The sequence below is a fragment of the Synechococcus sp. MW101C3 genome, assembly GCF_002252635.1.
GTDB lineage: Bacteria > Cyanobacteriota > Cyanobacteriia > PCC-6307 > Cyanobiaceae > MW101C3.
In genome coordinates this window covers 56,285-111,859 of sequence record NZ_NQKX01000007.1, presented here as the reverse complement: position 1 = coordinate 111,859, position 55,575 = coordinate 56,285, and the positions used below count along the sequence as shown (strand labels likewise).

Sequence of the window (55,575 nt, the reverse complement as noted above, 5' to 3'; positions counted from 1 at the left end):
CCGCTGCAGGCCGCCGATCTGCGCTGGCTGGAGACGCTGCCTGCCGGCCAGCCCGTCTGGCTGCTGGTGGTGGGTGAGGAGCCGCAGCTGGTGGCCGATCTGCAGGCCCAGCTGCCGGCGCCTCTGCGGGAGCGGCTGCTGCCCTGGAGCGGCCAGCCCGAGGCCCTGCCTGCTGCCCTGACGCCCTTGGCCCAGGAGCTCCGCCAGCAGGGCCACGCGCTGCTGCACCGCACCGAGCAGCGCCAGCTCGAGCGGTTGCACGGCGAATGGCAGGGTTTACTGGAGCGCCTGCGGCGTGAGCGCTGCAAGGCTCTCGTGCAACGCACCCAGTGGCTGGTGGCCACCGGCGTGTTCGCCGCACCGCTGCCCAGCGTGGATCTGCTGGTGCTGGCCGTGGCCAACGGGCTGATGCTGCAGGAGATGGCCCGGCTGTGGGATTGCCCCTGGGGGATGGAGCAGCTGCGGGCGGCGGCCACCGAACTGGCCCGTGCTGCCCTGGCGCTGGGGGTGGTGGAGTGGACCGGCCAGGCCCTCGCCAGCGTGATGCGGCTGGAGGGCAGCGCCTGGCTGGTGGGCAGCAGCCTGCAGGCGCTCAGCGGTGCCTACCTCACCCGGGTGGTGGCCCGGGCGATGGCCGATGTGCTGGCCCTCAGCAGCGGCGTGGCGGAGGCGGATCTGCAGGCGATCCGTCTGCAGGCCCCCCTGCTGGTGGCACGGGCCGCCGAGAGCGAACGGCTCGACTGGCCGGCGTTCCTCCACCAGGGCCGTCAGTGGGTGCTGCGCCAGGCCACGGCCTAAGGATTTTGGCTAAGGGCTTAGGCCTGGGGATTGTTGCGTTTGATCTACTGAATGATGTAGTTGCGTGAAGTTCGGAACGCTTCTGTTGAACATCTGCGAAGAGATGGAGGCCGCGTGCCTCGCTTCGGCAGCTCTTCCTTAGCGTTTTTGTACGGTGCCTTTTGCTGCTCTCTCGCTGCGGATGCTGGCGGATTTTCCGTTGCTGCCTGAGGCGAGTGGAGGGTGAAGAAGCCGTTTCCTTCCGTCCTCTTACCTCCAATGGCCACGGCTGTTCGCAGCGGACGTCTCAGCTCCTGGGAGAGCTTCTGTCAGTGGGTCACCTCCACCGACAACCGGATTTACATCGGTTGGTTCGGTGTGCTGATGATCCCCTGCCTCCTGGCAGCCACGATCTGCTTCATCATCGCCTTCATCGCCGCTCCTCCCGTCGACATCGACGGCATCCGGGAGCCCGTTGCCGGTTCCTTCCTGTACGGCAACAACATCATCTCCGGCGCCGTTGTTCCTTCCAGCAACGCCATCGGCCTGCACTTCTATCCCATCTGGCAAGCCGTGAGCCTCGATGAGTGGCTCTACAACGGCGGCCCCTATCAGTTGGTGGTGTTCCACTTCCTGATCGGCATCTCCTGCTACATGGGCCGGCAGTGGGAACTCTCCTACCGCCTCGGCATGCGCCCCTGGATCTGCGTCGCCTACAGCGCGCCGCTCTCGGCCGCTTTCGCGGTGTTCCTGATCTACCCCTTCGGTCAGGGTTCCTTCTCTGACGGCATGCCCCTCGGCATCTCCGGCACCTTCAACTTCATGCTGGTGTTCCAAGCGGAGCACAACATCCTGATGCACCCCTTCCACATGCTGGGTGTGGCTGGTGTGTTCGGCGGCTCCCTGTTCTCGGCCATGCACGGTTCGCTCGTCACCAGCTCGCTGGTGCGTGAGACGACCGAAAGCGAGAGCCAGAACTACGGCTACAAGTTCGGCCAAGAAGAAGAGACCTACAACATCGTGGCTGCTCACGGCTACTTCGGTCGCCTGATCTTCCAGTACGCCTCCTTCAACAACAGCCGCAGCCTGCACTTCTTCCTGGCCGCCTGGCCGGTGGTGGGCATCTGGTTCACCGCCCTGGGCGTGAGCACGATGGCCTTCAACCTCAACGGGTTCAACTTCAACCAGTCGGTGCTGGATGCCCAGGGCCGGGTGATCAACACCTGGGCCGATGTGCTCAACCGCGGCAACCTCGGCTTTGAGGTGATGCACGAGCGCAATGCCCACAACTTCCCGCTCGACCTGGCCCTGCTGGAGTCGGTGCCGGTGGCGCTGCAGGCTCCGGCGATCGGCTGAGCCAGCCGCCGGGGGCCACCTCCCCTGGCACCTGCACCCCTGAAGGCCTCCGCTGCGGCGGGGGCCTTTTCTTCTGGCCCGGCAGCGCCTCCGCTGCCGCAGGCACGTGCCGCACCAGCAACGGTTACGTCAGCGCCGCTTGTGTTCTCTTAGACCATTTTCGTGTTTGACGTTGCGCCGTTGATGGCGGCCCGCTCGATTCTCAGGCGTCCTGCCCTGGCCCTTTGTGGCGTGCTGATGCTCACCAGTGGCGCCCTGCTGGGTTGCACGCCGTCGCCGCGTCCGGCCGAGCAGACACCGGCCCCCGGCACCTCCGCGGCTGGCACGCCAGGGGCCGCAGCGACGCAAGGGAAACCGCGCGTGCTCACCACGTTCACAATCCTGGCCGACATGGCCCGCCAGGTGGCCGGCGACCACCTGCAGGTGGAGTCGATCACCCGGCCGGGCGCCGAGATCCACGGCTACGAACCGACTCCCAGCGATCTGCGGCGGGCTGAGGGGGCCCAGCTGGTGCTGGTCAACGGCTTCGGCCTCGAGCGCTGGGCCGATCGGTTTCTCTCCGGCCTGCCGGACGTGCCGCGGGTGGTGCTCACCGACGGCATCGAGCCCTTGCCGATCGCCGGGGATGCCTACGCCGGCAAGCCCAATCCGCACGCCTGGATGTCGCCCTGGCTGGCGGAGGTTTATGTGGAGAACATGCGCAAGGCCTTCACCCAGCTCGCCCCCGCCCATGCGGCCGATTTCAAGCGCAACGCCGAGGCCTACCGCGCTGAGCTGCGCGCCCTCGACAGGGACCTGCGCCGCGATCTGGCCACCCTGCCGCCCCAGCACCGCCTGCTGGCCACCTGCGAAGGCGCCTTCTCCTACCTCGCCCGCGATTACGGCCTCACCGAGGCCTACCTCTGGCCTGTCAATGCTGAATCCCAGGTCACCCCGCAGCGCATGGCCCGCCTGATCGCCACGGTCCGAGAGCGCCAGGTGCCGGCGGTGTTCTGCGAAAGCACAGTGTCGGCAGAGGCGCAGAAGCAGGTGGCGGCGGAGAGCGGCAGCCGCTTTGCCGGTGTTTTCTTCGTGGATTCCCTGTCGCCTGAAGGTGGCCCGGCCTCCTCCCTGCTGGAGCTGCAGCGGCACAATGTATCCACACTGATCAACGGACTCAAGGGGCGCTGAGCCGATGCAACACCGCCCGCCCCGCCCGCCTCAGCACCGTCCGGCCCAGGAGCGCATCGTCGTCGACAACCTCTGCTACGCCTACAACGGCGTGGTGGCTCTGCATGACGTGTCGCTGCGGGCCTACGCCGGCAGCATCTGCGCCCTCGTGGGCATGAACGGCGCCGGCAAATCCACCCTGTTCAAGGCGCTGATGGGGTTCGTGAACCCTTCGCGCGGCACCATCGCCATCAACGGCGTGCCCCTGCGTGAAGCCCTGCGACAGCAGGCGGTGGCCTATGTGCCGCAGACCGAAAGCGTCGACTGGAACTTCCCGGTGAGCGTGGCGAACGTGGTGATGATGGGCCGCTACGGCACCATGAACCTGCTGCGCATTCCTCGTCGGAGCGACCACCAGGCCGTGCGTGAGAGCCTGGAGCGGGTGGAGCTCTGGCCGTTGCGCCACCGCCAGATCGGTCAGCTCTCGGGGGGCCAGCGCAAGCGGGCTTTCGTCGCCCGAGCCCTTGCCCAGGAGGCGTCAGTGATGCTGCTCGATGAACCCTTCGCCGGCGTGGACATCCGCACCGAGAAGCTGCTGATCCAGCTGTTCCAGCAGTTCCGCCAGGAAGGCCGCACGCTGCTGATCTCCACCCACGATCTGAGCCACGTCACCGGCTTCTGTGACGACGTGGTGCTGATCAATAAGACCGTGCTCGCTTACGGCGACACCTCTGAGGTGTTCACGCAGGAGAACGTGGCCCGCACCTTCGGCGGCGGACCGCTCGATTCGCTCACGATCACCCCGCCGGATCCGTCCGGTGAGGGCGACCTGTGATGGACGCGCTTCCCTGGCTCACCGAACCGTTGCAGCATGCCTTCATGCAGCGGGCCCTGCTGGTGAGCATGCTCGTGGCCTCCGTCTGCGGCCTGCTCTCCTGCTACATGACCCTCAAAGGCTGGGCGCTGATGGGTGATGCGGTGTCCCATGCGGTGATGCCCGGCGTGGTGATCGCCTATGCCCTCAACCTGCCCTTCGCCCTCGGCGCCTTCGTGTTCGGCGTGGGATCGGTGGCGGTGATCGGCTACATCAAGCAGATGACGCGCATCAAGGAGGACACCGTGATCGGGCTGGTGTTCACCGGATTCTTCGCCTTCGGCCTGATCCTGGTGTCGAAGGTGCGCAGCAGCATCGATCTCACCCACATCCTGTTCGGCAATGTGCTGGGCATCAGCCCCGCTGACATCCAGCAGACGCTCTGGATCTGCGGCCTGGTGCTGGCGGTGCTGCTGCTGCTGCGCCGTGACCTGATTCTGTTCTGCTTCGATCCCACCCACGCCCGTTCGATCGGCATCCACACCGGCGTGCTGCATTACCTGCTGCTGGCGGTGCTGTCATTGGCGGCGGTGGCCGGCCTGCAGACCGTGGGCATCATCCTGGTGGTGGCCATGCTGGTCACCCCGGGGGCCACGGCTCACCTGCTCACCGATCGCTTCGACAGGATGACCTGGATCGCCGTCGGCTCCGCCATGCTCTCCAGTGTGGTCGGCATCTACTGGAGCTACTGGCTGGATGCCTCCACCGGCGGCTGCATCGTGGTGGTCCAGACCTGCCTCTTCCTGGCCAGCTTCCTGTTCGCGCCCCGCCATGGGCTGATGGCGCAGCTGCGGCAGTGAGAGCCTCCAACGGCCTGCCCCCCACGCCGAGGCTGCGGCAGGGGTGGCCCTGGTGGCCGCTGCTGCCGCTCTATCCCTATGGCCGTCGCCGCACCCTGGTGCGCGAGCTTGTGCCTGGCCAGATCTGGAGTTTCGAGCAACTGCAGGGCGTGCTCTACGTGGCGGTGCCGATCCGCATGACCGTGGCACGCCTCACCGATGGGCTGCTGCTCTACGCGCCAGTGGCGCCCACCCAGGAGCTGCTGCACAGCCTGCGCGAGCTCGAAGCCCGCTATGGGCCGGTGCGCACGATCGTGCTGCCCACCAGCTCAGGGCTGGAGCACAAGCTGCCGGTGCCGGCGATGGCCCGGGCCTTTCCTGCCGCCACCGTGTGGGTGAGCCCGTGCCAGTGGAGCTTTCCGCTGCCGCTGCCCCTGCCCTGGCTCGGATTTCCCGCTGGCCGCACCCGGGTGCTGTTCGAGCAGGGCCTGCCCCACGCCGAGCAGCTGCAATGGGAGATGCTTGGCCCGCTGGACCTGGGCCTCGGCACCTTCGTGGAAGTGGCCTGCCTGCACCGGGCCAGCGGCAGCCTGCTCGTCACCGATGCGCTGGTGGCCATCTCCAGCGAACCGCCGGAGATCTTCAGCACCGATCCCACGCCCCTGCTGTTCCATGCCCGCGAGCAGGGCGCCGAGCCGCTCAGCGATGGCCAGGAGCAACGGCGGCGCGGCTGGATGCGGCTGGTGCTGTTCGCCTCCTACCTGCGGCCGTCCGCGCTGGAGGTGCGACCCTGGCCAGAGGTGATCGCCGGCAGCTTCCGGCCGGGGCTGCGCGCCGCAAAGGCCTACTTCGGCCTCTACCCCTTTCGCTGGCAGCCCGGTTGGGAGGCTGAATTCGAGGCGCTGCTGGGCGGTGATGCCCATCCTCTGCAGGTGGCGCCGGTGTTGGAGCGGCTGGTGTTTCCCAGGGCCCGCACCGCCCTGGTGGCTTGGCTGCGGCGGCTCGCCCAACTGCCAAGCATTCGCCAGGTAGTGCCTGCCCACTACGCGGCACCTGTGGCGTCCACCCAAGAGGATCTCCAGCGTCTCGCCGATGCCCTGGAGCAGCGCCCGTGGGCGCCCTCCAGCGGATCATGGGAATTCCTTGCCGGTATCGACAGCGCCCTTGTGCGTTGGGGCGTGGTGCCGGAGGTGCCGGCAGGGGAGCCTCAAGCCGCCGGAAAGGGCTGATCAGCCCGGATCTGGAGAGCCCAGCGGGGCTCTGGGCTCAGAGGCTCAGCTCGCCGGGGTCGGCATCGAGGGTGCCTTCGCCGAACAGGCTGCTCTCCAGCTCCATGCGCTGCTCCATCTGGCGCAGGAAGTAACCCGTCATCATCGCGGAGGCCAGCAGGCCAGCGAGATTGTCGCGACTGGCCTGGATCTTCACTTCAAACTGCTCGCCCGGCAGCATGCCCAGCAGGCCCTGAACGTTGTGGCGGATGATGTCCTGAATGTCGCCGCTGGCGGATCGGGCCACACGCTGCAAAACGTCCGGAGATTGCTCCTGCAGGTACTGGATCAGCGAGTTGCCGCTGATTGATTCGCTGTCGGTCGTCAGGAACTCCGGGTTGAACATCTCCGGTGTGCTCTGCGTCACGGCCTGCACCATAACGCAGCTCTCCGGGTCAACCCATGGCCGCAGAGGGGGAGAACCGTATGGGTCCGAGTTTGTTCCAGGGCCAGTAGCGGAACACGGCGGTGCCGATCACATGGTCGGCCGGCAGGGGGCCCCAGAGGTGCGAATCGAGGCTGGCATTGCGGTTGTCGCCCATGACCAGCAGGCAATCAGGCGGCACGGCGAGCGGCGCCAGTTCATAGGCGATCGGCTCGGCCCGCCACGGCTCCGGCACCGGCTGGCCGTTGCGGATCAGCTGGCCGTCATGGACGGCGATCCGATCCCCCGCCGCTCCCACCACCCGCTTGATCAGGGCGGCATCGGGGTCGTAGCCGGCCGCCAGCAAGGCGTCGGGAGGGTGGAACACCACGATCGTGCCCACCGGCAGGGGCCGGTGCAGGCGAGCCCGCAGTTTCTCCACCAGCACCCGGTCGTTGAGCTGAAGGGTGGGCAGCATGGAGCCGGAGGGGATCCAGCGGGGTTCGATCACCGCCCAGCGCAGCAGCAGCGCCACGCCCACCCACAGCAGCAGCAGGCCGACCTGGCGCAGCAGCCCGGCGCGGCCTCCGTCCGGAGAGCTGCCGCCGGTGGGAGTGACGCTCATGTCGGGGGGCTCCGGTCGTGGGCATGATCAGGCCATCCTGAACAGTCATGGGCCCCGGTGAGCGGCAACGACGGCCTCGGCAGCCATGCCCCAGCGGGCACCGACGCTCACGCGGCGGCGAATCTGGGCGCGGCCCATGCGCTGCTGCTCGCCTTCCGGCAGCTGGGGCTGGGGCGGCTCGTGCTCTGCCCCGGCAGCCGCTCGGCGCCGCTGGCGATAGCGGCCGGCCTGCTGGAGGCCGAAGACGAAGGCCTGCGGCTGTACACCGCGATCGATGAGCGCTCCGCTGCGTTCTTCGCGCTGGGGCTGAGCCGCGCCGATGGCCTGCCGGCGGCGGTGATCACCACGTCCGGCACGGCGGTGGCCAACCTGCTGCCGGCGGCGGTGGAAGCCGACCATGGCGCGATTCCGCTGCTGCTGCTCAGCGCCGACCGGCCCCAGCGGTTGAAGGGGCGCGGCGCCAACCAGACGGTGAACCAGGAGGACTTTCTGCGCTGCAGCTGCCGCTGGGCCGGTGCTGGCGCTGCCGAGGGACTGGCCGTGATGACGCCCGCCAGCCTGCAGGCGCTCGCGCAGCGGGCCTGGCAGGAGGCCATCGGCCACCCGGCCGGCCCTGTGCACCTCAACCTGGCCTTCGAGGAGCCGCTCCATCCCTCGGCCGCCGCCATCGCGTCGTTGATGGCCCGCACGCCCAGCGACAGGGTGGTGGGTGTTCAGCCGGAGCCGTCCGTGACCTCGGAAGGCTTGCCGCTGCTGGATCCCGATCAGCCCGGCGTGATCGTGGCCGGGCCCTGGCGCGGTGCCCCGGAGCAGTGGCCGGCCCACCTGCAGGCCCTGCAACGCTGGCAGCGGCGCAGCGGCTGGCCCCTGCTCGCTGATGGCCTTTCGGGCCTGCGGGGTCAGCCGCTGCTGGAGCTGGTGGCGGGCTACGACCTGCTGCTGGAGGAGCCCACGGAGCCGTTGCAGGTGTCCCAGTTGCTGCGGCTCGGGCCCCTGCCCGCCAGCCGCCGGCTGCAGCACTGGATCGGGCGCCAGTGCGGTTGCCAGCTGGTGATCAGCGAGGGCGACCCGCGCGATCTCGATCCGCTTGGCACTGCCAGCCATCGCTTCGGCCATGGGCTGGCGGCCTGGTGCCGGGCGCTGCCTGCGGCGCTCTGGGCGGGGGAGCCGCCCGCGGCCAACCGCGCCTGGCAACGGCGCTGGATGGAGCTGGAGCACACGGTGCAGGCCGGGCTCAGTCAGGCCCTGCCGGCCAAGGGTGCTGCCAATGAACCCGCCGTCGCCCGGGCCCTGAGCCAGCTGTTGCCGCCGCAGCTGCCGGTGATGCTGGCCAGCAGCAGCCCCGTGCGCGACTGGGAAAGCTTTGCTCCGCAGGCGGGCGCGCCCCGGCCGCTGTTCGGCTTCCGCGGAGCCTCCGGCATCGACGGCAGCCTCTCGCTGGCGGCCGGCCTGGCGGAAAGCGCCGGATCCCTGCTGCTCCTCTGCGGCGACCTCGCCCTCCTGCACGACAGCAACGGCTGGCTCTGGCGCCAGCAGCTGCGCGGGCGCCTCACCGTGGTGCTGATCGACAACGGCGGTGGCGGCATTTTTGAGCAGCTGCCAATTCGCACCTCCGGCGCCTCGCCCGTTCCGCCGGAGGTTGCCGCGCCCTTCGATTTTGAGCGCCTGTTCGCCATGCCGCAGAGCCTCGATCAGGCCGCCCTGGCGGCGTTGCATGGCGTGCCCGTGCGGCGCGTGGCTCAGCTGGAGGAGCTGGAGGAGGCACTGGCCTGGGCGCTGCCCCAGCCCCTGGCCCTGCTGGAGTTGCGCACCGATCGCCAGGCGGATGCCCGCCTGCGCCAGCAGCTGCGGGCCGCGCTGGCGCCTGGCTCCCCAGCATGAGCCGGCCCACGGCTCCGCAGAATGAGCCGAAGCCGCTGCCGTTGTCAGGCCTGATGCGCCCCGATTCCGCCGCACCTCCCTCCCAGCCCGCGCCGGCAGATCCCGTGCTGCCCGGCACAGCTCCGGTGCTCTGGACGCCGGCCGCCACCTACACCGACATCCGCTTCGATACCTGCGCGCAGGGGATGGCCCGCATTGCGATCAACCGGCCGGCCAAGCGCAATGCCTTCCGACCGCTCACGGTGCAGGAGCTGTGCGATGCCTTCTCGCGTGTGCGCGACGATCCCCGCATCGGCGTGGTGCTGTTCACCGGTGTCGGGCCGGCCGCCGACGGCGGCTACGCCTTCTGCTCCGGTGGCGACCAGAGCGTGCGCGGCGATGGCGGCTACCTCGATGCCAGCGGCCTGCCGCGGCTCAATGTGCTCGACCTGCAGCGGCTGATCCGTTCGCTGCCCAAGGTGGTGATCGCCCTGGTGGCGGGCTATGCGATCGGTGGCGGGCAGGTGCTTCACCTGCTCTGTGATCTCAGCCTGGCGGCGGAGAACGCGGTGTTCGGCCAGACGGGCCCACGGGTGGGCAGCTTCGATGGCGGCTTCGGCGCCGGCTACCTCGCCCGCGTGGTGGGGCAGCGCAAGGCACGCGAAATCTGGTTTCTCTGCCGCCGCTACGACGCCAGCCAGGCCCTGGCCATGGGGCTCGTCAATGCGGTGGTGCCGTTGGAGGAGCTGGAGGCGGAAGGAGTGCGCTGGGGCCTGGAGATCCTGCAGCACAGTCCCACAGCGATTCGCTGCCTCAAGGCAGCCTTCAATGCCGAAACCGACGGCATGGCCGGCATTCAGGAGCTGGCGGGCCAGGCCACCCATCTGTTTTATCGCACGGAAGAAGGGCAGGAAGGGCGCAACGCCTTTCTTGAAAAGCGCGAGCCGGATTTCAGCGAGGCGCCGTGGCTTCCCTGAAGCGCCGCGCCACCAGCCCGGGACGGGACCTCACCAGGAAAGGACATACTGCAAGTTGTGGGATAGACGGCCGAACGGCGGCGTCCCGGTCCCCCCTGCGTCCTGCTCTCCGCGATGACCGCCTACCCCGTACCGGACAACGAGGCTGAGCGCCAGGCGGCCCTCGACGAGCAACACATTCTGGATGCGGAGTCCGATGAGGACTTCAATCGCATCACACGGCTGGCCAGCCAGATGCTGGGCGTGCCGACGGCCCTGATTTCCCTGGTCGATCGCCAGCGGCAGTGGTTTCTCTCCCGGGTGGGTCTGGAGGCGAGTGAAACGCCCAGGGATGTGGCCTTCTGTGCCCACGCCATCTGCGGCAATGACGTCCTGGTCGTCAATGACGCCAGTGCGGACGAGCGTTTCAAGGACAATCCCCTGGTGACGGGGAACCCCAACATCCGCTTCTATGCCGGGGTGCCGTTGCGGACCCACTCCGGCTTCAACCTCGGCACCCTGTGCGTGATCAGCCCCCAGCCGAGGCAACTCGCCGGCAACGAACAACAACTGCTGCAGGACCTTGCTGGGATGGTGATCCAGCACATGGAATCGCGGCGCAACAGTTACCTCTGCCCCCTCACGGGCCTCAAGAACCGAAGACCCTTCTTCGATGCAGGTCTGAACGAGTTCCGGCGGCAAAGGGAGAAACAAGAACCGTTGACCCTGATGATCTTCGGTCTGGATGACTTCCATGACTTCTGCACACGATTCGGCCAACAACAGGGCGATCGGTTGCTTCAGGAGCTGGCCAGACAACTGCAATCGGACTTTGGGGAGAGCGCCCTCTACGGGCGTGTGAGTGATGACGAGTTCGCCGTGTTGCAGACAGTCTTGGTGGGGCAGGAGGCGGTAGCCCAGGCGGAGGACTTCCGTTCCGGCCTGGCTCTCCAGGGCTGGCTGGTGGGGGGAGTCCGCCATCCTCTTCCCGTCAGCCTGGGCACGGCTTGCGCCAGCAGCGACGACACCAGCTTCAAGGACCTGTTCCAACGGGCTGAAGCGGCCCTGAAGCAGGCCAGGCTGTCCGGAACAAGCCTGCCGGGCTGAACCGAGCCACACTCACTTGGCCAGTACAGCCGCGTGGGCCCGGGACAGGGCGGCTTGCAGGGACTCGACCCTGATGGGCTTACCAATGAAATCATTCATGCCGCTGGCCAGGGCCTCGTCACGGTCGCAGTCACGAATGTTGGCGGTGACCGCGACGATCCAGGGCCGCACCGGGTTGCCGGCCTGCTCACGAATCCTGCGGGTGGCCTCAAAGCCATCAATCTTGGGCATGCGCAGATCCATCAGGATGATGTCCGGATCCAGCTGGCGATACTGGCTCAGGGCCTCTTCCCCATCGCGCGCCACGCTGACGCCGTAGCCGAGACGCTGGAGCATCAATTCGCAGACACGGGCATTGACGACATTGTCTTCCGCCAGAAGAATCCGTAGCGGGTGGTCTTCGGCGAAGCTGGCTGTTGTCGGTACCTCTGGCGCTGCAGGTGATTCAGGGATCCCCACCGGCAGGATCACCGTGAAATGGCTGCCTTGACCCGGTTCGCTCTCCACCTCAATCGCGCCGTCCATGGCGACGACAAGGTGATGGCAGATGGCCAAGCCCAGCCCTGCGCCGCCATGGACGCGGGTGGTGGTGGAATCAGCCTGCGAAAAAGGCTGGAACAAGGACTCTCGGGCGGAGTCGGAGATTCCGGGCCCGGTGTCACGGACGCGCAAGACCAACGGAACCCTGCCATCGGGCTGGAAAGCCTGAGATGAAACGGTGATGGACACCTCTCCGCTCACCGTGTACTTGATTGCATTGCTGACCAGATTCACCACGATCTGACGCAGGTGGAGAGGATCTGACAGCACGACATCGGGTAGGCCGGGGTCGAGGGAGAGGGATAACACCAGTCCTTTGGTCTGCGCTTGTTCAGCGAACAAGGCCATCACCTCGGCGAACAGAGGCCGAAGCTGGCAGGGAGCGGAGTCGATCACCAGATGGCCGCTGTCGATCGCTGAGACGTCGAGCAGTTGGTTGAGCAACAGCAGCAGGGATTCCCCAGAGTTCCTGACCGTCTGCAGGCAGGATTGTTGGTGGGGGGTCAGGCTAGTGCTGAGCAGAATGTTGGTGAGGCCAATCACCCCATTCAGCGGCGTGCGCAGCTCATGGCCCATGGTGGCCAGGAAGGTGCTCTTGGCGAGGTTGGCCTGCTGTGATTCAGCTGCCGCTTGGCGGGCCAGATCAGCCGCTTCCAGGCTGGATTCCAGGGCCGAAGCCGTGGATCGCAGGTAACGGCAGTGCAGGAAGCCGGCAAAGGCCGAAAGCAGGGCACTGCCTGCCAGAGAGAGACCCAGACTCAGGCGCAGGGGAAACAGTTGCTGATTGAGCCTGGCCAGGGAGAGATCGATACCCACAATGGCCGTCTCCTTGCCGTCCTGGAATGGGGCATAGGCCGACAGGAAGGTGCCCCATTGATCGGTATAGGGATCGGAACTGACCCTGGGCTTGACAAGCCTGGCTGCGATCAGGGCCTCGGTCGGGGCGTCTGCATAGAGCTGACCAACGATGGGGGCGCTGAAATCGTCTCCCGGATTCTTGAAGAAGACCGTGCTGTCCAGACCAAATCGCAGGGGTTTTGATCGACCCCTCAGGGTGTAGGCGTAAAAGATCGCCGGCACCGATCTCCTGAGCTGGATCAAGGGCTTGGAGGCCTGGCGATAGAGCTGGCTGCCCATCTGATCAGGACGGCGGATCTGGCTGTGCAGATCCCCATTCATCTCCGCCGCCGTGACCATGGCCAGATCCAGCAGCCGCTGCTGGACAGACCTGAAGAGAGTCCGTTCAGCTACCCAGTAGGTAACAATCAGGGCAGAACTGGTAATGGAAAAGATTCCCAATGCCAGCAGGATGGAAGCCCGGGAGAGCCTGCACCTTTCTCCCGAGGGAACATCAATTGTGCCAATGCGGCCCCTCATCGCATCAATCAGTATCATTCGGACGTAGCCGACTCTGTGGCTCGGCGCCAATCGCGATACCTGCCCAAGGCCACCCGAAGATCCGCCAATCGAAGTGGTTTGGAGAGAAAGTCGTTCATCCCAGCCGCTGCACACTCCTGCCGGTGGGAGTCGAATGAATAGGCTGTCAGTGCAATGATATAGAGATCCGAGTAACCTTCGCTGCGCAGTTGGCGTGAGGCGGCCATGCCATCCAGACCTGGCATGGCCACATCCATGAAGATGAGATCCACGTTCCCCTTCCTGACGGATTGAATGGCCGCATTGCCGTCTCCCACCGCATCTGCGCTTAGATGTAATCTGGCCAGCATCAACTCAAGCACCCTGCGGTTGACGCGGTTATCATCAGCAACGAGAATTCTGATTCCAGGCTCTAAGCTTTCTTCGGGATTGTCCCTGACAATCTCACCCTGCTCCTGCGAAGCCAGCGTGAACGGCAGACTGACCGTAAAGCAACTGCCGGATCCGAGACTCGAATCAACGGAAATGTCGCCCCCCATCAATTGGCACAATCTCGAACAGATGGCGAGGCCGAGGCCGGCACTTTGCTGCGTCTGGGCAGGATTGGAATGGCCAATGAACTCCTCAAAGATAAGCGGTAGAGCCTCCCTGGAGATGCCAATACCCGTGTCGGAAACATGGAACATTAAGGATCTCAGGTTAGCCGTGGCCGCCAAGGTATCAACGCTGAGACGAATCTCCCCCTGATTGGTGTACTTGCAAGCATTCCCCAGCAGGTTGAACAGAATCTGGCGCAGCTTGAGATCATCACCAAAGAGCCATCTCGGCGTATCCGATGGCATGCTGAGGTGCAAGCCGAGGTGTCTTACAGAGGCTTGATACTGAAAAAGATGAATGATGTCATTGAGTAAACTATGAAGGTCGAAGGTTCTGGAGTTGAGTGCAAGTCGCCCGGTTTCAATCTGCGAGATGTCCAGAATGTCGTTGATCAGGCTTAGCAGATACTCGCCGTTTTGGTGAATCGTTTCGAGCATCTCCCGTTGCTGCCCCTCCATTGGGCTGCTGAGCAGCACATCCGTCATCCCGATCACAGCGTTCAATGGGGTGCGGATTTCATGGCTCATGTTGGCCAGAAACCGGGTTTTGGATTGGCTGGCTGCCAGGGCCTCATCGCGCGCCAGCTGCAACGCGCGGGTGCGCTCGACCACCTGCACCTCCAGCTGGTCACGGGCATCGATCAACTTGTCCTGGGCCTGAACAATCGCGCTTTTGTCCCTGAAGGTGAACACCAAAGACGGCTTACCAGGGAGATCGACAGTCGCCCAGGACACCTCAATCACCTGGCGGAGAGGTGCACCCAGCAGTTCCCAGGTGCTGGATCCTTCTGATCCCGAGCTCCAGAACGGCAGGCCTGATTGGCTGTCGCTGAGCTCGTGGAGATAGGGCCTCGGGAGGATCTGGCTCACGCATTGGCCAAGGCTCTGCAAGCGGGACAAACCCACGAACCGATCAAACGATGCATTCGTCCATTCCACGATTCCGTTGAGATCGGTGAAGGCAAGGGCCTCGTCAACGGCTCCCAGGGCCGCCTCCAGCCTCCCGAGAGTGCTGCGAAGCTGGCCGACAAGGGTCTGGTCCGGCATGCACGCCTCAGGTCAACGGACGCAGGGTTGCCGCGAACACCAAGCTATCGCCACGGCGTTCGGCCACAATGAAATGCTCCGAGTTGATGGCCTGGTTGTCTTTGCAGATGGTCATCAATTGCAGGGGATGGTTGAGAATCTGCGATTCACCAACGATCTGGAAACGGGAGAAGCCGAGATGGTGGGCGTCTTGATAAGCAGCCGGCAGGATCATGGAAAGAGAATGGCCCTTGAGATCGTCCAATGTCCATCCATAGGTCGCCTCAAATAGATCGTTGATCTCTACAATCAAACCTTCCTGGTCGGCAGCGACAAAGGGAAGAGATTGGCGTCGTAACTCTTCGATCGTGACCATGAACCTCGCGGCTGAAGCGGCCTACCTGGTTACGAACTGTAGCGCTGTGCTCCATTGGCTCCCTCCTACCCCCTTTGTCGAATGGTGGCTTGTGGTCAGACCCACACCCGCTCGCCACCAGCGGGCGGGCGGGTCTCAACACCCCAGGCCCAGACGAATGGGCTTTCGGCGATGAGTGGTAAACTCTTAGCAATTTGCGTTTCAATGTGTGGATAATCTGTACATCCTGAAACCCATGGGCCTGCTCGACGCCCAGAGTGGCGCTGAGTTGCGGCAGTCTGTCGGTTCAGTTCTTGCAGAGCAACCCAGGGACATCCTGATTGATTGCCAGGGCGTCGACTTTATGGACAGCAGCGGATTCGGCGCTCTGGTTTCCGTGCTCAAACGGGTCAAGGAGCAAGGTCAGCAACTGTTTCTTTGCGGTCTGTGCAGCCAGGTCCGCATCGTGCTGGACCTCACCGGCACCGAAAAAGTGTTCACCACGTTTCCGAACAGTGAGGCATGCTTCGCCGCATTGGCTGCCGATCAATCGGGCGGCTCAACCGACACCTGAACAACCAGAAGGCCCGTAACGATCACGACAGCAGCGCCCGGATCAGCGAGTAGTCATCGGTGAATGGCGCATTGTCCGAGACGTGGAGGATCTGGGACAGCAACCGATCCAGGCCATCGTCATCAGCGAGCACGTCTTGGCACTGCTCCACCAGTTGCATGAAGTCGGGCAGTGTCCCCATCAAGCCACCGGGCCTCGGCACTTCATAGAGGCCATCGCTGTAGATGAGAAGACAGGCCCCTTCGCCCACCTCCAGGCTCTCGGTGCCATAGGTCGCGTCGTCGAACAGGCCCACGGCCATGCCCTGACCTTTGAGCCAATGGCAGGGAAAGGCACTGGTGCGGCTCCAGAGAAAGGCTGGGGGATGGCCCGCGCTGGCAAAACTCAGGGTTCGGCTGGAGGGCTGATAAACCCCATACCAAAGCGTCAGATACCGCCCCTGGTGACGCTCCATCGGAAACCCGGAGTTCAGGGTGTGCAGCACAGCGCCCTGATCACGCAGATCAACGGGCAGCGAGCGGGAGCGCAGCTGGTTGTGGACGGAAATCGAGGGGAAGGCCGCCGCCAGGCCATGGCCGGAGCCATCGGCGAGGTAGAGGACGAAGTGGTCGTCATCAAGCCAGAAGAAATCAAACGAATCACCACCCAGTTCATGGCAGGGCTCGAAACGGGAGTCCGCCCGCACGGCACCAGCGATGGGCTCAGGCAGCAGGGATCGCACATAACTGGCCGCCTCCTCCAGCTCCTGATCCAGCCGCAACTTCTGCTGATGCAACTCACTCGCCAGGAGCTTCAGCCGTTCATTGGCCTGGTGCAGGCGGATGCCGGAGCGGACCCGGGCCAGCAGCTCCTCCGGATCCACCGGCTTGCTGAGGAAATCATCGGCGCCGCAGTCGAGCCCCTCCACCCGGTCTTCCACCCGGGAGCGTGAGGTCAGCAGGATGAAGTGGGCCGATTCCAGGGCCGGTTCCGCCTTGAACGCCCGGCAGACGTCCAGCCCATTCATGCCGTCCATCAGCCAGTCGCAGACGACGACCGTGGGGGGGCATAGACGGGCCTGCACCAGGGCACTGTCACCCGAATCCGCCACAACAATCTGGTAGCCCTGGGCGCGTAGACGGACCTCGAGGATGCGGGAATGGATGCGATCGTCATCCACCAGCAGGATCGAAATCGGGGCGGGACAACCTTCCATCGGCGTCAGGCGTCCATTGGACGCCGCTGGCGCAGCGCTTCGGTCACCCGTCCAGCCTCGACAAGCAGCTGATCGATTCTGACCTGGGGCCACAGCTCCGAATCGGAGCGCAGGGACTCCTCAACCTGGCCGCACAGCGTGGCCAACCGCAGGGCCCCCAGGCTGGCACTGGGGGAGCGCAGCGAATGGGCAGCGGCGATCATCGCCGGGGGATCGTGGTACTGGTGGGCCATCACCACCGCCGAAACGAGTCGCATCGCGTCCTCGAGGTAGAGGTCGATGAGCTCCTGGAGCACGGCCGCCGCCCCGTCTCCCATGGCTTGCTCCAATTCCTCCCAGGCGGCCGCGTCGATCGGGTCGGCCCCTCCACCCGTTGGCGCTTGGGGTTGGTCGCGCGGCTGGTAGTGCTCCAGGGCGTAGGTGAGCTGGGCAGGCACGATCGGCTTGGCCAGAAAGTCGTCCATGCCGGCCTGGAGGCAGGCCTGGCGATCCTCCGGACGGCCATGGGCCGTCATGGCAATGATCCAGGGCTGCACGAAGGGAGCCGGCAGACAGCGGATCGCCCGTGTTGTCGCGTAACCATCAAGCTCCGGCATCTGCACGTCCATGAACAGCACGTCGAAGGGGGTCTCCTGCACGGCCGCAAGCGCCTCGGAGCCCGAAGCCACGGCCTCGGCCCGGTAACCCAGCCGCTGCAGCAACTGAAGCGCCAACTGGCGGTTCACGGGGATGTCATCGACGACGAGCAGCCGCAGCGGCAGCCGGTCAGCGAGGCGATGGGGGCCGCCCTGGGGGGCAGATTCGCGCGTCAGCGTTGGCGGCCCGGCCAGCCGCCGCTCCAAAGGGCTCTGCCCTTGCTGAATCAGGGCCAGGCGGAGCTGTTCGAGTCGCACAGGCTTGGAGAGCATCACAGCCGGCGTCTTGGCCAGCGCTGCCAGCTCTGACACCTTGCACCTGTCAGCCAGGACGATCCAGGGGCGCAGCTGAAGCAAGGGGTCCTGCAGAAAGGCTGACGGGGTTGCCCCCCCTTCGGAGCACAGCAGCCGCCCATCGATGACCACCACGCCAGGGCCGAGGTCGCCGACCTGGGACTGGGCGGTCGGCATGGGGATCTGGCAGAGATCGGGGGCGATCACCGACAGCCCCATCCAGCTCAGCTGCTTCTGGAGCACGGCGCGCAGGGTGGGATTGCCGACCAGCAGCAGGATGGCGGACGCCGGCGGCACCAGGGGCTCCGGGCTGTTGCTGGCCTGGGGGGCCGGATCAAGATGCAGCAGCACGTTGAAGGTGAAGACACTGCCTTTGCCTTCCTGGCTGGCCAGGTTGATCGAGCCCCCCATCAACTCACATAGGCGCCGTGTGATCGCCAGACCAAGGCCCGTGCCGCCGTAGCGCCGGGCGGTGGAGGGATCGGCCTGGCGGAAGGGCTCGAACAACTGGGGAATCAGCGCGTTGGACACACCGATGCCGGTGTCGCGGATCTGAAACGTGAACTGGCACGGGGTCGGCTGACCGGCCTCAGCGGCCTGGGGCTCCGCTGACACCGTGACGACGATCTCGCCCTGGGGGGTGAATTTGACCGCATTGCTCAGCAGGTTCCAGAGGATCTGGCGCAGACGGGTGAGGTCGCCGATGACAGCCGTGGGCAGGCCGGGCTCGATGTCGAGGATCATTTCCAGCTGCTTGTCCAAGAGGCGGGACACGCTCAGATCGAGGGCCTCTTCGATGCAGATGCGGAGGTTGAAGCGCTGCTCATCCAGCTGCATGGCACCGGATTCGATTTTCGAGAAGTCGAGAATGTCATTGATGATCGTCAGCAGGGAATCGGTGCTGCTGTTGATGATCTCGACATACTCCCGCTCCATGGGCTCCAGCTGGGAGTCCTGAAGTAAACCGGCCATGCCGATGATGGCGTTCATCGGAGTTCTGATCTCATGGCTCATCGTGGCCAGAAACGTATCCTTGGCGGCATTGGCGGCTTCAGCGGCCTGCTTGGCCGCCTGCAGCTCCGCATTGAGCGTCGACAGACGCTGGGTTGACTCGCGCAACTCCCCACGCTGCGTGATGAGAATCTCATTGAGCTTCTGGCTTTCTGTGAGCGCCACATTCCTGGCCTGCAGCAGGAAAAGAAAGTCAACCAGGGAGTCATGCAAAGGAAAGTCATTGATCTTTAGACTGAGGGTCTTAAGATCCTCCAGTTGCAGCAAACAGGGCGTACCAACAAACAACAGCTGTTCCCTTTCGTCAAGGCAACAGATCTGGCCCTTCAGTTGCAATGGAATCGCGGCGGACTTGAAAATCACGTGCCGGTCTGTGCAGTCACTCAGACTGGCGAAGTTCATGGGGACATCCGGTCGCAGGAGCAGGAAGTGCTCATCGAGGGGCTGCCCCAACAGCTCCGGGACAGAAAGGATGCGACGCAGAACAGAGCCGACGGACTGGATACGTAGCTCTCGGTCGACGACGAAATGGAAAGGGAACAGGGGATCGAGAAGGTGGTCAGGTAACGGCACGGAAGGCACCTTCAGAAACGACGAACCTTCACTCGCTCGTCATGCCGTCATCCGGCCGACCTGCGACAGATTCGGAAGGCGGAGAAAGGCGAACGTGGAACAGGTCCGTGGCATCGCCCCTGTCGCGTGAGGCGACCTGATCGACCGCCAGTGGAGTACGAAAACGCTTGCCCAGGCCATGAAGCAGGCCGGTCACCATGGGGGCAAGGCCGCGCCGCTTTGAACGGTACTCCAGTTGCATGGAGGCGTCAGCACTGTGCTCGCAACGGAAGGAGGGAGGCTGCAGCTCAGGAAAGGCCAGGGCGGCGCGGGCGTGGAGATTATCGAGATGATCCAGGAATTCTGGCAAGGTGTCCCCCGTGCTTTCGAGCAACTGCTCGTAACCTTCCGTGGCTGTGTAGGTGATCCAGTACTCACCAAACGCCTGCATGATCTGATCACCCGTGAGGCCAAGTTCCTCCGTGGCCGCTGCCACCAGCCGATGGGTCACGTCGTCGGGATAGGCCTGGTACGTGGAAAAGAAATCCAGATCCTGGAGATCGGCCCGCTCCTTGATGCGCTGCCACACCTCCTCACCATGGTGGGTGGTGACCATCTGCTGAATGGCCCGGTTGACAAGCCCGTACATCGTTGAACGGCCAGATAGATGAATCTAGCTCAGGGAACCAAGGGGCCAGACGACGACCGTCAGATCACAGCGGGGAGTTGATCGAGGCACCACCGGAAATCGCGGCGCACCTGTTCACGCACGTGCTGATGATCGAACCGGCGCCCGCGGCTGGCCAGAATCGCTTCCAGCGCCGACGAAGGAACCAGGCTGGCCAGATCACAGCCGGGTAGATCGAGTCGCCGGCAGAGGTCCCTGCCCTTGTTGGAATAGTGGAGATGGTACGGAACCCGCCCGGCCGCCAGCGAAAGAACGGCCGTGTGAAAACGTACAGCAATCACGCTGTCGACCAGAGCGAACAGGGCCATGGCCAACTGCCAACTCGGCACGGCTGGATCGGCGACGAACGGGTTGAGGATGGCGGTGCTGGGGGCCCGTTCCTGGATGGCGGCGGCCACTTCGAGATCATTATCGGAGCCATAGGCGCCCGATTGGATCAAAATGACGGGCCTGAGTCCGGCCTCGGTGAGTTCAACGCTGAGCTGGGCCATTCTGGAAACGAAGGCCTCATTGTCGTGGCCGTACATGCTGTCGAAACCACGCACAGACAGGACGGCTGCCTGGGATGGATCAATCCCTAGCCGCTCCAGGCATTGCCGCGCCGTGGCCTCCGCCAGGGGGGAGCTCTCCAGCACAAAGGCAATGTCGTAGGACAACCGTGCTTGAACCCCTGCGGCGCAGAGGCGCTGGTGACTTTCGGCATCCCGTACACAGACAGCCGCCAGGCGCTTGAAATACCGCTGCAACAGGAGAAAGCTTAGGCCGTGGCAGGAGCGAGGAATCGACTGGCCGAACAGGATGGTGCGGTTCGGACTGTGCCTCAGTTCAGCCAGGTTCTTGAGGAAGGCTTTGGTGACAAACCATTCACGGGAATTGTTGAAGATGTCCCCCCCCACGCTCACGTAAGCGTCGCAATTCCTGGGCCGTTCGGACAAGAACGTGACCCCAAGGGTGGCATCGGGCCGTTCATCCTGAACGCAACCCACCAGCTCCACATCAGGCAGCAACTGACGAAAGGCGCTGTAGATCGCTGCATCCCCCAGATTCAGGGTGCTGTAGGCGTTGATCAGGCCAATGCGCACGGGAGAGGGCAGAAGCGGAGAACAGTGATGGAAACGGCGCAGAAACGACTAACGCGTTACGCATGAATCCAGAGTGAAGCAGGAGCAAGCCACTGGTTCTTATCCTATCAGCCCTGGCCAGAAGGTAACCACGTGGTGGGTCGGGTGGCTTGTGCAACGACCTGAGCCAGACCTGCCGACCAATCAGATGGCTTGTCCAGATCCCTATGCCCAGGCTGCTTCTCGCCTTAGCTGGTCTGGCAGGCCGTGTGAGCCAGGCCATCAGCGCAGAACACTTCTATTCTGGCGGCAACGATAGAATCAAGTAGACCGAATGAGTCGCCGCAGTTTACCTTTGACCATCTCCAAGGTAGGAACAGTACGGACAAACTTGCGATAGGCGGCTGCTATACCGAGTAGTTTAACAGGACGCTGACCGGCAAAGGCGGTTCGATCCAGTAGTGCAAACCATCGATCTTGAAAATTTGCGGCATAATCTGCGTGCCAGGGCTTGACTTTGCCTAAGAAATGAATAATGCCATCTGAAAAATCAGCATCGGCCTTGCCTTTGGATGTATTCCATTTCGGATCGAGCACCAGCCAATCGCCTGCCAAGACGATATTCAGAGCATCTTGATCCATTTGGTCAAGCAAATCATAGTTGTCCTGTGCAACCGCTAGAGCCTTCGATTGGATCTCATGATGCCTCCACGCATCCAGATCCATCACAATCACTCCTGAATTAAAGTACTGGCGAGGATTGTCTAGTTTCAGCTTTTCGCGCAGTCGCTGCTGCTGCTGTGGGGTGTCTATGCCACCATCAATAACACAAGCACTGGATTTGCCATGCAGATCCAGAAGCTGCAGTTCAGTTAGATCCGAGCAAACGATTAAGTCCGTATCTAAATAGATACAGCGAGATACACCCGCCAAATATTCGGGTATAAAGAAGCGCGCATAAGGGGATTTGCTCTTGACAAGCAGAGTGCTGCGGAAGCTATTGACCCGCTCAAGATTGAAATCAATAAAGCTGATTTCGCCGATGTTGGCAGCTTGCCAGGAATTAGTGAGCTGCTGCTTATCGTCCTGCGATAGATCGACGCAAATGGCATAGACATTTAGGGTTGTGCTACAGGCTTCCAAAGCAGAACGAACGGTGACCGCCGCACCGCAAAGATAGTTAGCTGTTGCCACAATTACAATGTTAACCATCATACCTTCAGGGACCCTGCCACACGAATTTAGCTCAGCTTTGTGATTGAGACCTGGCAGGGTGGCCTTCTCCCCAGCTCCATTGCCCCAGCAGCTGTGAGCATCCCAACGGCAGTGAGGGGCATGGATCCAGTTCCCGCCTGCATGCTCCAGCAGGCCCCTTCCAGTAGGAACGACGTCTGAGGTGGTGCGCAGCTCACCGGTGGGGGAATGGGCGCTCCTTGACAAGGCCTGGTGGACCAGGACGGCGCCAAAGCCCCAGGCTGTACCGGTTCCTGGGGGACGACCGGTTCTCGCGAGCCTCAGCCTCGCGACTACTAGCCGCAACACTGGCGGAGACAGCACTCCGCGCCGGCAGCGACCATTTGGAAGTGCCTTGCGGTAGCTCAATAGATTAGCCGGCACGCACTAATTGGCTGCGCAGGGCTAGTCTTCGCGGTCGGGAGCAGAGCGATACACCGACCCAGCCGAAGACGGATAGGCAAGCCAGGGGCAATACAGACACACGTTGCACCGGACCTGCCTCCAGGTGACGGGAATCATCAGGCGATTGAGTGATCACTCGTCAAACTCGCCCAGGCTGAAAGCCGGTAGCCCGCAGTCTACGGATACGCTAAGATTGTCTGAGCAAGCCGAAAAGCGAACTCTCCCAGATCGACACAGATGTCGAAACTTCTTTTTTGGCTTGTTGGGCTCGCTTGCTTTGTTGGCACTCCAGGATCGTCCTTGGCATTACCGATCTCCCCAGGAGATCGAGTCAAGGTGACAATCCCTGAAGGGGAAGAATTCAGTGGCATCTTTGAAATCAATCTGAACGGAGAGCTTGAAATTCCCTTTTCCAAGGGAATCTACGCTGTGGGTCTTGAGCCGGAACAGCTTCAGAAGCGGGTCTATCAAGCCCTGGTGCAACAAGGCTTTTTTCAGCCATCTTTTCTCAGGGTCAGTCTGAGTGTCATTCAATGGGCACCTGTACCGGTCTTTGTCATTGGATCTGCTTTTCAGCCTGGACGGTTATTAATCAACGAGTTAAGTGACGTTGAACAGACACAGACGCCTGTTCAACTTTCTGGACAAGCTCCGCTCAATCGTATGCTCACAACGGCGCTCCGTCGTGCAGGAGGCATTACTCCCACGGCCGATGTCGCCGCGATACAGGTGAAACGAGGTTCAAAAAGGCAAGTGATTGACATGTCCGGTGCTTTTACGGGAGAACCTTTTAACGACATCCCACTCATTGCTGGTGATCAAGTCATTGTTCCGGACACTGGTACCGTTAATCCACTAATCGTGCGCCCTTCTCAGATTACGCCCGCTGAAGTTGAGATTAACATTTCAAATCTTACTGTTCCTGCGGCTGGAAACTCTGTTGCTGGGATTGGCTCTCAGGCTAGGAACTTTCCCTATGGATCTCGCTTGTCCCATGCGGTTGTCTCGGCCAACTGTGCTGGTGGAACCATGGTCACCAATGCGCGACGCCGAGCCATCCTGGTGAGAACTGAAAGGATCTCGGGGAAGACGACTGTCTACGAACGAGGAGTAGAAGATCTTCTTCGCGCGTCTACAAGCAACGCCAACAACCCCTATCTCATGGCAGACGATGGTGTTGCCTGTTATGATTCGAAGATGACCAACTTCCAGGCTGTTCTTAGCATCTTTACTCAGTTTCTGAATCCGTCCGTTTTGATTTATGATCGCAGTATTCCGTAGAATCTAGTGAAAGACTCTCCGCCGATCATCGGACGACTCAGGCCTAAGGTACAGGCCGTGCGAGAACCCTTGGGAAAGGCGGCGCGATTGTTTGCCGAACAGTTTCGAAATATTCCTGGGTTGAAGGCACCCGATCCAAAGGGATGGTGGAAAAAACTTAGTCGAACCGACAAGCTTCGCTGGAGTCGCTATCTATTCGTATCCACTTGTACGAACGGATTGATATGGAGCACCAGTATTCTCTATCTTGCACTTGCAAAGCCTGTCTATACAAGCTCTTGGGCTTTGGTTCTGCCTGGAAGCGCTAATGCTGTTAATTTAAGCCTGCCTGAAATTGGTCAAGCCACGGCATCAAACGAATCACTCGGCCTGGCTACGTTTGATCCTCGTGCAAACTATGAATACATCTTCGTTAGCGAGCAAGTCATCGCGCGGGCTGCCAAGATTGCCAATATTCCTAAGGCAGATTTCGCCAAGCCACGCATTAAGAACATTGATAACACAACGCTGATGCAGATTGATACCACCGGTCCATCGCCTGTAGATGCACGAAACCGTGCCTATGCGTTGCATGACGCCATGGTAGAGCGTCTCAATGAGCTGCGTGTCAGCGAGATCGAGCAACGGCAAGGCCCAGCACAGGAGATTCTGCTGGAAACGCAGCAGAAGCTTGAAACTGCACAAAAGCAAGTTTCCGCATACAAGCGCAAGTCTGGCCTCACCTCTATTGAACAGGTTGAAATCCTTTCGGCTAACATTGAACAGCTACGCAAACAGAGAGCCGAGCTGGCTGCGCTGCAATCGCAGGCAGAGAGTCGATTGCAGAAGTTGAGTCGTAGCCTGGGGCTGTCTCCTTCAGAGGCAACAGATGCGTTCAAGTTGCAGGTTGATCAGATCTTCCAGCAGAATGTGAAGGACTACAGCGAGGCCACGTCTATACTCAAGGTCCAACTGTCTAAGTTCGGTCGGAATAATCCTCGCATTCTCAAAGAGATCAAGCGGCAAGAGGCTGCTAGGCAGGCATTGAATCAGCGTGCCAACGAGTTGCTCGGTCGCTCTCCATCGGCCCAGACTCTCACCAGACTGGCGTTGACTGGTGCCAGTTCTGGTCGCGATTCACTCTTCCAGAACTTGGTGAATTACCAGTCAGATGCTTCAGGTGCAGCAGCACAGGTTCGCAAGCTTGATCAACAGATCAGCTCCTTGGAGGGGCGCCTCAGGTTGATGTCCCAGAAACAGTCTTCTTTGGAGAACCTTAAGCGAAATGAACAGATAGCAGAAGCTGTCTTTGCATCCACATTGGCCAAACTGGATCTTGGCCAGGCCAATATCTTTGCAGCATTCCCACTGATTCAAATAGCTGTGGAGCCATCCTTGCCAGAAACAGCTACGTCACCAAAGCGAACATTGGTGCTTGCTGGCTCAGCATTTGGTTCCATCCTGACGACTGTAGGTCTTTGGATCCTATGGATCCGCAAGCCCTGGATCAAACGGGTCGCCAATTGGATTTCTACATAACAAGGGGTCTTCATTGGGACTTAAAACGCTTCTTTCAAGGGCCTTCCAGTCTGAGGATGATCTTCAGCCGAGAAATTGGCCAGAGCGTTTGGTCTGGTGGTCGATTGTTTGCACCTACCCCATCTGGCTATTCGGTGGCCTTTATGTTGTGGGGTCTATTCTCTGCTGGCTGCTTCTGGGCTGCCTATTGATTAAGATTCTGGCCCGAATCGATCACCCAGAGGAAAATGAAGAAATTTCCATATCACCCGTGATTTGGCTTTGGATCATCGGCATGATCATCATGGAAGTTGCCTTAATTGCAGGACATGTGAACTTCAACCTCGGGACTGGAGCTATCATCAAGTCCACGATTGGTTGGGCCAAAGGGTGGGCCGCCCTAGCGCTCTATCCGTTAGCAGGAGCTCTGCCGATTCGGAGCAGCATCCCCACGCGTGCCATTTGCATCGTGGGCTTTCATACGCTCCTCATCATGCCGCTCCTTCTGCTAACCCCGCATCTGGGCCTGCCAGAAGTGCTCTATGTTTCGCCATTGAGAGCCGTCGGTGGTCCAGGAAATGAATTCTTTGACGTTCCACTCTACGAGATTGACGGTAGCACCGGTGACCTTCGCTGGCGGCTCTTCGCTCCATGGGGGCCTGCTCTTGGGTTTGTCGGCAATATCAACTTCATGATCTGTCTGCTGGAAAAAGATCGGAAATGGAAGGTTCTGGGCATCATTGGCTCGATCCTCATGTGCTTCGTCTGCAAGTCGCGTCTTGCCCAGCTCTGCATCATCCTGATTCCAGCCGTTACGGCAGTGGTATCCAGGCTGCGTCAACCATTCATGCTGATTTCTCTTGGGGTTGTTTCCTATCTTGGAGGAATCTTTGCTACGTCTATTCTTACCGCCATCAGCGACTACTGGGAAGGGTTCAAAGGTGCTCGGGCTGGCTCTACGCGTGTTCGCTTTGCCTTAAAGCGCATCGCCTTCCATCGCTGGGAGACAGAGGCTCCGATTTGGGGACATGGTGTCGTAGAGGGCGGCCCCCATCTCGTTGAGTACATGGCCATTGGTTCCCATCACACCTGGGCCGGAGTGCTTTTTGTGAAGGGTATTGTTGGCTTCGTCGCTCTGGCTGTTCCCATGTTGGTTACAGCGCTTGATCTATTGCGCCGTGCAGCCAGTCCCCGCTATCAACTTGGCTCAGCCGGGCTGGGAATCATTATTCTCTTGTTCATGTATACATTTGGCGAGAATCTGGAGATTCTAGTCTACCTTTTTTGGCCTGGAATGCTTATCATGGGAATGGCTCTACAGGAGAGCAAAGGCCCGCTCCAGTCAGAAATACTTCCCGTACCGTGATTCACACCCAATCCGCCAGCCGTGAGACACCTTGATGCCATGACGAGCATTCTGAAGGCAACAGCATGGCCAGTAGTGTTGTTGCGGTCTCGACCGCTCTGCCTGTGGGGACACACTCTGTGGCCGTTGCTTTGCCACTTGAGTCTTAACCGTGGGGTAGACCTTTGATGCGTCTGCTCAGCCAGCTGAAGAGTTTCATCCCGAAGGATCGATTCATCCGCAACATCGGCTGGATGGGGGTGGGGGAGGTGGGGATTCGCGTCTCGCGTCTCGTGGCCACAGTGCTGTTGGCCAGGCTGCTGAGCCCCAGGGACTATGGCCTGGCCGCCATCGTGTTGACGTCCGGCGAGCTTGTCAAGGTCTTCACACGCAACGGCATCGGGGACAAGATCGTGCAGGCCGATGCGGAGGATGTCCAAGAGATCTGCCAGACGGCATGGAGCCTGAACTGGCTGATCGGCTTTAGCCTCTTTGTCGTGCAGATCATTGGTTCGTTTATCTTTGCCCGCGTTTACAGCGACAACGCACTGATCCTGCCAATCATTGTGGTGAGTTTCAGCTATCTGATCTACCCACTCGCCATGGTCCAGACGGCCTTGGTACGCAGGCAAAACAGGCTCAAGTTCTACAGCTTGACCAATCTCACGGCGGTCGTCACCGACAATCTGCTGACCGGAATCTTTGCGCTGTTTGGGATGGGCATGTGGGCGATTGTACTGCCCAAGTTGCTGGTGGCTCCGGTCTGGGTCGCGATGATGCTGCGGTTTGAACCCTGGCGCCCCGTCATGACGTTCACCCTCAAACGTTGGAAATCCGTGCTGGGATTCGGCAGTCGCATCCTGGGTGTGGAGATGCTCAACACGTTCCGCGAGAATGTTGATTATCTTTTGATCGGTCGCTTCATCGGTGTCAAAGCACTTGGGGTGTACTACTTCGCCTTCAACGCTGGATTGGGTCTGAGCCTGAGTGTGATCAATGCCCTGTCCGTCTCCATCTACTCCGACTTCTGTGACGTCAGAAGCCAACCCGCCGAACTCAAGCAGCGCTTCAGCAAGAACTTGCTCACTATCACCAAGGTGATCGTGCCCGTTGTGGCGTTGCAATGCAGCCTGGCCCCTCTCTATGTACCGATCGTTTTTGGTCAGAAGTGGGTGACGGAGGGTGCCGTGCCGATCTTGATGCTGATCTGCCTGTCGGCCCTGTCCCGACCCTTCGCCAACGCCTCCTCGATGCTGTTCCGCGCCGTAGGCATGCCCCAGGTGGATCTGCTCTGGAACCTGGCCTTCACGGTGGCCCTTACCGTCGCCATCCTGATCGGCACGTCCTGGGGATCCCTGGGTGTGGCCGTGTCCGTGGCAGCGGCCCATCTCACGCTTCAGCCGATCTACCTGATGATGGGGCAACGGCTGCTGCGAAGGATTCAGGTGGCCCAGCCGGCCAGCCTTTGACGCACCGTCGCAAGCCTGAGGCCCAAGTCCTTTCCCATGGAGGCCGCTGCCAGCGCGCGGTTAGGGTGATGGAAATGTTTCAAGCCTCACTGGCCCCGCCCCAGTCCCGGGTCACATCGGTGGTGCCATGGGTGCCATCGGAGCAGGCCGTACCGTCCTCCCGCCCGATTCACGCGTGAAGATCTACGCCATCTGTCTGATCAAGAATGAGGGCGACGTCATTGCGGATTGTCTGATTCATGCGCTGACGTTCTGTGATCGCATTTTCGTTCTCGATAACGGCAGCACCGATGGAACCTGGGAAACCGTGAATGCCCTGGCACAGCACTATCCGGCGATTGTGATCGAGGACCAGCTCCTGATCCCATTCCGCGATGGGATGCGCTCGATCGTCTACAACAAACACAACCACGAACTGGCTGATCAGGATTGGTGGCTACGGCTCGATGGGGATGAGTTCCTCGAAGGGGACCCCAGAGAGGTGCTGGCCACGGCCAACCGTGAGAAAGCCGATTTCGTGACGGCCTGGAATCTGCAGTTCTACTACACGGATGCCGATTACAAGAATTGGGCGGCTGAGAAGCTTGAACCCCACCGTCCCATCACCGAACGGCGCTTGTACTACTCGGCCAATTGGCGAGAGTACCGCTTCTTCCGCAACCAACCCCATCAGCCCTGGAACGTAGCGGTGGCCCCACAGTGGCCCAACGGACTCACCAAAGCCTGCTCGCAGCGTCTCTACAATCGCCACTACCCCTACCGCACGCCTGACCAGATCAAGGAGAAGCTTCAGGCCCGCTACGGCCACGAACAGTTTCGCCATATCGACTCCGTCGACTGGACATCCAAGTTGCTGCCTGCGCGCCAACTGAACCACTTCCAGGAGGGTCAGCCGCCCATCATCAACCAGTTCGATTACTACGCCAAACGCCTGCGGATGATCCGGATCACCCTGATGGGACGCATCAGGGCCGTCCTGCGTCGTCTTCTGGGTGGCCACCGCTCCAGCCATACGTCGTAGCCACCACGATGGTGAACCTTCATCACCACGGGACAGCTGCGGTGGTTCCTGACCCTGAACAACTGGACGACCCGGCCATTTCCGTGGTGGTACCGATCTACAACGCGGCGCCACACATCGAGCAAACCCTGCGCTCCGTGCAGAACCAGAGCCTGAGCAACTGGGAACTGATCGCTGTTGATGACGGATCCACTGACGACAGCCTCGCGATCGTGTCGCGCCTGTTTGGGGACGATCCCCGGGTGCACCTGGTAAGCCAGCCCAACGCGGGAGTCTCGATCGCCCGCAATCGCGGGGTGGCCCTCAGCCGTGCGCCCCTGATCGCCTTTCTCGATGCCGATGACCTCTGGCATGCCGACAAACTGCGCCTACATGTGGCCTACCACGCCAACCATCCTGATGTCGGCGTGAGTTTCGCCCGCATCGCGTTCCTGTCCCCTGGGGGAACACCCACCGGCCTGCTGGCGGCCCTGCCCCGGGAATCGCATCGGCCGGTGGATTTTCTCTGTGAGAACCCCACCAACACCACGTCGAACTGGGTGCTGCGGCGGCAGGTGTTCGACGCAGTGGGCGGATTCGTCACCGACATGAGTTATTCGGAGGATCTGGAATGGCTGCTGCGGGTGGCCTGCGATGGCCGCTGGCAGATCGCCGGCTTGCCCCAGGTGCTCACCTACTACCGCACCTCGGCCGGTGGGCTCTCCTCGAGCCTGCAACGCATGGAACAGGGCTGGCTGCGGCTGATCAGCGAAGCCCGTGGCTATGCGCCCGAGCTGGTGGCGAACCACTTCGCCACGGCCCAGGCCATCCACCTGCGCTACCTGGCCCGGCGCTCCCTGCGCCTCGGAGGAGCCCCCGCCATCGGCACCGATTTCATGCTGCGCTCCCTGCGCTCGGATTGGCGGATCCTGCTGCGGGAGCCGCGCCGTACCGTGCTCACGGCCCTCGCCGTCTTCGCCCGACAGCTGCTGGCCCCCTTCCGCCGCCTGGGTGGCCGCCACGACGAGGCACGGCCATGATGACCTTCGCCAATGCCCCTCTGCCTGTGAGCGCACTGACATGAGCCAATCCCCCCTGGTCTCAGTGGTGATGCCGCTCTACAACTCCGCCGCCACGGTGAGGGAAAGCCTGGAATCCGTTCTCAGCCAGACCTACCCCAACCTGGAGATCCTGGTGGTGAACGATGGCTCCACCGATGACGGGGTGGCGATCTGCCAGGGGTATGGGGACGGGCGCGTTCGGGTGGTGCATCAGCAGAACCGGGGCCTGGCCGGGGCGCGGAACACAGGCATCCGGCAGGCCAAAGGGGAGTTCCTCGGATTTCTGGACAGCGACGATCTGTGGCTTCCCACCAAGGTGGAGCGGCATGTGGCCCATCTGCAAGCGCGGCCGGAGGTGGGTGTCAGCTTTTCTCGCTCCGGATTCATCGATGAGAGCTCCAGGCCGATCGGGATCTACCAGATGCCGAGGCTGCAGGGCATCACGCCGGAGATCGTCTTCTGCCGCAATCCGATCGGCAATGGCTCAGCTGTGGTGATCCGCCGAGACGTCTTTGACGCCATTCGCTTTGAGGCGAATCTCTATGGCGAAGTGGAAGACTTCTTCTTTGACGACACCTTTCGACAGTCCGAAGACATTGAGTGCTGGCTGCGGATTGCGCTGCAGACCCATTGGCGGATCGAGGGAATCCCCGAGGCACTGACGCTCTACCGCATCAGCGACGGCGGACTCTCGGCCAATCTGATGAAGCAGTACGCCTCCTGGGAGCGGGTTCTGCTCAAGACCAAAGCCACCCACCCCGAATTCATCGCCCAATGGGGCTCCAGGGCCCGCGCCTATCAGCTGCGCTACCTGGCCCGCCGGGCCACCCGCCAGCGGGACGGCGCCCTGGCCGTGCGTCTGCTGCACCAATCCCTGGCCACCGACTGGAGGGTGCTGCTCGAGGAACCGCGACGTACCTTGATCACGCTGCTGGCCGCCTACCTGCTGCGGCTGTTGCCGGAGGCTCCCTATCGCTGGCTGGAGGGTCTGATGCTGCGCTCCACGGGGGCCAGTCAGCAGCGGCGCCTGCGTGGGGAACTGAGCCGATGAAGATCCTCCTGGTCTGCTCTTCAGGGGGGCATTTCAAGGCGCTGCAGCAGCTGGCCGATTTCTGGGGGCGCCATCCCCATCTCTGGGTCACGTTTCGAACGCCCACGACGGAAACGGCCCTGGCCGATGAACAGGTGCTCTGGGCCCACAGCCCCACGAATCGCAACCTGCCGAATCTGCTGCGCAACCTGGGGCTGGCGTTGCAGGTGATCCGCAGAGAGCAGCCAGACGTGATTCTTTCCACCGGCGCCGGTGTGGCTGTTCCCTTTCTTCTTCTCGGTAAGCTGTTTCGATGCAAGACCGTGTTCATCGAGTCCGTGACCCGCATTGAGACGCTCAGCCTGTCGGCGCGGCTGGTGCGACCCTTCCTGGACATCCTCTATGTGCACTGGCCCCAGCTGCAGCGTCGCTATCCCCGGGCCGAACTTGTCCAGGGCAAGCTCGGATCATGATTCTCGTCAGTGTCGGAACAGAGCAGTTCCCCTTCAATCGGCTGATGCAGTGGGTGGAGCTGCTGATCCAACAAGAGCTCATCGATGAAGAGATCGTCGTTCAATACGGCACCTGTACGTTTCTCCCCAGTGGCACCACCGTGTATCGGCTGTTGAAGGAGGAGTCGTTTCGGGCCCTCGTGCAGAGGGCCCGGGTGGTGATTGCCCACTGCGGAGAGGGCACGGTGCTGTTGCTCGATGAGATGCAGCAGCCCTTCATTCTTGTTCCCCGCAGTGTGCGTTACCAGGAGCATGTGGATGATCATCAGGTGGAACTCGCCCTGGCACTGACGGAAATGGGGGTGCCGATCGCCTGGAGCCCGGGCGATCTGGTTCGCTTTCTTCTGGCGCCTTTCAAGACCTCGATCAGCGACGTGACCGATAGCTCCGCCCAGTCCCTGTGTCGCAGTCTGCAGAGCCACTTTTCTCCGGCATGACAGCTCACCCTTCTCCCAACGCGGCTGTGGTCAGAACCGTTCAGAACGGGGTGCTGATTCTCCAGCTGCCCCCACGGCTGACCGTCACTGAGGCCGTGGCTTTCCGCGCCGGTTTCTGCGGCTGGCTTGAGGAGGTGGAGGATCTGCGCGAAGTGATCCTGGATTTCGGCAGGACGGCCAGCATCGACAGCAGCGGCATCGGTGCCCTGGTCGGCGCCATCAAGGCCGTCCAGGAGCGGGCCGTTCCCCTCTGCGCCTGGAGCCTGCACCGGCAGGTGTTCCTGGCCCTGCAGTTGACGGGGCTGGAGAAGCTGTTGCCGATGGCAGCCCATTCCGAGGGCCTGCTCCCCCAGCTCTCCCACGTTGAGGACCAGCGCCCCCCCCTCACCCACCCTTCGGTGCGCTCCGGGATCAAGCGGTTCATGGACATCTGTGGCGCACTCGTCGGCCTGGGGATCACGGCGCTGCTGTTCCTGCCCCTGGCCGTGGCCATCCGCCTGGACAGCCCGGGGCCAATCCTGTTCAGTCAGGTGCGCTGCGGCTGGATGGGCCGTCATTTCCGCATCTGGAAGTTCCGCTCGATGGTGAGCGATGCCGAGACCCTCAAAGGCAGTGTGGCGAACCAGGCCCAGGGCGCTTTCTTCAAGAATGACAATGACCCCAGGATCACCAAAGTGGGCCGCATCCTGCGCAAGACCAGCCTCGATGAACTGCCCCAGTTCTGGAACGTGCTGATCGGCGACATGAGCCTGATCGGAACGCGGCCAGCCACCCCGGATGAGGTGCGTCGCTACGCCATTCCCAGTTGGCAGCGGTTTGATGTGCGCCCCGGGCTGAGTGGGGAATGGCAGGTGAATGGCCGCTCTTCCATCCGTGATTTCGAAGATGTGATCAAGCTCGACCTCCGCTACCAGCAGAACTGGAGTCTGGGCTACGACCTCCGACTGATCGCCAGAACATTCCTTGTGCTGCTCAGCAAGGATTCGGGGGCAGCATGAGTCTGCCCATGGCGGCAGATTTCGTGCCGGATGGGCAGCTTGCGGTCAGCAGTGATCTCAATCAGCTTGAGCTTGTCCTCAGCTGGTTCGAGGGACTGGGCCACCCCGACGTGCCCGCCGATGTCTGGATGCAGGCCCAGCTGGCTCTTGTGGAAGGGTTCACCAACGCCGTGCGCCATGCCCATGCCCACCTGTTGTCGCCACCACAGGTGCAGCTCGCGCTGCAGCGGAGCAGCCGCCTGGTGCGCCTTCAGATTGTCGACCACGGCGAAGCCTTTGATCTGGCGTCGGCACTGGTCAGGGTGGAAGCCGAGATCGCCGCCAGTGGTTCGGACCCCCTGGCCAGGGAGGCCCATTGGGGGCTGGTGATGTTTCTGAAGCTTCAGAAGGAGTATGGCTGGACGATCAGCTACTGCAGGGAGGACGACGGCATCAATGTCCTGTGCCTGAGCCACCCCCTGACGGCGGATGCAGGGGCCGGTGGGTCATGCTGAAGGACTCGGGATGGCATCGGGCAGGTTGAAAGATCGACCACCGCGTCCAGAGGTGAAGGTAGTAATTGGTTCCCTCCGGTCCCCGCCCCCAACCATTGGCCAGGTGCTGGCCCCAGATGATGCTGGTGGCTTCCAGTGACCTCCGGCTCTCCTTCGGAAGACTCCCCAGATCACCGCTGTAGAGAATCCTCCGGCCTCGGTAGTAAAAGGCTGTCTCCAGCGGCAGCTCCCTGAGCTTGTCATCCAACCTGAACCAGACTTTCTTACTCTTGTGCAGGAACCAGAAACTCCTCGAGCAGGTGGCCGGCACTGTGTTGTCCTTGTAGCTGTAGAGAACTCCCGGGTGGTGCTCAGGGGAGCCGAGCGATGCAGCCGTGATCTCCAGACCCATGAACAGAGCGGCAGACGTCAGGGAAGCGATGCGATGCAACCGTCCTCACCGTTCGGATCGCCAGCGTCAACGTAGCTTGACCTTCTGCGTGGCCATCACTCCTGGAAGGCCCTGGGGCCCTTGCGCTGGCTAGCCTGCAGAGCCTGCCCACGCCGTCCGCCCTTCCGACCGTGGATCCGGACCGCCGCTCCGCCTCCCTGCCCCAGTCGCGCTGGCGGCCCGCCGCCGGCTTGCTGCTGGCCGCCGCCTTGCTGTTGCCGGCCATCTCGTTGCCGTCTCCGGCCGCTCTTGAGGCCCCGGCTGCGTCGAGCAGGGCCTCCTCCAGCCAAAGCCTGCTGGCGGGTGTGCCCGTGGCACTGGTGCAGCGGCCCGATCGCCATCTGGTGCTGCAACGCCGCCAGCGGCGCCTGCTGGTGCTGGAGGCGGGCGAGCTGATCCGCACCTATCCCGTGGCGGTGGGCATGCCGGGCTGGGAAACCCCGCTGGGTCGCTTCGAGGTGTTGAACATGCACAAGAATCCGGTGTGGGAGCACCCGGCCAAAGGCACCCGCATCGGCCCGGGGCCCGCGAACCCGCTCGGCAGCCGCTGGATCGGCTTCCAGAAGGATTGTGCGGGCCGCCGCGGCTTCAGCGGTGATCAGGTGCTGGATCTGCAGGGTTGTCTGATGACCGGCTTTCACGGCACCCCGCACCGTTGGACCGTGGGCCGGGCCGTGTCCCACGGCTGCGTGCGCCTTCACGACGAAAGCGTGCAGGAGCTGTTCGAGCTGGTGGAGGTGGGCACCTCGGTCACGGTGCTGCCCTGAGCCCGATGCCTCCGGGGTCACACAGGCAGGCCCTTCAGGCAGCCCGATCAGCCAGAACCGTCAGGCAGCCCCCGTAGAGTTCGGCCCTGCCGACCGGATCTTCTGATGCGTGTGCTGTTCGCCGCCGCCGAATGTGCTCCGATGGTGAAGGTGGGCGGCATGGGTGATGTGGTGGGATCGCTTCCCCCGGCCCTTGCCGCACTCGGCCACGACGTGCGTCTGATTCTTCCTGGTTACGGCCGGCTCTGGAGCCAGCTGTCGATTCCCAGTGAGCCGATCTGGCGGGGCTGGGCGATGGGCACGGAGTTTGCGATCTATGCCACCACCCATCCCACCAATGGCCTGCCGCTGTATCTGGTGGGGCATCCGGTGTTCGACCCGGAGCGCATCTACGGCGGTGACGACGAGGACTGGCGCTTCACCTTTTTTGCCAACGCCATCTCCGAGTTCGCCTGGAACCACTGGAAGCCGGATGTGCTGCACTGCCACGACTGGCACACCGGCATGATTCCCGTGTGGATGCATCAGGACCCGGAGATCAGCACGGTCTTCACCATCCACAACCTGCGCTATCAGGGCCCCTGGCGCTGGAAGCTCGACCGCATGACCTGGTGCCCCTGGTACATGCAGGGGGATCACACGATGGCGGCGGCCCTGCTCTACGCCGATCGGGTGAATGCGGTGTCTCCCACCTACGCGATGGAGATCCGCACGCCCGAATATGGCGAGCGCCTCGATGGCCTGCTCAACTACATCAGCGGCAAGCTGCGCGGCATCCTCAACGGCATTGATATCGCCGACTGGAATCCCGCCACCGACAAGACCCTGCCTGCCACGTTCAGCGCCGACGACCTGGCACCGCGGGCGACCAACAAGCGGATGCTGCAGGAACGCATGGGCCTGCGGGTGGACCCTGACACCTACGTGATGGGCATGGTGAGCCGCCTGGTGGATCAGAAGGGGGTGGACCTGCTGCTGCAGGTGGCCGATCGCGTGCTCGCTTACACCGACAGCCAGATCGTGGTGCTGGGTACCGGTGATCGCAACTACGAGGCGGGGCTCTGGCAGATGGCCCTGGCCCATCCCGGCCGGTTCGCGGTGTTTCTCACCTACGACGACGCCCTCTCCCGCCTGATCTATGCCGGCGCCGATGCCTTCCTGATGCCCAGCCGCTTCGAGCCGTGCGGCATCAGCCAGCTGCTGGCGATGCGCTACGGCTGCATTCCGGTTGTGCGCAAGGTGGGCGGCCTGGTGGACACCGTGCCGGCCCACGTGCCCGCTACCCACACCGGCACCGGCTTCTGCTTCGATCGCTATGAAGCGATCGATTTCTACACGGCGATCGTGCGCTCGTGGGAGGCCTATCGGCACACCGCCAGCTGGCAGGAACTGCAGCAGCGCGCCATGCGCGCCGATCACAGCTGGACCCGCTCCGCCCTGGAATACGACGCGATGTACCGCGAAGTGAAGGGCGTCAAGGAGCCCTCGCCGAACCGCGAGGCTGTCGAGCAATTCTCGTTGGGTCAGGAGGCCGACCCGGCTCTCGCCGACGGTGCGGCCCTCCCGGAGCGTCCCCCGGTCGCGCCCCGGCCCACCCCGGTGGTGTCGCGCAACCCGTTCTCGGCCCTGCTGCGGCGCGGCAACAGCTGAGGGGTAGAGCTGCCTTGATCCGTGCGGATCCGCCCTGATCCCACCGTCTGCTTCTGAACCTGGCCCATGACGGACCCGGACCCCGGCCGCTCCCAGCTCCCGTCGCTCTACACCAGCCCCTGGAGTGCCCTCGGCCGGGATCTGATCGCCGTGCTCGCCAGCCTGCGCCTGAAGGCGCAGGAACTGTGGCGTCGCAACCGCCAGGCCGATCTGATCGTGCCCGGCTTCTGGCCACGCGCGCTGGCGCCGCTGTTCTGGCCGGTGTTGCTCCTGCTGGCATTGCTGGGGCTGACGGGCGTTGTGGTGGGGCTTAGGGCGCTGGGGCCCCGTGCGGTTCCCCCTGCTGCCCCCGTAGCGGCCCCTTTGCAGCCGCCCATCACCCCCGCCGGCAGTCCCGGCCAGGCTCCCGGTCTCCCGCATTCCCCGGCCGCTGGCTCAACAGACTCCCCGAGCTCCCGGACCGTCGCCTCTGAGCCGGCAGGGGAGCGGCGGGGAGCGCGATCCCCTGCCACTCCTTCACCAGCCACACCCTCCACGAGAGCACGCTCCGCCGGCACCCCTTCGCCGTCGCCAGCGCCGCCGCCGTCGCGGTCGCCTTCTGCGCCGTCACCTGCGCCGTCATCTGCGCCGCCTGGGGCCGCCCCGCCTGATTCAGTCCTGAGCGAACCCTCCCCGCCGGCGATCGAACCGCTGCTGGAGCTGTTGGCCGACCTGGACCCGCAGCAGCTGATCCGCGTTGCCCGCCCCCATCCCGCCAGCGGCACCCTGGAACTGGAGCTTGACGCCAGGCTCGATCGGCTCAACGCTCAGGAGCGCCAGCAGCAGGCGAACCTCTGGCTGGAGCGGGCCCGCGCCCTTGGCTACGACAACCTGGAGCTCAGCGATGGCGACGGGCTGCTGCTGGGCCGGCCTGCCTGGGTGGGAGGGGGCATGATCCTTCTCGATCACCAGGCTGGGGGCTGAGCGGATGCGGCTGGAGCAACTCGTGGCGCTCTGGGGCGACCCCATCGGTCCGGCCCTCGATCCCGCTGTGCCGCTGCCCCGCGTCTGCACCGATAGCCGGCGTCTGCAGCCGGGTGATCTGTTTGTGCCGCTCACGGGTGAACAGCACGATGGCCACCGGTTCCTCTCCCAGGCGGCCGAAGCCGGCGCCCTGGCGGCACTGATCGCGCGCACGCGTGCCGCGGAGCGCCCTGCCTCCCTGCCCGCCTGGCTCGTGGACGACACCCAGCTGGCCTACCAGCAGCTGGCACGGGCCTGGCGCCAGACGCTGGCGGCACCGGTGATCGCCGTGACGGGTTCCGCTGGCAAGACCACCACCCGCGAGCTGGTGCGCGCCGTGCTGGCGCCGCTGGGGCCGGTGCTGGCCACCAGCGGCAATGAGAACAACGATGTGGGCGTGCCGCTCACCCTGCTCAAGGCCAGCCCCAGTGAGGCGGCCGTGGTGGTGGAAATGGGCATGCGCGGTCTGGGGGAGATCGAGCGGCTCTCCCGCTGTGCGCTGCCCGATGTGGTGGTGATCACCAACATCGGCACGGCCCACATCGGCCGGCTCGGCAGCCGTGAAGCCATTGCCCAGGCCAAGTGTGAGATCACAGCCGCGCTCAGCCCGGCCGGTCTGGTGGTGATTCCCGCCGGCGATCCTCTGCTCGAGCAGGCGCTGGGCGCCGTGTGGAGCGGCCGGGTGCGCCGCGTGGCGCTCACAGGCGATGACGTCGCCGGCTCTGGTTCTGCCGCCGTGGGCCCGCACGTGCCAGCCCCTGACCTGCTTGGCCAGATCGAGGGGGATCCCGGCGCGGCCGGCGGCGCCTGGCTGCAGCTGCTTGCCGGCCCCGGCGCCGCTGCAAGCACTGCCGCTCCCGCTCCTGCTCCTGTTGCTTCAGCTGAGGGTGCTTCCACTGACCCTTCTCCAACGGAGTTTCGGGTGCCGCTGCCTCTGCCCGGGCGCCACAATGCCCGCAACCTGCTGCTTGCCCTGGCGGTGGCCCTGGAGCTCGGCGTGCGGGCCGATCAGCTGCAGGTCCTCCAGGTGGAGGTGCCCGGTGGCCGCAGCCGCCGTCTGCAGCTCGGCGCTGTACAGGTGCTCGACGAGACCTATAACGCCTCCCCCGAAGCGGTGCTGGCGGCCCTCGATCTGCTGGCGGCCCAGCCGGGACGCCGCTTTGCTGCTCTCGGCACGATGCTGGAGCTGGGCGAGCAGAGCGAGGCGCTCCACCGCGCCGTGGCACGCCGTGCCGCGGATCTGCAGCTGGATGGGCTGGTGATCGTGGATGGTGGTGCCATCGGCGCCGCCATGCAGGAGGCGGCCAGTGGCCTGCCGCGGCTGGCTCGCGTGCAGAGCCCGGCTGAGGCGGCCGAGGCGCTGCTGGGGTGGCTGCAACCGGGCGATCAGTTGCTGCTCAAGGCCAGCCGTGGCGTGGCCCTGGAGCGGGCGATCCCGCTGCTGGCGGCTCAGCTGGCCGGCGCCGCCGGCGTGGCGCCGGCCTGAGGCCCCGGCCAGTTCTCGCGCACCAGCTGGCGGGCCCGGCCCAGAGCCAGGGAGCCGGCGGGAACATCGCGGGTAAGGGTGGAGCCGGCCCCCACGGTGACGCCCTCACCCAGGCGGATCGGGGCCACCAATACGGAATTGGCACCGGTTTTGCTGCCGGCGCCGATCACGGTGCGGTGCTTGCGCACGCCGTCGTAGTTGGCGGTGATCGTGCCGGCTCCCACATTCACGTTCTCGCCCAGCTCCGCATCGCCGATGTAGCTGAGGTGGTTCACCTTGCAGCCGGCGCCCAGCCTGCTCTGCTTGATCTCCACGAAGTTCCCCACCCGGCATCCCGCCGCCAACTCGGTACCGGGCCGCAGCTGGGCGTAGGGCCCGATGGCGCAGCCATCAGCGACGCTGGCCTCGCGTACCACCGAAAGCAGCACCTCCACTCCGTTGCCGAGTGTGGCGTTCTCCAGCAGGGAGCCTGGCCCGATTCGGCAGCCATCGCCGATCCGGCAGGCGCCGCGCAGGTGGGTCTGCGGCTCCACCACCACGTCGCGCCCGAAGCGGGTGGCGTCGCTGAGCGTGCAGCTGGCCGGATCGATGAAGGTGACACCCTCCACCATCCAGTGCCGCCGCAGCCGCTCCTGCAGCACCTGCTCGCACTGGGCCAGCTGCAGGCGGTCGTTGATGCCGTTGGTCTCGGCGCTGTCCTCCACCTCCAGGTGCTGGGCGGAGCCGAGCAGGGCCACGGTGTCGGTCAGGTAGAGCTCGCCCTGGTCGTTGTCGCTGGAAAGCTGGGGCAGCACCGCCGCCAGGCGGCTCCAGTCGAAGCAGTAGATGCCGGCGTTCACGAGCGGGTTGTCCCGCTGGGCGGCATTGCAGTCGCGGTGTTCCACGATCGCGCTCACCTGTGCATCCTCGTCCGCGAACACCCGGCCGTAGCCGCTCGGATCCTCCAGCCGGGCTGTCAGCAGGGTCACGGCGGCGCCACCGCGCCGGTGGCTGTCGAGCAGCTGGCGCAGCGTTTGCGGACGCAGCAGCGGCACATCTCCATTGAGCACCAGGAGATCACCCGTGAACCCCTGCAGCGGCTCCAGCAGCTGCTGCACGGCATGGCCGGTGCCGTTCTGCGGCTGCTGCAGCACGAACTCCAGCCCGTGGTGGGCCGCCAGCGACGCCTCCACCCGCTCGGCCTGGTGCCCCACGATCAGCAGGCGCCGATCGGGTTCGAGGCTGTCGCAGCAGCGGAGCACCCGCTCCACCAGCGTGGCACCGGCCAGCGGCTGCAGCACCTTGGGCAGGTCGCTGCGCATGCGGGTTCCCTTCCCGGCGGCCAGAACGGCAACGGCAAGCATGCGGGGGGCGGCAATTGGCGGGAATCTATCCGGCGCCCCGCTGCCCTTTCGCCGGTGGGCTTCAGGCCTGCAGACGTGCCAGATCGTCCCAGAAGCCGGGGTACGACACCGCCGCTGCTTCGCTGCGGTGCAGCCGCGTGGGACCGATGGCCACCTGGGCCGCCACCGCCAGGCTCATCGCCACCCGGTGGTCGGTTTCGCTGTCCACCTCGGCGCCGTGCAGCTCCACCCCTCCGGTGATGTCGAGCCCGTCGGGGTGCTCCACCAGCCGTGCCCCCATCGCGCCCAGCTGGCGGCACATCACGGCGAGCCGATCGGTTTCCTTGACGCGCAGCTCAGCTGCTTCGCGGATCCGGCTGGTGCCCTCGGCCCGGCAGGCGGCCACCACCAGCACGGGGATTTCATCCACCAGGCGCGGAATCAGCTCGCCGCCGATGTCAAAGGCCTGCAACGGCCCATAGCGCACCCGCAGATCCCCCACCGGCTCGCCCGCCACCAGGCGCTGCTCCAGCCGCTCGATGCGGGCGCCCATGGCTTCGAGCACCTCCAGCACCCCGGTGCGGGTGGGGTTGAGGCCCACGTTGCGCACGGTCAGGTCGGCGCCTGGGGTGATCGCCCCGGCCACCAGCCAGAAGGCCGCCGAGCTGATGTCGCCCGGCACTTCCACCGGCTGCCCCACCAGCTCCCGGCCCGGCGTCAGCCGCACGTGCCGGCCGGAGTCGCCGCCGATCTCGATGTCGGCGCCGAAGCCACGCAGCATCCGCTCGCTGTGATCGCGGGAGCGGGCCGGTTCGATCACGCTGGTGGGACCGGTGGCGGTGAGACCCGCCAGCAGGATCGCCGACTTCACCTGGGCCGAGGCGATCGGGGTGCCCAGCACGGCCCCATGCAGCGCGCTTCCCTGGATCGAGAGCGGCGCCAGCTTGCCGCCGGCGCGGCCGCGGATCTGGGCGCCCATGGCGGCCAGCGGTTCGGCCACCCTTCCCATCGGCCGCTGGCGCAGGGACGCATCGCCGTTCAGCACGAAGTGGCAGCCGCTGCGTCCCGCCAGCAGCCCCATGATCAGCCGCATGGTGGTCCCGGAATTGCCGCAATCCAGCACGTCGTCGGGTTCCCGCAGGCCTTCGAGGCCCACCCCCTGCACGATCACCGGCTGCCCTGCCGCGATCGGGCTGATGGTCACCCCCATGGCGCGCAGGCAGGCGGCGGTGCTGAGCGGATCCTCCGCAGGCAGCAGGCCATCGATGCGGGTTTCGCCGGTGGCGATTGCCCCGAACAGCAGCGCGCGGTGGGAGATCGACTTATCGCCCGGCACCTGCACGGTGCCGCTCAACGAACGCGAACCTTCCTGCCCGAGGGCACGGGCCGGGGGCGGTGAAGCGGCGACAGCCAGTCCCATGCCAGGGGAGCAATGGCCCGTGAGCCTAGGTCTGGGCCTGGGCGCCACGGTCTGGCCGAGCACGACAGAGGAGGGCTGGAGCCGCGCCTGCTGCAGGCATCAGGGAATGGCCGCCGCCGGGGTGCCGAACAAACGATCACCGGCATCGCCGAGGCCCGGGACGATGCGGAAGTCGGCATCCAGCTCAGCGTCGATGCAGGCGGTGTAGAGGGTGAGGTGGGGGAAGCGCTGCCCCAGGGTGTTGAGCCCGGGCCGGGCCGCCAGGGCCGTGATCACCCGCAGCCGGTCACCGCTCACCCCTTTGCTCTCGAGCCGTTCCAGCACCTGCACCAGGCTGCCGGCGGTGGCCACCATCGGATCGAACACCAGCACCCCCACCTGGGGGCCGATTGTTTCGGGCAGCGCGTCGTAGTACCAGGAGGCCCTTGCATCAGCTTCATTGCGGCGCAGGCCGACGTGGGCGACCCGGGCCGTGGGCAGCACGGCCTGGGCCCCCTGCCACAGCCCCAGGCCCGCCCGCAGGATCGGCACCGCCAGCAGGGGCACGCTGCCGTCCACCACGCTGCCTTCGGTGCTGGCCAGCGGTGTCTGCACCGTCACCCGCTGATGGGGTAGCCAGTCGCGCACGGCTTCATAGGTGAGCCAGCGGCCCAGCTCGGCCATGGCGGTGCCGAACAGAGAGGGGGGCGTGTCCTGGTCACGCAGCAGGGTCAACCAGTGACCGATCAGGGGATGGGGCGGCACCACCACCCGCAGGGACATGCTCATGTCGATCGCGCCGCGGCCGTGGCTGCCATAACTTGAGGGCCCACGGTACGTGTGTTCTTGCCCCCCTTCACTCGCCCCGGTTGGCTCAGCTCCCTGCTTGCCCTGCTGGTGGTCACGGTCGCCTGGCTGGGTCTGGTGGGCCCCCTGGCGCCGGCCCTGGCGATCACGGCACCGGAGCTGCGCGGCCAGCGGGCGCTGAAGGATCTGCAGCCCGCTATGCATGGCCGCAACCTGCAGCAGCAGGAGTTTCTGAAGGCGTCGATGCAGGGCTTCGACCTCAGTGACACCAACCTGCGCGGTGCCGTGTTCAATTCCAGCGATCTGCAGGGCAGCAATCTCAGCGGCGCCGACCTCGAAGACGCCGTGGCCTTCGCCACCCGCTTCGACAACGCCGACCTCAGCGGTGCGGTGCTCCGCAACGCCATGCTCATGCAGAGCCGCTTCACCGGGGCCACGATAGAGGGGGCCGATTTCAGCGACGCCGTGCTCGATCTGACCCAGCAGAAAGCACTCTGCGCCAGGGCCGCAGGCGTCAATCCCCGCACCGGCGTCAGCACGGTTGAAAGCCTCGGCTGCCGGTAGATTGGCTCGCCGGTTCCAGGGGATCCATCCCTTGGAGGCAAGGGGGAAAGTCCGGTGCAATTCCGGCGCTGTCCCGCAACTGTGAAGCCTGTTCCGCGAGTCCTCGTGGCAGGGCCAGTCAGAACACCCGCCGGCGTTTCAACCCATCCAGTTCCGGCGAGGACCGGTCGAGCCATGTTTCTTCAACCCCGGGCTGCTGGCCCAGGCCGTCGTGCGGCCCAGCCAGCCAGCCCTCTGCTGTTGTCTGGCGCCCTGCAGCTCGCGCCACTCCTGGTCGTGCCGCTGCTGCTGGTGCCACTGCTGGCCACCCCCGCAGCTGCCCACCACCTGATGGAAACCTTCGCCCTGAAGGAGGGCCCGCTGGCGGGTCTGCTCAGCGGCATCGGTCATCCGCTGCTGGGTCCGGATCACCTGCTGTTTCTGCTGGCGCTCGGCCTGGTGGGCCTGGTGCAGCGCCTGCGCTGGGTGCTCGCTCTGCTGGCCGTGGGGCTTACGGCCACCGGCCTTGGCCTGATGCTGCCCGCCCTGCCTGGCGCCGAAGCGCTGGTGGCGTTGTCGCTGGTGGTGGTGGGGCTGGTGGTGATCCAACGGTTGCCTGTCTGGACCCTGCTGCCCGCTTTCGCCCTGCACGGCTATGTGCTCAGTGATGCCGTGAGTGGCTGGCAGGCGGCCTCCGTCGTTTGGTACCTGCTGGGCCTGCTGATCAGCCAGGGCGCCCTGCTGTGGCTGGCGCTCACGTTGGTGCAGCGCTGGCGCGCGGGCCTCGCTCCGGCGCGGTTGATGCTGGCGGCCGGCGTGCTGATCGGCGTCGGCTCCACGTTCGCCTGGTCCGCGTTGGTGCCCTGAGATGACAGCCTCCATGCAAAGGCGTCTGCCTGTCACGGTGGTGACGGGCTTTCTCGGCGCGGGCAAAACCACCTTGTTGCGCCATCTGCTCACCACCAGCGGTCTGCGCCTGGCGGTGCTGGTGAATGAATTCGGCGAAGTCGGCATCGACGGTGACCTGCTGCGCAGCTGCGGCTTCTGCCCGGAGGAGGAGCTCGATGGCCGGCTGGTGGAGCTCGCCAATGGCTGCCTCTGCTGCACCGTCCAGGACGATTTTCTGCCGACGATGCAGAAGCTGCTGGCGTCCGCCGACCGCCTCGACGGCATCGTGGTGGAAACCAGCGGCCTGGCGCTGCCCGAGCCCCTGGTGCAGGCCTTCCAGTGGCCCGACATCCGCACCCGCACCCGCGTCAACGGCGTGGTGACGGTGGTGGATGGTGAAGCGCTGGCCGGCGGCAGTGTGGTGGCCGACCCCGCCGCGCTTCAGCGGCAGCGGGCCGCCGACCCCAGCCTTGATCACCTCTCCGACCTGGAGGAGTTGTTCGAGGACCAGTTGCGGGCGGCTGATCTGGTGCTGGTGAGCCGCGGCGACCGCCTCACGCCTGCAGAGCTGGACCGGGTGCGCGGGCGCCTTCAGGCCTCCTGCCGCCCCGGCGCCCAGGTGTTGCCAATGCAGCGCGGTCAGGTGCCGCCCGAGCTGCTGCTGGGCCTGGATCGCCCAGCCGTCGCGCCGGCTCCTGGCCCCCATGGCGAGGCCTCCCACGACCACGATCACGATCACGGTCATCACGACCACGAGCATCACGACCACACCCACGTGCCCATGCAATCGGTGGCGATTCAGCTCGCTGGCTCCTTCGATCGTGAGGCCCTTGAAGTCACGCTCCTGGAGCAGATCCAGCACCAGGCCCTGCTGCGCCTCAAGGGCTGGCTGATTCAGCCCGGCAAACGACGGCCTCTGCAGATCCAGGCGGTTGGTCCGCGGCTCGATTGCTGGTACGAGGACCACGACGCACAGAGGGCAGCCCCCGCAGGCCCGATAGCCCCCGCACCCAGGGAGATTGGCTCCCCTGGCAGCCCCCACGAGGGTCGGCTTGAGCTGGTGGCGCTCGGGCTGCGTGTCGAGCGCAGCTTGCTGCTGCAGGCGATCGAAGGCACCCGACGCAGGCAGGTCAGCGCCAGCCGGGTCTGAGCAGGCTCGCACCCAAGCTCAGGCGGCCTGCCTGCGATCCATTTGATGGCGGCTTGTCTGTGATCCATTCACAGCCTTCCCAGGTGTGCCATCCACTTCCAGCCGACCCAATCTTCCAGCCGACCAAATCCGATGGTCGGTTCAGTCCAGGGGGATGTCCCCCTGGGCACAGATGCCGTCCCAGCAGAGGGCCTGATCCTCGCTCCAGCGGGCCTTCACCGTCTCCCAGCTGCCGGCTGGTCGCTGCATCTCCACCACGCCCTTGCCGTCGTGGCGGAAGCTCAGCTGTGTGTTGTCGAAGCGCAACCTCCAGCGCTCACCCACCGCTTCCACCGACATCACGCAGGGAAGCCAGGGGCCATCGGCCAGCCGGCAGCGCAGGGGCACCCGCTGCACCTGTGCCAGGGCCGGAGCAAGCAGAGCGGTACCTGCCATCGCGATCAACACTGCCACCATCCCCGCCCGGGCCAGCCGGGCTCCCAGGCAGGGTTGGCTGGCGCCTGTCGCTTGCATCGCTTCCAACGCCCACCTCTGTTTTGACCATGCTTCGGCGCTGGTCCCGAGGGGGAGGCAAGCTGCCAAGATTTAACAAACGACATCCCTGCCGGTGCCCCGCTTTCAAGCCCGTGTGCTGGTCTCCCTGAGACCATCGGTTCTCGATCCGGCAGGAGAAGCCACCAGAGCCGCCGCCCAGCGGCTCGGCGTCGATGGCATCACGCGTCTGCGCATTGGCAAGGCGATGGAGGTGGAACTCGATGCGCCGGATCTCGACGCCGCGCGCAGCACGATCGAGCGGCTCAGCGATCGCCTGCTGGCCAATCCGGTGATCGAGAACTGGTGCCTCGAGCAGCTCAAGCCCGTGGAGGGCGCCGGGTCATGACGATCGGAGTGGTGGTGTTTCCCGGTTCGAACTGCGATCGGGATGTGCGCTGGGCGGCGGAAGGATGCCTCGGCATTCCCACCCGCTTCCTCTGGCACGAGGAGTCGAGCCTGGAGGGCATCGATGCGGTGGTGCTGCCCGGCGGGTTCAGCTATGGCGACTATCTCCGTTGCGGCGCCATTGCCCATGTCTCGCCGCTGTTGAGCGAAGTGGCCAGCTTCGCGGCCCGTGGCGGCCCGGTGCTGGGCATCTGCAACGGCTTCCAGGTGCTCACAGAAATGGGCCTGCTGCCCGGAGCGCTCACGCGCAACCGCCAGCTGCACTTTCTCTGTGAAGCAGCTCCGCTCACGGTGCACCCGGGCGCCTCCCAGTGGCTGCGCCACTACAGCGAAGGTGAGCAGATCAGCCTGCCGATCGCCCACGGCGAAGGGTGCTTCCAGGCCGACGCTGACACGCTGGCGGAGCTGGAGGGGGAAGGCCGGGTGGTGCTGCGTTACGCCGCCAACCCCAACGGTTCGGTGGGGAATGTCGCCGGCCTCTGCAACGCCCAAGGCAACGTGCTGGGTCTGATGCCCCACCCGGAGCGGGCCTGCGACCCGATCACCGGCGGCACCGACGGCACCCGCCTGCTGGCCTCGCTGCTGGGCTGACCGCCAAGGCAGTGGCAGGGGGTAGCTCAGCCGTGGGCGGTGAAGTACTCCTTGCTGCCGACTGGGTCGGGCTTCATGGTCGCAGCGCCCGGCATCCAGTTGGCGGGGCACACCTCGCCAGGGTGCCCCTGCACGTGCTGGAAGGCCTTGAGCACGCGCAGGGTTTCCTCCACGCTGCGGCCCACCGAGAGATTGTTGATTGTGGCGTGCTGCACGATACCGTCCGGATCGATCAGGAACAGGCCCCGCAGCGCCACACCGACCTCCTCGTCGAGCACGCCGTAGGCGCGGGCGATCTCCTTCCTGAGATCGGCCACCAGCGGATAGGCGATTTCGCCGACACCACCGTCCTGGCGCGAGGTCTGGATCCAGGCCAGGTGGCTGTACTGGCTGTCGACTGAGACGCCCAGCACTTCAGCGCCAAGTGCGGCGAACTCTGCGTGCCGATCGCTGAAGGCTGTCACCTCCGTGGGGCAGACGAAGGTGAAATCGAGCGGATAGAAAAACAGCACCACATACCGGCCGCGGTACTGCGACAACTGGATTTCGCTGAAGTCCTGGTCCACCACGGCGGTGGCGGTGAAGTCGGGCGCCTGCTGACCCACGCGCAGGGAGGCGTTGATCGTCATGGCGGAGAGATGCTCAGGGACGGGAAGGTTGGGGAGGCTATGGCCGCCGGCGACAGCATCACGCCGGAAGCCGGAGATTGCAGCTGCGAAAGGAGGTGTGCCGCGGTGTTCCTGCCGTCTCTATCACTGTATCCAGCGCTGTCTGTGTGCAGCGGCCGTGGCGCGGATCAGCGGCGCTCGCAGCCGATCAGCAGGGGCCTCAGCCAGACGGATCAGGGCAGCCCTTGCCGGCCAAGCGCAGCGGGTCAAGAACTTTTGTCATAAAACACTGGCTGCATGCCTGAATGGGGTCGTTGGCGCGGTAAGCAGGTGAGGTGGCAGGCGGCTTCGTCAGCTCCTGTCCGCAGCACCGAACGCCAGCCTGGAGCGCACCCGGTTTCGGTGGTCCTTTTCTTTTGCCTGCCCTGATGTCCTGGGATCCCGTCCTGCTTCGCAAGTACAACGCCACCGGGCATTTCCGTCTGCTCAGCCAGCTGCGCAGCGAAATCGTCTCCCACCCGATTCAGCGTCCCCAGGCCGATGGCAGCCCGGCACGCCGTGGCCGTGGTTCCTCATCCTCCTCAAGGCGCTCCGGTGCCCGTGGTGGCGCCAGCGAGGCTGCGAACACCACCTCGGATTACGGAGCCGCTTCAGCCAATTCCGCCCCCAGCTTTCGTGAGCGCCTGAACGCCATCGAAATGCGCTGAGATCACGCGGCGATGCGCGATGGTGACTCAGATAGCGAGAGCCTCAATCAGAAAGCGAGACGCTGAGTCAGAAAGCGGCAGGTTGATTCAGGAAGCGAGAGAGACGATCACGTTCACCCCGCATGGAACCCATCCAACATTGATCCCCCGCGGATTGAACGCACCCCACAGTCAATCCACCGCGGATGGAACCAACCCCGGATGGGACCCACCCCGTTTTCATGCGGACCCAACTTGAGTGCTGGCTGATTCGTACGCCCCGGCACGCAGGGCCGGGATTGAGTCATTGGCCGAGCCGCGCAGAGCGCTCAGCAGAACTCGCCAGCTTCAGGCGCCAACAAAGTCTCGCCAACGTCAGGTGTCACCCCATTGAGGTGACAAGGATGTCAAACGATCAATGTCAAAGAATTGAAGTGCCACTGGATCTACCACTGGGTTGTATCGATTTTCAGGGCAATGGCTCGGGGGAGACTTGAACTCCCGACCTTGGGGTTATGAATCCCACGCTCTAACCAGCTGAGCTACCGAGCCTTGTGTGGAGAGCTTAAACGACGGCCCGACGCCTCCCGTGCGGCGCGTCTCAGGCGCGGCCGGGGAGGAACTCCAGGGGATTCACGGCACCACGGCCGGGGGGATGGATCTCGAAGTGGAGGTGAGGCCCGGTGCTGCGTCCGGTGCTGCCCATCGAGCTGATCACGGTTCCCTGGCCCACCATCTGGCCGACTCTCACCATCAGGCGGCTGTTGTGGGCGTAGAGCGACTTGCTGCCGTCGCTGTGCTGGATCTCCACCAGGTAGCCGTAGCCCCCGTCATGCCAGCCGGCAAAGACCACCTGGCCGGATCGGGCGGCCACGATCGGCGTGCCGACGTTGTTGGCGATGTCGACGCCTTTGTGCATGCGCCCCCAGCGCCAGCCGAAGCCGGAGCTGAACACCCCTCTGGTGGGCCAGATCCAGGTGGCGTCGCCCTGGGTGGGGCCTTGCTCCACCTCTGGACGGCCACCGAAGGAGGGGAGATCCGGCCAGCTGAGCCCGCCGCTGCCCACGGGATTGAGCCCGAGCACCATCCGGGTGCGGCCGGGGGCGGAACGGGCCAGCCGCACCTGGGTACCGGCCACGAGCCGGGCGGCCTCTAGGCCGGGGTTCAGCCGCAGCAGCTCCTGAATCGTGAGGTTGTAGCGCTTGGCGAGCTTCATCAGGCTGTCGCCGAAGCGCACCACTCCGGTGGATTCCAGGGGTGGCAGCTCGGAGAGCGGGGCGGAGCGCCGGATCTGCTCGGGATCGAGGGCGGCCACGCTGCGGGCCCGGTTGGTGTCACGTCCAGGGATCACCAGCCAGTCGCCCTGGCTGAACCTGTGGTCTTCGGTCACATCATTCATGCGGGCCAGGGGCGTTTCCTGGATGCGCAGCTGCTGAGCGAGCTCATCCAGGGTGACCTCTGCGCGCACCTGGATCCACACCCTGTCGCTGGCCTTGGGGAGCGAGGCGAGCTGCTGGACCGCTTTGGGTTCGGCCGTCAGCCCCAGAGCATCCCCGAAGCCGGCAGACAGCTCATCAACCCCGCTGGAGCGGGAGTCGGCGATGCCAGGGATGGCCGCAGCAGCCACCAGAGAGAGAACCGGGAGGGCTCCCATCAGAGGCAGGATCAGTTGCGAAGGCTTCATGCAAATTCACCCATTGGACAAAACCCGGTGGAGAAGCCGCCACCCCCCGGGTCGCGCCGACAGTAGCGGCCTGAACTCCTTTAGACAACCTGAAGGCCGGAGCGAACGGGGTTCAAGCGTCCCTGGCGGTGCTGGAGATCCCTGTCCCCAACTGGCGAATGGCCTCAAACAACACCACGGCAGCGGCCACGGAGAGGTTGAGGCTGCGCACCCCACCACCGCTGCGCACCGAGCCCGGCATCGGCACGGTGAGCCGGGCATCGGCGGCGGCCAGCACATCCGGCGGCAGGCCGCTCGATTCACGCCCATGCAGCAGCCAGTCGTCGTCTCGGAAGGCGAAGGAGGTGTAGGGCTGGTCCACCTGGCTGCTGAAGGCCACCAGGCGCCCACCGCACCTGCGGCGGTGCTGCTCGAAGCTCACCAGGTTGGCGTGGCGATGCAGCTGTACCCAGGGCCAATAGTCCAGGCCCGCCCGCTTCAGCTGCCGGTCATCGATCTGGAAGCCCAGCGGTTCGATCAGGTGAAGCTCGCAGCCGGTGGCCGCACAGGTGCGCGCCACATTGCCGGTGTTCGGCGGGATCTCCGGCTCAAACAGCACCACGCGCGGCATGGCTCAGAGCTCCGGCACCGGCCTGCTCAGCCGCAGCAGATCGATCGCCCGCCCGTGCACCACCAGCCAGGCCTCGTTGCAGCGGGGCAGCAGCTCTTGTTGCAGCGCCCCGAGCCGATCCCGGAAGCGCCCGCCGATCGCCGTGGGGGGCACCACACCCCAGCCAGTCTCCTCAGACACGATCAGCGCGGCGGCGCGGCAACGCTGCAACGCCGACAGCAGATGCTGCTGTTCCTGCTCCCAGGCGCCTGTGTCCAGTTCGAGGTGGTGCGCCAGCCAGGTGCCGAGCGAGTCGATCAGCAGCAGTCGCTCAGCGGGCGCCCGCTCCAGCGCGGCGCTGAGCTGCCCTTCCACCTCCCAGGTGGGCCAGTCGGCCGGCCGGCGGCGGCGGTGCAGGGCCAGCCGCTCGCTCCAGCTGGCATCGCCCTCGAGGCGGGGGCCGGTGGCGATGTAGGTGACCGGCCGGCCCGAATGCAGGGCCAGGTGCTCGGCCCAGCGGCTCTTGCCGCTCCGGCTCGGACCGGTCACCAGGGTGAGCATGGCGTCAGCCCCCGCCATTCATGTTGCGCAGCGTGGCCACAGAAGATGGGGACACACGGTTGAGATAGCGGAAAATCCAATACTTGAAGATCGTGGCCAGAATCACCGGGAAGGTGGCGATGAAGAGCATCACGAAGTTCTCTCTCACCGGTAGTCCCAGGTGGGTGGCTACACCGTCGAGCAACACAGTCCAGCCTTCCGGGCTGTGAAATCCCACGAAGATGTCGGTAAAAAGAATGATTGCAAAGGCCTTGGCACTGTCGCTCAGGCCATACACCTGTTCGTCCAGAAAGCCGCGCAGCACCCGGATGTCCTCACGGGCCAGCAGGCAGACCAGCCCGAAACTGAGCAGCCCGAAGGCATCGGAGAGCACGTTCTTGATCGCCAGGGTGCTCTGTCCATCCGCTTCTTCCTTCAGTTCGGCGGCGCGGCTGGCCAGGGCCTTGTGCATCGCCGCCGGGTCGGGGAGGTCTTCGCCCTTGAGCAGGGCATCGAATTCCAGCTCCGCTTTGTACACACGCAGCTTCTCCACAGCCGCCTCTTCAAGCTGCGGTTTGGGGTAAGTGAGGAAGGGCACGTCGGGCGCGAAGCGATCCACCAAGGGCGAAATCACGAAGGTGCGGCTGGCCTGCTGCATCAGCAGCGGCACCAGCACCAGCAGCAGCAGGATGCGCAGCGACACCAGCGTGGAATCGCGGCGCCGGCGAAAGCCAGCCACCACGGTGGCCTCTGCCTGGGGATCCAGCTGCCGTCGCACCTTCTCCATCAACCCCATCAGGCTGCGGGGCAACAACTCCGGCGAGCGGGTGAGGGTGGAGAGCGGCTTGCGGTTGGAGTAGCGCCCCTCAACTGTTTCAATCAGCTGGAACTGCCGCAGCTCCTGGGGATCGAGTTCGTGGCGGCGGGGCTGGAGTTCCTCCACCACCTGCCGGCACAGCTCCAGTGAACTGCGAAACCGCCGCATCATCTGCGCCTGCACCGACGCCGGCATGCTCAGCTCAAGCTCCGGCCGCACAGGGCGGTCGTTGAAGTATTCGAGCTCAATGTTCTGGATCAGCAGGGCGGCCTCATAGGCGCGCTCCAGATTGCTGCGCAGATCCTTGGTGCGGGCCTTCCCGAAGGTTCCCATCCAGTCGGTCAGACCCATGGGTGCTCAGCGGGAGAAAACCCACCAGGTGAGCATCGGCACCACCGTGCCCACCACCAACAGCACGACGATCCAGGTGAAACCATTGCTGGAGGCCGTTTCCTCCTGGGTGGGGATGTTCGACTCCACTGGCACGATCACCTGCTCCAGCGGCGGGCCAGGGTCTTCGCCGCCTGCCAGCACGGCCGTGATGCGGTCGAGGGCATCGAGTGAGGCCTGGCGGTAGCGTGATCCCAGCCGGATTGGTATCGCCATGGTGCGATCGGCGGTGTTGCGCAGCAGGGATTCAGGAAGCTGGTCCAGCAGGGTGTCACTGGCCACCACGGCGGCAGTGTTCGTCTGCGAATCGATCAGCAGGATCAGCTGGGAGGAGTCGTCGCTGGAGGCGGTGGACCAGCGGTCGATTAATTGCTGGCCGAGGGTCTCGAGATCGAGGCCGTAGTCGAGGCGCTGCACCGTGACCAGGCGGGCTTCGATGTGATCGGCCTGCAGCTCCTTGAGCCGGCGTTCCAGCTCCACCGCCGTGGCCCTGCTGAACAGCTCGGCGGGATCGATCAGGTGCTGCTGGGGCAGAGCGGGATAGGCGCTGGCTCCGACGGCCCAGGCCGCCGCTACGGGCAGGAACTGGAGCAGCAACACGGTGATGGCAGCCAGTAGACGCAGCGGCAGACGCAAAGACCGGGCCTCACAGTTGTGATTGTCAGTCTGCCGCCCGCAGGCCCTGCTGTCGCGCCCTGATGTGTCAGCGTTCGTATTCCAATCGCCAGAATCCCATGGCCGGTCTCCCGCCGCCGGCACGGCTCTGCCTGGCTGCCGGAGTGCTCGGCCTGCTGCTCTGCCTGCTCAACCAGCTCACGGCACCCGACCTTTCTCCCGCTCTGGAGCGGGCAGCCGTGCTCGCCAGCCTGATGGCGGTGGGCCTGATGCTGGTGGCCGTGCTCTGGACGCGGGCCCTGCCGGCGGCACCGGAACGGGTGGAGTTGCCCGGGCCCCAGGGGCTGGAACTTGATGAGGCCCTCCCGCCCCTGGCCCGGCAGGAACTCGCCTGGGGCAGCCACATGCTGCTCACCGCCACGCCCGCCGCCAGCGTGCTGCTGTTCTGGCAGGGCCGGGTGGTTCTGCGCCGCGGGGTGCTGGCCGAAGAGCCCTTCTTCCCGGGTGCAATCTGCGAGCGGGCCCGACGGACGGAGCGCTGCGTTTCGCTGGTGGACCTGCGCCTTTATCCCGGCCGCCAGGAGTTCACCGGCTTGCCGCTGGGCACGCCAGCCGTGATCGTGCAACCCATCGGTGCGGTGGGCTGGTTGCTGGTGGGGGGCTGGTCGCCACGATGCTTCTGCCGCGCCGATGAACTGTGGCTGGAGGGCTGGGCTCGCAAGCTCAGAACGACACTGGAGGACGCTTCCGCGCCGGGCCCGGCGCCCGTGGCGGCACCGTGAGCTCGGTGAACACCCGCGCCCCCGGACTGACGAACTCAACGGTGCCGTCTTTGCCCACCTGGCCGCTGAGCGCTTCGCTGCGGGTGATCTGCCGGTTCGCCTCGCGTTCCAGCCGCACGGCCCCCTGGGCCTGAACCTCTTTCGAGGTCCAGTTCCACCGGCAGACGTTGGCCTGCAACCACTCGCCTGGTTGGCGCACATCGCAGCCGGCGGGGATGAAGGCCGTGGTGTCCGCCAGATTCGCTTCCAGTGCCTTGCCGCGCACCGTGAGCTGATCGAAGCGGCCCGTGAAGGGTTCGGCGCTGGAAATCCATTGCTTCTCCAGGTTCCAGCGGGTTCGCCCAGCGGCGATCTCCGTCTTGGCGGCGGGGTCAAGGAACTGCACCGGCGCGATCCCGTCGAACACCTGCTCGCGCGTGTTGCCCTCCAGTGCTGATGCGGTGAGGCGCTGGGCGGGCTTGCCGGGCTGCTGCCTCAGCGCCAGCACCGGCCCGGCCGCCTTCAGATTGCCGCTCGGCGGATACCAGTCGGCTTCGCGGGTGAGCAGGTTGAGGCCCGGCTGGAGCAGACGGGGAGATCCGCGCAGTTCCAGCTTGTCTTCGGCGATCAGGAAACGGGCGCGCTCCGCCGTCAGGCGGGTGGAGCGGTCGGTGGCAACGGGCCTCCCGCTGATCTCAATCAGGGAGCGGGCTGGCGTCCAGCGGACGCGATCGCCCGTGATCGTGGCGCCCTGGGGGCCGATCACCACGATGCTCACCTTCCCCTCCAGCTGGATCACCTCGCCGTCGTTGATCACGGTGCCGCTGCCGGCCTGGATGCGGTAGCGCGGCTTGCCGGCCGCATAGATCACACCGCGCGGTTGCCTGGCGGTGGCCACGCGGCGCTGCAGGTCGTAGCGGGCTTCAGGGCTGGTCAGCTCCCAGCTGGGTCGCCCCTTGGCATCCTGCTGGCGGAGGTTGAGGGCGCGGAACACGAACGGCTGCGGTTTGGCCGGCGTTCTGGCGCTGCGCGCACAACCGAACAACGGCACCCCCAGCAGCAGCACCAGCAGCAGAAGGCCGCTGCGGCGTGTGGAGCGGGAAGCGATCAAAGCGCTTCCTCCAGCTCGAGGCGGGCCATCACCGGCGCCGGCTCAGGCAGGGGTGTGCCCGCCACTAAGCCACCCCAGCGCAGCCGTTCGCTCCATGGCGGATTGGCGGGGTTGCCGGCGGGGGCCGGCTCAGGCGCACCGCTGAGCACGGGGGCCTGCGCCAGCTGGACCAGCATGCGCCCGGCCAGATCCGGCAGTAAAGGGGCGATCAGCAGGGCCACGATCCGGGCAGCCTCAAGCACGGCGTAGAGATCATCCGCCACCTGCTCCACCCCCTCCTGCCGTTTCATGCGACTCCAGGGGGCCTGCTCGTTGAGGTAGCCGTTGGCGGCCACCGCCAGCTGCAGCGCCGCCTCCGCCCCCGCGCGGAAATCAAGCCGTTCCAGTGCCGCCATCACCCGCTGCGTGGCCTCCGCGCTGGCCAGGGCCAGCGGATGCTGATCGGTGACGGCGCTGCTCACCGGCGGCACAGCCTCGGCGAACCAGCGACGCGCCATGGAGGAGGTGCGGTTGAGCAGGTTGCCGATCGTGTTGGCCAGGTCGTTGTTGACCAGGTCGGTGAAGCGCTGCTGCTGAAAGTCGCCGTCGTCGCCGAAGCCGATGTCCCGCAGCAGATACCAGCGCACCGCATCGGGCCCGCAGCGCTCCAGCAGGGTGGCGGGGTCGAGCACGTTGCCCAGCGACTTGCCCATCTTCTGCCCTTCACGGGTGAGAAAGCCGTGGCCGAACACCCGCTCCGGCAGCGGCAGGCCGGCCGACAGCAGCATCGCCGGCCAGTAGACGGCATGAAACCGCAGGATGTCCTTGCCGATCACATGCACCGACGCCGGCCAGCCCCGTTGGCTGAGCAGATCGAGATCGGGGGCATCACCGGGCTCCAGCAGGGCGGTGAGGTAGCCGAGCAGCGCATCGAACCACACATAGAAGGTCTGCGGTTCATGGCCCGGCACCGGCAGGCCCCAGGGCACGTTCAGGCGGGAGATCGAGAAATCACGCAGGCCCTGCTGCACGAAGTTCTC

General features: G+C 64.5%; 53 protein-coding genes, 1 tRNA gene, 2 pseudogenes and 1 riboswitch (2 of these 57 only partly in view). Of the genes and pseudogenes, 32 read left to right on the top strand and 24 right to left on the bottom strand.

Annotated elements, in window-relative coordinates; translation table 11 throughout:
• The 6 genes from CJZ80_RS10210 to CJZ80_RS10185 all read left to right on the top strand — a co-directional run.
• Positions 1–798: the 3' portion of a YcjF family protein gene (locus CJZ80_RS10210; protein WP_233132986.1), read on the top strand. 558 nt of this gene lie to the left of the window's left edge; the window shows 798 of its 1,356 coding nt (coding positions 559–1,356); its start codon lies beyond the left edge, outside the window; its stop codon occupies positions 796–798.
• 258 nt (positions 799–1,056) lie between these two features.
• On the top strand, positions 1,057–2,133 hold the full coding sequence (gene psbA / locus CJZ80_RS10205) for a photosystem II q(b) protein (RefSeq protein WP_094512903.1): 1,077 nt from the start codon (positions 1,057–1,059) through the stop codon (positions 2,131–2,133).
• 183 nt (positions 2,134–2,316) lie between these two features.
• Positions 2,317–3,303 (top strand): metal ABC transporter substrate-binding protein, encoded by a 987-nt coding sequence (locus CJZ80_RS10200; RefSeq protein WP_369803039.1) that lies wholly within the window; start codon positions 2,317–2,319, stop codon positions 3,301–3,303.
• Positions 3,304–3,307: 4 nt separating this feature from the next.
• Complete coding sequence (locus tag CJZ80_RS10195; protein ID WP_094512902.1) at positions 3,308–4,117, top strand: metal ABC transporter ATP-binding protein; 810 nt, start codon at positions 3,308–3,310, stop codon at positions 4,115–4,117.
• Complete coding sequence (locus CJZ80_RS10190) at positions 4,117–4,956, top strand: metal ABC transporter permease (protein WP_094512901.1); 840 nt, start codon at positions 4,117–4,119, stop codon at positions 4,954–4,956. The genes CJZ80_RS10195 and CJZ80_RS10190 overlap by 1 nt, the downstream gene beginning before the upstream one ends.
• The gene (locus tag CJZ80_RS10185; protein WP_233132984.1) at positions 4,953–6,164 is read left to right on the top strand and encodes a DUF4336 domain-containing protein; all 1,212 of its coding nucleotides are present in this window, start codon (positions 4,953–4,955) and stop codon (positions 6,162–6,164) included. Before CJZ80_RS10190 ends, CJZ80_RS10185 begins: the two co-directional genes overlap by 4 nt.
• A 37-nt stretch (positions 6,165–6,201) precedes the next feature.
• Here CJZ80_RS10185 and CJZ80_RS10180 read toward each other — a convergent pair whose 3' ends face one another.
• Complete coding sequence (locus CJZ80_RS10180; protein ID WP_094513026.1) at positions 6,202–6,549, bottom strand: DUF760 domain-containing protein; 348 nt, start codon at positions 6,547–6,549, stop codon at positions 6,202–6,204.
• Positions 6,550–6,598: 49 nt separating this feature from the next.
• Positions 6,599–7,192 (bottom strand): signal peptidase I, encoded by a 594-nt coding sequence (gene lepB, locus CJZ80_RS10175; protein ID WP_094512900.1) that lies wholly within the window; start codon positions 7,190–7,192, stop codon positions 6,599–6,601.
• Between the two features lie 57 nt (positions 7,193–7,249).
• Here lepB and menD point away from each other — a divergent pair, with 57 nt between their 5' ends.
• The 3 genes from menD (at position 7,250) to CJZ80_RS10160 (ending at position 11,115) form a co-directional block, all read left to right on the top strand.
• Positions 7,250–9,073 (top strand): 2-succinyl-5-enolpyruvyl-6-hydroxy-3-cyclohexene-1-carboxylic-acid synthase, encoded by a 1,824-nt coding sequence (gene menD, locus CJZ80_RS10170; protein ID WP_233132983.1) that lies wholly within the window; start codon positions 7,250–7,252, stop codon positions 9,071–9,073.
• Positions 9,074–9,126: 53 nt separating this feature from the next.
• Positions 9,127–10,029, top strand: coding sequence for a 1,4-dihydroxy-2-naphthoyl-CoA synthase (menB, locus tag CJZ80_RS10165; RefSeq protein WP_094513024.1), 903 nt, complete (start codon positions 9,127–9,129; stop codon positions 10,027–10,029).
• A gap of 114 nt (positions 10,030–10,143) precedes the next feature.
• Positions 10,144–11,115 (top strand): sensor domain-containing diguanylate cyclase, encoded by a 972-nt coding sequence (locus tag CJZ80_RS10160; RefSeq protein ID WP_094512899.1) that lies wholly within the window; start codon positions 10,144–10,146, stop codon positions 11,113–11,115.
• A gap of 12 nt (positions 11,116–11,127) precedes the next feature.
• On the opposite strand, the gene CJZ80_RS10155 is transcribed toward CJZ80_RS10160, so the two are convergent.
• From CJZ80_RS10155 to CJZ80_RS10145, 3 genes are all read right to left on the bottom strand, one after another.
• On the bottom strand, positions 11,128–12,852 hold the full coding sequence (locus CJZ80_RS10155) for an ATP-binding protein (protein WP_158217470.1): 1,725 nt from the start codon (positions 12,850–12,852) through the stop codon (positions 11,128–11,130).
• A 194-nt stretch (positions 12,853–13,046) separates the two neighbouring features.
• The gene (locus CJZ80_RS10150) at positions 13,047–14,675 is read right to left on the bottom strand and encodes an ATP-binding protein (RefSeq protein WP_094512897.1); all 1,629 of its coding nucleotides are present in this window, start codon (positions 14,673–14,675) and stop codon (positions 13,047–13,049) included.
• A 7-nt stretch (positions 14,676–14,682) separates the two neighbouring features.
• Complete coding sequence (locus CJZ80_RS10145; protein ID WP_094512896.1) at positions 14,683–15,030, bottom strand: PAS domain S-box protein; 348 nt, start codon at positions 15,028–15,030, stop codon at positions 14,683–14,685.
• A 205-nt stretch (positions 15,031–15,235) separates the two neighbouring features.
• Between CJZ80_RS10145 and CJZ80_RS10140 the strand changes: the two are divergent.
• Positions 15,236–15,583: pseudogene (locus CJZ80_RS10140) on the top strand (STAS domain-containing protein); the annotation flags it as partial.
• A gap of 22 nt (positions 15,584–15,605) precedes the next feature.
• Here the strand turns inward: CJZ80_RS10140 and CJZ80_RS10135 are convergent.
• The 6 genes and pseudogenes from CJZ80_RS10135 to CJZ80_RS10115 all read right to left on the bottom strand — a co-directional run bounded on the left by CJZ80_RS10135 (position 15,606) and on the right by CJZ80_RS10115 (position 22,231).
• Positions 15,606–16,778, bottom strand: a complete 1,173-nt coding sequence (locus CJZ80_RS10135; protein ID WP_094512895.1) for a PP2C family protein-serine/threonine phosphatase — start codon at positions 16,776–16,778, stop codon at positions 15,606–15,608.
• Positions 16,779–16,783: 5 nt separating this feature from the next.
• Positions 16,784–18,826 carry an ATP-binding protein gene (locus CJZ80_RS10130; protein WP_233132982.1) on the bottom strand — a complete coding sequence of 681 codons (2,043 nt, stop codon included), beginning with the start codon at positions 18,824–18,826 and terminating at the stop codon, positions 16,784–16,786.
• Between the two features lie 36 nt (positions 18,827–18,862).
• Positions 18,863–19,291, bottom strand: a pseudogene (locus CJZ80_RS15945) (hypothetical protein); the annotation flags it as partial.
• 28 nt (positions 19,292–19,319) lie between these two features.
• On the bottom strand, positions 19,320–19,919 hold the full coding sequence (locus CJZ80_RS10125; protein ID WP_094512893.1) for a heme NO-binding domain-containing protein: 600 nt from the start codon (positions 19,917–19,919) through the stop codon (positions 19,320–19,322).
• A 59-nt stretch (positions 19,920–19,978) separates the two neighbouring features.
• On the bottom strand, positions 19,979–21,040 hold the full coding sequence (locus tag CJZ80_RS10120; RefSeq protein ID WP_233132979.1) for a polysaccharide pyruvyl transferase family protein: 1,062 nt from the start codon (positions 21,038–21,040) through the stop codon (positions 19,979–19,981).
• A gap of 300 nt (positions 21,041–21,340) precedes the next feature.
• Positions 21,341–22,231 carry a glycosyltransferase family 8 protein gene (locus tag CJZ80_RS10115; RefSeq protein WP_158217469.1) on the bottom strand — a complete coding sequence of 297 codons (891 nt, stop codon included), beginning with the start codon at positions 22,229–22,231 and terminating at the stop codon, positions 21,341–21,343.
• 663 nt (positions 22,232–22,894) lie between these two features.
• Here CJZ80_RS10115 and CJZ80_RS10110 point away from each other — a divergent pair.
• The 15 genes from CJZ80_RS10110 to murF all read left to right on the top strand — a co-directional run bounded on the left by CJZ80_RS10110 (position 22,895) and on the right by murF (position 39,116).
• A complete protein-coding gene (locus tag CJZ80_RS10110; protein WP_094512891.1) occupies positions 22,895–23,938 on the top strand; it encodes a polysaccharide biosynthesis/export family protein in 1,044 nt (347 codons plus the stop codon).
• Positions 23,939–23,995: 57 nt separating this feature from the next.
• Positions 23,996–25,456 carry a hypothetical protein gene (locus CJZ80_RS10105; RefSeq protein WP_233132978.1) on the top strand — a complete coding sequence of 487 codons (1,461 nt, stop codon included), beginning with the start codon at positions 23,996–23,998 and terminating at the stop codon, positions 25,454–25,456.
• A gap of 88 nt (positions 25,457–25,544) precedes the next feature.
• Positions 25,545–26,801, top strand: a complete 1,257-nt coding sequence (locus CJZ80_RS10100; RefSeq protein ID WP_233132977.1) for an O-antigen ligase domain-containing protein — start codon at positions 25,545–25,547, stop codon at positions 26,799–26,801.
• Between the two features lie 167 nt (positions 26,802–26,968).
• Positions 26,969–28,249 (top strand): lipopolysaccharide biosynthesis protein, encoded by a 1,281-nt coding sequence (locus tag CJZ80_RS10095; protein WP_094512888.1) that lies wholly within the window; start codon positions 26,969–26,971, stop codon positions 28,247–28,249.
• A gap of 127 nt (positions 28,250–28,376) precedes the next feature.
• A complete protein-coding gene (locus CJZ80_RS10090; protein ID WP_094512887.1) occupies positions 28,377–29,270 on the top strand; it encodes a glycosyltransferase family 2 protein in 894 nt (297 codons plus the stop codon).
• 41 nt (positions 29,271–29,311) lie between these two features.
• On the top strand, positions 29,312–30,289 hold the full coding sequence (locus tag CJZ80_RS10085) for a glycosyltransferase family 2 protein (RefSeq protein WP_233132976.1): 978 nt from the start codon (positions 29,312–29,314) through the stop codon (positions 30,287–30,289).
• 40 nt (positions 30,290–30,329) lie between these two features.
• Positions 30,330–31,361: a glycosyltransferase family 2 protein gene (locus CJZ80_RS10080; protein ID WP_094512886.1), complete on the top strand. Its 1,032-nt coding sequence runs from the start codon at positions 30,330–30,332 to the stop codon at positions 31,359–31,361.
• The gene (pssD, locus tag CJZ80_RS10075) at positions 31,358–31,813 is read left to right on the top strand and encodes a PssD/Cps14F family polysaccharide biosynthesis glycosyltransferase (protein WP_094512885.1); all 456 of its coding nucleotides are present in this window, start codon (positions 31,358–31,360) and stop codon (positions 31,811–31,813) included. The genes CJZ80_RS10080 and pssD overlap by 4 nt, the downstream gene beginning before the upstream one ends.
• A complete protein-coding gene (locus CJZ80_RS10070; RefSeq protein WP_094512884.1) occupies positions 31,810–32,289 on the top strand; it encodes a glycosyltransferase in 480 nt (159 codons plus the stop codon). Before pssD ends, CJZ80_RS10070 begins: the two co-directional genes overlap by 4 nt.
• Complete coding sequence (locus tag CJZ80_RS10065; protein WP_094512883.1) at positions 32,286–33,287, top strand: sugar transferase; 1,002 nt, start codon at positions 32,286–32,288, stop codon at positions 33,285–33,287. Before CJZ80_RS10070 ends, CJZ80_RS10065 begins: the two co-directional genes overlap by 4 nt.
• The gene (locus CJZ80_RS10060) at positions 33,284–33,781 is read left to right on the top strand and encodes an ATP-binding protein (protein ID WP_094512882.1); all 498 of its coding nucleotides are present in this window, start codon (positions 33,284–33,286) and stop codon (positions 33,779–33,781) included. Before CJZ80_RS10065 ends, CJZ80_RS10060 begins: the two co-directional genes overlap by 4 nt.
• 561 nt (positions 33,782–34,342) lie before the next feature.
• Complete coding sequence (locus CJZ80_RS10055) at positions 34,343–34,978, top strand: L,D-transpeptidase (RefSeq protein WP_369803029.1); 636 nt, start codon at positions 34,343–34,345, stop codon at positions 34,976–34,978.
• A 105-nt stretch (positions 34,979–35,083) separates the two neighbouring features.
• A complete protein-coding gene (gene glgA, locus CJZ80_RS10050) occupies positions 35,084–36,628 on the top strand; it encodes a glycogen synthase GlgA (RefSeq protein ID WP_094512881.1) in 1,545 nt (514 codons plus the stop codon).
• A gap of 66 nt (positions 36,629–36,694) precedes the next feature.
• Positions 36,695–37,591, top strand: a complete 897-nt coding sequence (locus tag CJZ80_RS15120) for a hypothetical protein (RefSeq protein ID WP_144037007.1) — start codon at positions 36,695–36,697, stop codon at positions 37,589–37,591.
• Between the two features lie 4 nt (positions 37,592–37,595).
• The gene (gene murF / locus CJZ80_RS10035) at positions 37,596–39,116 is read left to right on the top strand and encodes a UDP-N-acetylmuramoyl-tripeptide--D-alanyl-D-alanine ligase (RefSeq protein WP_094512878.1); all 1,521 of its coding nucleotides are present in this window, start codon (positions 37,596–37,598) and stop codon (positions 39,114–39,116) included.
• Here murF and glmU read toward each other — a convergent pair.
• The 3 genes from glmU to upp all read right to left on the bottom strand — a co-directional run bounded on the left by glmU (position 39,080) and on the right by upp (position 42,626).
• Positions 39,080–40,459, bottom strand: coding sequence for a bifunctional UDP-N-acetylglucosamine diphosphorylase/glucosamine-1-phosphate N-acetyltransferase GlmU (gene glmU / locus CJZ80_RS10030; protein ID WP_094512877.1), 1,380 nt, complete (start codon positions 40,457–40,459; stop codon positions 39,080–39,082). The genes murF and glmU overlap by 37 nt on opposite strands.
• 61 nt (positions 40,460–40,520) lie before the next feature.
• Positions 40,521–41,858, bottom strand: coding sequence for a 3-phosphoshikimate 1-carboxyvinyltransferase (gene aroA / locus CJZ80_RS10025; protein WP_094512876.1), 1,338 nt, complete (start codon positions 41,856–41,858; stop codon positions 40,521–40,523).
• Positions 41,859–41,957: 99 nt separating this feature from the next.
• On the bottom strand, positions 41,958–42,626 hold the full coding sequence (gene upp / locus CJZ80_RS10020; RefSeq protein WP_094512875.1) for a uracil phosphoribosyltransferase: 669 nt from the start codon (positions 42,624–42,626) through the stop codon (positions 41,958–41,960).
• A 51-nt stretch (positions 42,627–42,677) separates the two neighbouring features.
• On the opposite strand from upp, the gene CJZ80_RS10015 reads away from it, so the two are divergent.
• The 3 genes from CJZ80_RS10015 to cobW all read left to right on the top strand — a co-directional run bounded on the left by CJZ80_RS10015 (position 42,678) and on the right by cobW (position 45,225).
• A complete protein-coding gene (locus CJZ80_RS10015; RefSeq protein ID WP_369803028.1) occupies positions 42,678–43,208 on the top strand; it encodes a pentapeptide repeat-containing protein in 531 nt (176 codons plus the stop codon).
• A riboswitch (cobalamin riboswitch) is annotated at positions 43,202–43,358 on the top strand. It overlaps the preceding gene by 7 nt.
• Before the next feature lie 90 nt (positions 43,359–43,448).
• The gene (locus CJZ80_RS10010) at positions 43,449–44,054 is read left to right on the top strand and encodes a HupE/UreJ family protein (protein ID WP_233132974.1); all 606 of its coding nucleotides are present in this window, start codon (positions 43,449–43,451) and stop codon (positions 44,052–44,054) included.
• 13 nt (positions 44,055–44,067) lie between these two features.
• Complete coding sequence (gene cobW, locus CJZ80_RS10005) at positions 44,068–45,225, top strand: cobalamin biosynthesis protein CobW (protein ID WP_094513017.1); 1,158 nt, start codon at positions 44,068–44,070, stop codon at positions 45,223–45,225.
• Positions 45,226–45,366: 141 nt separating this feature from the next.
• Here the strand turns inward: cobW and CJZ80_RS10000 are convergent, their stop codons facing one another.
• Positions 45,367–45,738, bottom strand: a complete 372-nt coding sequence (locus CJZ80_RS10000; RefSeq protein ID WP_233132973.1) for a hypothetical protein — start codon at positions 45,736–45,738, stop codon at positions 45,367–45,369.
• Between the two features lie 94 nt (positions 45,739–45,832).
• Between CJZ80_RS10000 and purS the strand changes: the two genes are divergently transcribed.
• Both purS and purQ read left to right on the top strand, forming a co-directional pair.
• Positions 45,833–46,105: a phosphoribosylformylglycinamidine synthase subunit PurS gene (gene purS / locus CJZ80_RS09995; protein ID WP_094512874.1), complete on the top strand. Its 273-nt coding sequence runs from the start codon at positions 45,833–45,835 to the stop codon at positions 46,103–46,105.
• Complete coding sequence (gene purQ / locus CJZ80_RS09990; RefSeq protein WP_094512873.1) at positions 46,102–46,755, top strand: phosphoribosylformylglycinamidine synthase subunit PurQ; 654 nt, start codon at positions 46,102–46,104, stop codon at positions 46,753–46,755. Before purS ends, purQ begins: the two co-directional genes overlap by 4 nt.
• Positions 46,756–46,781: 26 nt before the next feature.
• Here purQ and CJZ80_RS09985 read toward each other — a convergent pair whose 3' ends face one another.
• Positions 46,782–47,384, bottom strand: coding sequence for a peroxiredoxin (locus CJZ80_RS09985; RefSeq protein WP_094512872.1), 603 nt, complete (start codon positions 47,382–47,384; stop codon positions 46,782–46,784).
• A 407-nt stretch (positions 47,385–47,791) separates the two neighbouring features.
• On the opposite strand from CJZ80_RS09985, the gene CJZ80_RS09980 reads away from it, so the two are divergent.
• The gene (locus tag CJZ80_RS09980; protein ID WP_144037006.1) at positions 47,792–48,070 is read left to right on the top strand and encodes a hypothetical protein; all 279 of its coding nucleotides are present in this window, start codon (positions 47,792–47,794) and stop codon (positions 48,068–48,070) included.
• Between the two features lie 457 nt (positions 48,071–48,527).
• Here the strand turns inward: CJZ80_RS09980 and CJZ80_RS09975 are convergent.
• The 6 genes from CJZ80_RS09975 to psb32 form a co-directional block, all read right to left on the bottom strand.
• Positions 48,528–48,601 (bottom strand) — tRNA-Met (locus tag CJZ80_RS09975).
• A 49-nt stretch (positions 48,602–48,650) separates the two neighbouring features.
• Positions 48,651–49,703: a M23 family metallopeptidase gene (locus CJZ80_RS09970; protein WP_233132971.1), complete on the bottom strand. Its 1,053-nt coding sequence runs from the start codon at positions 49,701–49,703 to the stop codon at positions 48,651–48,653.
• Between the two features lie 142 nt (positions 49,704–49,845).
• Entirely contained in the window at positions 49,846–50,343 is a 498-nt protein-coding gene (locus tag CJZ80_RS09965) for a tRNA (cytidine(34)-2'-O)-methyltransferase (protein WP_094512869.1), read from the bottom strand.
• Between the two features lie 3 nt (positions 50,344–50,346).
• On the bottom strand, positions 50,347–50,901 hold the full coding sequence (cobU, locus tag CJZ80_RS09960) for a bifunctional adenosylcobinamide kinase/adenosylcobinamide-phosphate guanylyltransferase (RefSeq protein ID WP_094512868.1): 555 nt from the start codon (positions 50,899–50,901) through the stop codon (positions 50,347–50,349).
• A complete protein-coding gene (gene pxcA, locus CJZ80_RS09955) occupies positions 50,888–52,030 on the bottom strand; it encodes a proton extrusion protein PcxA (RefSeq protein WP_094512867.1) in 1,143 nt (380 codons plus the stop codon). The genes cobU and pxcA overlap by 14 nt, the downstream gene beginning before the upstream one ends.
• Positions 52,031–52,036: 6 nt before the next feature.
• Positions 52,037–52,705, bottom strand: coding sequence for a photosystem II repair protein Psb32 (psb32, locus tag CJZ80_RS09950; protein ID WP_094512866.1), 669 nt, complete (start codon positions 52,703–52,705; stop codon positions 52,037–52,039).
• Positions 52,706–52,803: 98 nt separating this feature from the next.
• Between psb32 and CJZ80_RS09945 the strand changes: the two genes are divergently transcribed.
• Positions 52,804–53,466 carry a cofactor assembly of complex C subunit B gene (locus CJZ80_RS09945; protein WP_158217467.1) on the top strand — a complete coding sequence of 221 codons (663 nt, stop codon included), beginning with the start codon at positions 52,804–52,806 and terminating at the stop codon, positions 53,464–53,466.
• On the opposite strand, the gene lptC is transcribed toward CJZ80_RS09945, so the two are convergent.
• Both lptC and metG read right to left on the bottom strand, forming a co-directional pair.
• Positions 53,408–54,556, bottom strand: coding sequence for an LPS export ABC transporter periplasmic protein LptC (gene lptC / locus CJZ80_RS09940; protein ID WP_233132970.1), 1,149 nt, complete (start codon positions 54,554–54,556; stop codon positions 53,408–53,410). The two genes, CJZ80_RS09945 and lptC, sit on opposite strands and share 59 nt — an antisense overlap.
• Positions 54,553–55,575 carry the 3' portion of a methionine--tRNA ligase gene (gene metG, locus CJZ80_RS09935; protein WP_094512864.1) on the bottom strand. It continues 564 nt past the right edge of the window, so the window shows 1,023 of its 1,587 coding nt (coding positions 565–1,587); the start codon falls outside the window, past its right edge; its stop codon occupies positions 54,553–54,555. The genes lptC and metG overlap by 4 nt, the downstream gene beginning before the upstream one ends.

What these genes read in the sequence shown, in the direction of transcription:
- CJZ80_RS10115 (WP_158217469.1), bottom strand. Translation starts at nt 22,231, where the DNA reads ATGGTTAACATTGTAATTGTGGCAACAGCTAACTATCTTTGCGGTGCG.
- glmU (WP_094512877.1), bottom strand. Translation starts at nt 40,459, where the DNA reads ATGCTTGCCGTTGCCGTTCTGGCCGCCGGGAAGGGAACCCGCATGCGC.
- murF (WP_094512878.1), top strand. Translation starts at nt 37,596, where the DNA reads ATGCGGCTGGAGCAACTCGTGGCGCTCTGGGGCGACCCCATCGGTCCG.
- CJZ80_RS15120 (WP_144037007.1), top strand. Translation starts at nt 36,695, where the DNA reads ATGACGGACCCGGACCCCGGCCGCTCCCAGCTCCCGTCGCTCTACACC.
- CJZ80_RS09970 (WP_233132971.1), bottom strand. Translation starts at nt 49,703, where the DNA reads ATGGGAGCCCTCCCGGTTCTCTCTCTGGTGGCTGCTGCGGCCATCCCT.
- CJZ80_RS10125 (WP_094512893.1), bottom strand. Translation starts at nt 19,919, where the DNA reads ATGTACGGGCTTGTCAACCGGGCCATTCAGCAGATGGTCACCACCCAC.
- CJZ80_RS09945 (WP_158217467.1), top strand. Translation starts at nt 52,804, where the DNA reads ATGGCCGGTCTCCCGCCGCCGGCACGGCTCTGCCTGGCTGCCGGAGTG.
- CJZ80_RS10110 (WP_094512891.1), top strand. Translation starts at nt 22,895, where the DNA reads ATGTCGAAACTTCTTTTTTGGCTTGTTGGGCTCGCTTGCTTTGTTGGC.
- CJZ80_RS10150 (WP_094512897.1), bottom strand. Translation starts at nt 14,675, where the DNA reads ATGCCGGACCAGACCCTTGTCGGCCAGCTTCGCAGCACTCTCGGGAGG.
- CJZ80_RS10080 (WP_094512886.1), top strand. Translation starts at nt 30,330, where the DNA reads ATGAGCCAATCCCCCCTGGTCTCAGTGGTGATGCCGCTCTACAACTCC.
- psbA (WP_094512903.1), top strand. Translation starts at nt 1,057, where the DNA reads ATGGCCACGGCTGTTCGCAGCGGACGTCTCAGCTCCTGGGAGAGCTTC.
- CJZ80_RS10190 (WP_094512901.1), top strand. Translation starts at nt 4,117, where the DNA reads ATGGACGCGCTTCCCTGGCTCACCGAACCGTTGCAGCATGCCTTCATG.
- CJZ80_RS10155 (WP_158217470.1), bottom strand. Translation starts at nt 12,852, where the DNA reads ATGGTCACGGCGGCGGAGATGAATGGGGATCTGCACAGCCAGATCCGC.
- menB (WP_094513024.1), top strand. Translation starts at nt 9,127, where the DNA reads ATGCGCCCCGATTCCGCCGCACCTCCCTCCCAGCCCGCGCCGGCAGAT.
- aroA (WP_094512876.1), bottom strand. Translation starts at nt 41,858, where the DNA reads ATGGGACTGGCTGTCGCCGCTTCACCGCCCCCGGCCCGTGCCCTCGGG.
- cobU (WP_094512868.1), bottom strand. Translation starts at nt 50,901, where the DNA reads ATGGCGGGGGCTGACGCCATGCTCACCCTGGTGACCGGTCCGAGCCGG.
- pssD (WP_094512885.1), top strand. Translation starts at nt 31,358, where the DNA reads ATGAAGATCCTCCTGGTCTGCTCTTCAGGGGGGCATTTCAAGGCGCTG.
- purQ (WP_094512873.1), top strand. Translation starts at nt 46,102, where the DNA reads ATGACGATCGGAGTGGTGGTGTTTCCCGGTTCGAACTGCGATCGGGAT.
- CJZ80_RS10160 (WP_094512899.1), top strand. Translation starts at nt 10,144, where the DNA reads ATGACCGCCTACCCCGTACCGGACAACGAGGCTGAGCGCCAGGCGGCC.
- CJZ80_RS10090 (WP_094512887.1), top strand. Translation starts at nt 28,377, where the DNA reads ATGGGTGCCATCGGAGCAGGCCGTACCGTCCTCCCGCCCGATTCACGC.
- CJZ80_RS09985 (WP_094512872.1), bottom strand. Translation starts at nt 47,384, where the DNA reads ATGACGATCAACGCCTCCCTGCGCGTGGGTCAGCAGGCGCCCGACTTC.
- CJZ80_RS10180 (WP_094513026.1), bottom strand. Translation starts at nt 6,549, where the DNA reads ATGTTCAACCCGGAGTTCCTGACGACCGACAGCGAATCAATCAGCGGC.
- CJZ80_RS10070 (WP_094512884.1), top strand. Translation starts at nt 31,810, where the DNA reads ATGATTCTCGTCAGTGTCGGAACAGAGCAGTTCCCCTTCAATCGGCTG.
- CJZ80_RS09965 (WP_094512869.1), bottom strand. Translation starts at nt 50,343, where the DNA reads ATGCCGCGCGTGGTGCTGTTTGAGCCGGAGATCCCGCCGAACACCGGC.
- CJZ80_RS10145 (WP_094512896.1), bottom strand. Translation starts at nt 15,030, where the DNA reads ATGGTCACGATCGAAGAGTTACGACGCCAATCTCTTCCCTTTGTCGCT.
- CJZ80_RS10195 (WP_094512902.1), top strand. Translation starts at nt 3,308, where the DNA reads ATGCAACACCGCCCGCCCCGCCCGCCTCAGCACCGTCCGGCCCAGGAG.
- CJZ80_RS10135 (WP_094512895.1), bottom strand. Translation starts at nt 16,778, where the DNA reads ATGGAAGGTTGTCCCGCCCCGATTTCGATCCTGCTGGTGGATGACGAT.
- glgA (WP_094512881.1), top strand. Translation starts at nt 35,084, where the DNA reads ATGCGTGTGCTGTTCGCCGCCGCCGAATGTGCTCCGATGGTGAAGGTG.
- CJZ80_RS10060 (WP_094512882.1), top strand. Translation starts at nt 33,284, where the DNA reads ATGAGTCTGCCCATGGCGGCAGATTTCGTGCCGGATGGGCAGCTTGCG.
- pxcA (WP_094512867.1), bottom strand. Translation starts at nt 52,030, where the DNA reads ATGGGTCTGACCGACTGGATGGGAACCTTCGGGAAGGCCCGCACCAAG.
- lepB (WP_094512900.1), bottom strand. Translation starts at nt 7,192, where the DNA reads ATGAGCGTCACTCCCACCGGCGGCAGCTCTCCGGACGGAGGCCGCGCC.
- CJZ80_RS10065 (WP_094512883.1), top strand. Translation starts at nt 32,286, where the DNA reads ATGACAGCTCACCCTTCTCCCAACGCGGCTGTGGTCAGAACCGTTCAG.
- CJZ80_RS10200 (WP_369803039.1), top strand. Translation starts at nt 2,317, where the DNA reads ATGGCGGCCCGCTCGATTCTCAGGCGTCCTGCCCTGGCCCTTTGTGGC.
- upp (WP_094512875.1), bottom strand. Translation starts at nt 42,626, where the DNA reads ATGAGCATGTCCCTGCGGGTGGTGGTGCCGCCCCATCCCCTGATCGGT.
- cobW (WP_094513017.1), top strand. Translation starts at nt 44,068, where the DNA reads ATGCAAAGGCGTCTGCCTGTCACGGTGGTGACGGGCTTTCTCGGCGCG.
- CJZ80_RS09980 (WP_144037006.1), top strand. Translation starts at nt 47,792, where the DNA reads ATGTCCTGGGATCCCGTCCTGCTTCGCAAGTACAACGCCACCGGGCAT.
- CJZ80_RS10000 (WP_233132973.1), bottom strand. Translation starts at nt 45,738, where the DNA reads ATGCAAGCGACAGGCGCCAGCCAACCCTGCCTGGGAGCCCGGCTGGCC.
- CJZ80_RS10095 (WP_094512888.1), top strand. Translation starts at nt 26,969, where the DNA reads ATGCGTCTGCTCAGCCAGCTGAAGAGTTTCATCCCGAAGGATCGATTC.